Genomic DNA, 57,671 nt, shown 5'->3' with positions numbered 1-57,671 from the left:
AATTGCCCGGCACGGCATCGCCCGCCCCGGGGGCATCGGCCGGGGGCAATGCCCCGTCGCTCACCCTGCAGCGCAGCCAGCTGCTGCGCGAGGGGCGCGAGCTGCTCACCACCGTGGGCAACCAGTCCAACCTGATCCTGGACCCGGACCTGGACAGCTACTACGTGATGTCGCTGGTGGTGCTGCGCTTCCCCGAGCTGCTGCAGGCGGTGCACGACACGGTGAGTTTTCTGAGCGCGGCGCCCTCGGCGCGGGGGCCGCAGTGGAACTCGGAGCTGCTCACGCTGGCGGGCCGGCTGGACGCGGTGGCGCAGGGCATTGAGTCGGACTACAACCAGGCCTTCATTGCGGGGTCGCCCGAGATGCGCGCGGCCTTGGGCCCGCAGCGCGAGGCGCTCAAGGCGTCGCTGGCAAGCCTGCAGGCCCTGCTGCAGGGCATTGCCGCTGGCGAATCGCGCCTGACGCTGGCCCAGGTGGGCGCACAGCAGGCCCAGGTGCTGGGCGCGCTGCGCGATGCCTGGTCGGTGGGCATCGTGGACCTGGAGCGCCTGTTGAACCAGCGGGTGGACAGCCTGTTTGCGCGCATGTGGCTGCACCTGGGCACGGCGCTGGTGCTGCTGGGCTGCATCCTCTCGCTCGTCACCCTGGTCGCGCGCCAAATTGCCAAACCGCTGCAGCAACTGGCCCGTGTGGCCGACGAGGTGCGCAAGAGCGGTGACCACACCCTGCGCGCAGAGTGGAACAGCCGCGACGAAATCGGCCGTCTGGTCACCGCGTTCAACGAGATGCTGTCGCAGCTCGACCGCGACCGCGTGCTGCAGCAGGAGCTGGCCGCCAGCGCCCGCGCGGCCGAGGCGCAGCGCGAGCTGGTGGAGGCCTTCCCCATCCCCATGGTGGTCACGTCCATCCCCGAGCACGAGGTGCTGCACTCCAACGCGCCCGCCGCCCACTGGCTGGGCGGCCGCAAAACCGACCCCTGGGCCGTGGGGCTGGAGCCCGGCGTGCGCGCGCGCTTCTTCCAGCGCCTGGCGGACCAGGGCTCGGTCGATGAATTTGAAGTGCGCTGGAAGGGCAGCCCCGAGCCCTCGTGGGCCGTGCTGTCGGCGCGGCGCCTGCAGTTCCAGGGGCGCGACTCGGTGCTCACGGCGTTCACGCCCATCAACGTGCTCAAGGTGATGGAGCAGCGCCTGGAGCTGTGGGCCAAGGTGTTCGAGGCCTCGTCCGAGGGCATCATCATCATGAACGCCGAGCAGCAGATCATCAGTGTGAACAAGGCGTTTTGCCGCAGCACGCACTACGACTTCTACGAACTCATCGGCGAGGGCCTGGGCTCGCTGCTGGAAGAGACCGGTGGCGAGCCGCTGTCAGCGCAGATCCGCCGCACCATGGCCGACAAGGAATCCTGGCAGGGCGAGGTGCGGTTTCGCCGCCGCTCGGGCGAGACCTACCCGGCCTGGCTCATGGTGTCGGCCGTGCGCGAGGGCAAGGGCGGCGCGGTGGCCAACCACATCGGCATTGCCATCGACATCACCGACCGCAAGCACAACGAGGAACGCATCCAGTTCCTGGCGCACCACGACGTGCTCACCGAGCTGCCCAACCGTTCGCTGTGTGTGCAGCGCCTGCAGATGGCGCTGGCCCAGGCGCCCATCACCGGCGAGAAGGTGGCCGTGCTGTTCATTGACCTGGACCGCTTCAAGTCCATCAACGACACGCTGGGCCACCACATTGGCGACGGCCTGCTGCGCTCGGTGGCCGCGCGCCTCACCCAGGCCGTGCGCAGCCGCGACACGGTGAGCCGCCTGGGCGGCGACGAGTTTGTGGTGGTGATGCGCGACGTGGCCGGGCGTGAGGACGTGCAGCAGCTGGTGGAGCGGCGCCTGATCCCGCTCATACGCCAGAGCCACCCGGTGGAAGGGCACGAGCTGAACGTGTCCTGCAGCGTGGGCATCGCCGTCTACCCCGAGGACGGTAGCGACATCGACGAACTCATGCGCCGCGCCGACGCCGCCATGTACGAGGCCAAGACCACCGGCCGCGACATGGCGCTGTTCTATTCGATGGAAACCGACCTGCGCGCCGTGGCACGCCAGACCATGGAGCAGCAGCTGCGCCGCGCGCTGGAGCGCGACGAGCTGAGCCTGCACTACCAGCCGCGCCTGTCGGCCAAGGGCGCGCGCCTGCTGGGGGTGGAGGCGCTGCTGCGCTGGAACAGCCCGGTGCTCGGCGCCATCCCGCCCAGCGAGTTCATCCCCATTGCCGAAGAGAGCGGCATGATCCGCGCGATTGGCGGCTGGGTGCTGCAGCAGGCCTGCGAGCAGTGGGCACGCTGGCAGACGCAGCCCCAGGACCGGGGCGCGCACCCGCTGGCGGATGTGTCGATCTCCGTCAACCTCTCGGCCGCCCAGCTGTCCGACCCGGCGCTGGTGCCCGACATCGAGGCGCTGCTGGCCCGCACCGGCATGCCCGCCCACCGGCTGGAGCTGGAGATCACCGAGTCCCAGCTCATGGACAACGCCCATGCCGCCGCGCAGCAGCTGGCGGCCCTCAAGGCGCTGGGTGTGCAGCTGTCCATCGACGACTTCGGCACCGGCTATTCGAGCCTGGCCTACCTCAAGCGTTTTGACATCGACCGCCTCAAGGTGGACAAATCCTTTGTGCGCGACATGCTGACCAACCCCGCCGACATGGCCATCACCCGCGCCATCATCGCGCTGGGCCACACGCTGGGCCTCAAGATCGTGGCCGAAGGCGTGGAAGACCTAGCCACGGCCCAGGTGCTGGGCGCGCTCGACTGCGAGGAGCTGCAGGGCTACTACTTCAGCCGCCCCTTGCCGCTGGACCACCTGGAGGCCTGGGCGCTGCAGCACCGCTTGCTGCAGGGCACATTCCACGGCACGTCGTTGCGTGGGCTGGATGCCTCCAGCACACAACCCGCACCGCTGATGGGGTGACGCCGCGCCGCGCTGTGGGGCGTGCCGGGGTCAGCCCATGCGCAGGTGGAGCAAAACCGCCAGGCCGGTCAAGACCACCCCCGGCGCCAGATTGCCCAGCCACACGGAGGTGCGCGATGTGGAGCGGCCCGAGATGCGCGAGTCGGCCCGCAGGTAGGCATCGCCTTCGTCGGTAAGCAGCCAGCGCAGCATGACCGCGCCCCCGGCCAACGATCCGACACCCAGCGCTGCGAGGATGGCGACAAAGATGTTGCCGCCGATGCTGGCTGCAGGCACCAGGGCCACGAGGGCCCCCACCGCTGTGGCGGCGGCCTGCAGTTTTTCTGTGCGCTCCATGGCGTCCATGCCGGTCTCCCGAAAAAAGACGTTGAGGGTGAAAGCCCGGTGGGCTGGCCGGAGTGTAGGTGCGTTGTCCTGGCGGTGTCTTCCGCTTCAGTGATGCGTCATGCACCACCGGCCAGCGGCAGCGCCTGTGCACACGCATGCGCGCTGGCCCAGGCCCACTGGAAGTTGTAGCCGCCCAGCCAGCCTGTCACGTCCACCACCTCGCCAATGAAGTACAGACCGGGTTGTGTCTTGCACTCCATGGTCTGCTGCGATAGCGCCTTGGTGTCCACGCCGCCCAGCGTGACCTCGGCCTTCTTGTAGCCCTCGGTGCCGGTGGGCGTCAGCTCCCAGCGTGCCAGCTGCTCGGCCAGGCGCGCCAGGGCCTTGTCGCTGGCCTCGTTGATGGGGCGCTGCCAGTCGGCCTCGCGGCTGGCCCAGGCATCGGCCAGGCGGCTGGGCACCAGGGTGGCCAGTTCGTTGGTGATCAGCTTGCGCGAACGGGCCTTGCCTTGCGCCAGCGCGGCAGGCATGTCCACCGTGGGCGCAAGGTTGATGGCCAGCGGCGTGCCCTCCTGCCAGTAGCTCGAAATCTGTAGCACGGCCGGGCCCGACAGGCCCCGGTGGGTGAACAGCAGGTCTTCGTCAAACGCCATGCGATTCTTCTTGGCTCCGGTGCTGATCTGGACTGGCAACGCCAGGCCCGCCAACTGCGCATACGGCGCCCAGCCCGCACCGTCAAAGGTCAGTGGCACCAGGCCCGGGCGGCGTTCGACCAGCGGGATGTGGAACTGCTGCGCCAGCCGGTAGCCGAAGTCCGTGGCGCCGATCTTGGGGATCGACAGCCCGCCCGTGGCAATCACCAGCGAGCGCGCTTGCACCGGGCCCCGGTCAGTATCAATTTGATAGCTATCGACGCTTGATGGATGCGCGGTAGCGGCCAAGAAAGCTATGTTTTTGACAGCACAAGGCTGCCAATGGGTCACCCCGCCCGCTGCGCACTCGGCCAGCAGCATGGCAATGATGTCCTCGGCCGAACGGTCGGCAAACAGCTGGCCCTTGTGCTTTTCGTGGTGGGCGATGCCGTGCTTGTCCACCAGCGCAATGAAATCCTGCGGCGTGTAGCGCGACAGCGCCGAGCGGCAGAACTGCGGGTTCTGCCCCACAAAATGCTTGTGCGGCGCGGCCGGGTCCAGATCGCGGTTGGTGAAGTTGCAGCGCCCGCCGCCCGAGATGCGGATCTTCTCCGCCACCTTGTCGGCATGGTCAATGAGCAAAACCTTCAGCCCCCGCTGGCCCGCCTGGCCCGCGCAGAACAGGCCGGCCGCGCCGGCGCCGATGATGATGGCGTCAAAAAATGGAGTCGTCGGCACTTCGTTCGGTTGCGTGGGGTGCAAAAAAGAGTCTGATTGTGCCGCCATTGCTTGTTGCAGTGCTCCGGCCAAGGAGCCGATGGGTGTGCGCCGGATAGCGGTGTTTCTGTTGGTAACGAAGCAGCCGCCATGGCTTTTCTTTGCTGTGATGCACCAATAATGGGCGATTGATCAAGGGAGACCCTGTGGACATTACGTCTCGATTCGATACCCAAGTACAGGCCATCACGCGCCGCCGATTTGGTCAATGGGGCCTGGCAGCGGCAGCCTCCAGTGTTGCTGGCTGTGGCGGTGGAGGGGGGGGAGCGCCCATTGTGGAGCCGCCCGCCAAAGCCGGCACACTGGAAATAGTGGCTGGCGCCTTGGGCGGTGGCGGATTTGCAATCAGCAAGGGCGAAATGGTGCGGTTACCCGCAGAGCTGACGGGACTGAGCTTCAATAGCAAGCGCGATCTTCAGTTTGTGGGGGTGTACGGCCGGGACAGTCGCGTGGGGCGCAGAACCCATGATGGTGTGTCTTCGTTTGCTCCAACGTATCCCCACTCTTTCATTGGCCATCTGTTTGACGCCATGGACCGTTACCTTGTGATGACGGGTGGCGGAAGCGTGCACTATTTGCAGGGGGAAACGCCCGTACTCTTGGCGGGAGGCGGGACTAACACCGGTCTGGTGGATGGAGTGGGCGCGAGTGCTTCTCTCCTTTACTTTGAATCACCCTTGCTGGCCCGAGATGGGCTTGTGTACTTCATTGACCAAGACCCCCAGAAGGGCTTCCAACCCATGTTGCGTACCCTGGGGACGGATGGCACGGTGAAGACATTGTTGCCGCTGCCCCGGGGTAGCCTGCTGCTCGAGTCCGCTGCTGGCGGCGTGCGGCGCTATACCAAGTTCAAGGGCGACCCGTATGAGTGGGCAGACCTGGTGCTGGTGGGCGGTGAGTATCAATGGCGCGTCCTTCCCAACCAGTGGCCTTTTGATCATTGGACTCCCTTGATGAAAGTCCATCGGGACCAGGATGTGTATTGGGCGCTGGCCGAGGGGCAAGGAGCGCAAGAATTCGTCATCGCACACATTGATTTGTCGGGCGTCACGCCATCGGGAGTATGGAAGCTGCGGGGCCGCAAAGTAACGGTTGTTCGAGAGCCGTCGAACACGGCTTCGGGCACTTTGTTTGTCGCATGCAGCGATCCACTTGAGGGCGGGACGGAGGTTGTGGCGTGCAGGTTGGAGATGCCGACGACGGCGGTTTCTCGATGGCTGGGAGCGCGAGCCAATGCAGGCGAGGTGGACGGACAGAGCCAGGCGCGGTTCTGCTTTGTCAGGGGCGCCGAGGCGTTGCCTGACGGGGCTGGCGGTTTGATATTGCTGGAGAACCAGCGAGGCAACTCGTCGGAGGCTGCCCCTGCCGCGGCCCTCCGGTCGGTCAGCGCCTCGGGCCAGGTGGGCACATGGTCTCTGGAGCCTCGTGGTAACCGCATGGCCATGGCCTATGGGCAACTGATCGCCTATGACATCCAGAGCCGCGCCTTGATTCGGACTGCTACGAATGGTCAGTCAGCGTGGCAGACCTGGGTCAGCTCCAGCCATTTCGCGTCCGGAGGGAGGCACGACCCGGGCGTGCAAGTTTTACGCACCGATACGACAGGGCTGCTGTGGTTTGCCACGCGCTATTCGCCACAAGCTGGGGATGGCGATGTGTACTTCGGTAGGGCCAATGGGAATGCGCTGGTTGGCACGATCGATGCCAACGGCCAGGTGAAGATCGTCGCGGGAGACCCGCAAGCCTTGTACACGCCCCAGACTTATCCTTCGTTGGCGCAGCGCCCCTGGTATATGGACATTGCGGACATGGCCTTTGAGGGCGGTGCTGCGCAGGTGTCGTGGGTGCTGTGCAACCGGGTGGAGCTCGATGGCTCCACCAACCTTGTGCAGTTCCATCCCGAACTGGTGCGTATCGACACCCAGGGAATCCAGCGATTTTCGTTATCTCTGGAGATAGACCGCAATCTGCCGGAGTTCTTCCAGGAGCCCTTCAAGCAGATCTGCGTTTTACCCGGCCGACCCGGCGAGGTGTTTCTCTCCAGCGCCTGCGGTGTGCACAGGTGGACGCAGGCCAAGGGTCTTGAGCTGCTGGCAGGCCAGGCCGTGCCCACACCCGGCGGTGTCTTGCTGGGGCCGCTGCCTGCGGGACTGAACCTGGTGAAATTCATGGCCCCTGGGGCCGATCGGCGCAGCCTGTATGTGGGCAGCGAGAACAGTGTGTTGAAGCTGGTGCTGTCAGGTTAGAGGCGTGCAGAAAAAGGCTCTGAGACTTTGATGGTGCCTGGTCAAGTCGGGTTGCGGGCCAGTGTTGCAAGTCCGTTGGCCGTTGGACCGTTGTCGCCCTTCTGTAGCAATTGGTGGCGGGCGGATCTTAGCGGTACCCCTGCGCCTGCGGCGTGTAGAGCACCCGTGCATCCAGCGCGGCCAGTTTTCCGTTGTCCCGGGCCTGCATCGGCGGCACGCGGCCTTCGTAGCGGACGAGGCTGCGCGTGGCGGTGTCGAACGTTGCGCGCAGCGGGGCCACGGCCAGGCGCACCAGCCAGCTGGCGGGTGTGGCTGAGAACACCGTGTGGCCATCCGCCTCCTGGCTCAGCCGGATGTCGAAGCCATGGCTTTCCAGCCGCGACGGCACGGCCAGGCGCACCCGCAACACCTCGCCCGCGCGCAGTGTGTCCCAGTGCTGCAGCATGGTGCCGTGCAGGCTGGGCCCCGCCACCACGGGGGCATCAACAGCTTCGACGGAAGTGCGGGTGGTTCCTGCCGAAGTCCATGAAAAGTGCAGTTGCCGCCCGTCGGGGCTCAACACGGCCGAGCCGCTTTCAAGCGTCTGCCGGTTGGCCACGTCCAGCCGCTGGAAGCTGCGACGCTCCGACAGGCTGACCCGCTCTTCGATGAGGAGCCTGCCGTCAGCGCCATAGGTGAGGTGTGCAGCGCTCAACCCTGCGGGCTGGGTCAGCACCCGGCGTGCGTAGCGGTACAGGGCGGCAGTGCCCGCCGGTGCCGCCATGGGAAACACCTCGCCCCAGTAGACGACGTCGCCCGCCAGAGCGGGGTTGGCGTCCAGCGCGTCCAGCCGCTGTGCAGCAGCGGGGGCCATGCCGATGGCCGCAGCCCCCGCGTTGGCGCGGGCATCCAGCCGGGCCAGGGCAAGGGCCATCAGGCCCGTGGAGAGTGCTTGGCGTCGCCGTGTCATCGTCATTACCCTTTGGTTTGTAAACAACCAAGGCTATCTGGTGGGTAAATTCTGCGAAACCATCGGTTTGTCGATGTTCTATTGCTGAAATAGCAATAATCACCCGATGGATCAGCTCAAATGCCTCCGAGTTTTTGTGCAGGTCGTGGCCGATGGCAGCTTTGCCGGTGCCGCGCGGCACCTGGACATCGCGCCCGCCGTGGCCACGCGCGCCCTCGCCGAGCTGGAGGCGCATCTGGGCGCCCGCCTGCTCAACCGGACGACCCGGCGCCTGGCCCTGACGGAGATCGGCGAGGCCTATCTGGAAACGGCGCGCAGCGTGCTGGCACAGCTGGACGAGGGGGATGAGCTGGCGAGCACGGCCACGCGGCAGCCGGGCGGCACCCTGCGGGTGGCATGCCCCCCGGCGTTTGCCGTGCACCAGCTGGCGCCGGTACTGCCCTTGTTCACGCAACGCTTTCCGCGCATCTCGGTGGAGCTGGCCGTGCCGGGGCCACTGGCTGTGGCCGACGAGGGCTTTGATGTGTCGGTGCTGTCTGTGGGCGGGCAGGCGCCCCAGGGCGCCTTTGTGGCCCGGCCCCTGGCCTGGTCCACCTTCATCCTGTGCGCCAGCCCGGACTATCTGAGTCGGCAGGGTGTGCCCCAGCACCCGCAAGACCTCGCCGGGCACACCGGCGTGGCCCCCGCCATTGCAGGGCAGCGGCGCGAGCTGACGCTTTACTGGCGCGGCGCGGAGCCACCCGCGCAGGGCGACGGCGCCGTGGTGGTGCCCATGGCATCTGCCCCCCTGGCCACCAGCCACATCGACACCATGCTGGCGCTGGCCCTGGCGGGCGGTGGCGTGGTGGGGCTGCCCAGTTTCGTCGCCCTGCACGCCGTGCGGGCGGGGCAGCTGGCGTGGGTGCTGCCCCAGTGGCGCGGCACGGTGCTGCGCCTGTTCGCCGCCATGCCCACCCGCAAGCACGTGCCTGCTCGCACGCGCCTGTTCATGGACTTTCTTGTGGCGCAGTTTGGGGGGCGGAGACGGATCCCTGGCTGGATGCGCTTGGTCCGCTCCGTTGAGTCGGTCTCTGCGGTTGTTGGCCGTCAGAATGCTGCGCGCAATGTCAGGCTCAGGTTGCGCGGGTCGGCGTAGTTGCCGTAGTCCAGGTTGGCCCAGTATTTCTGGTTGGTCACGTTGTTCACGGCCAGCGTGGCGCTGAGCTTGGGGTTGAACTGCCAGGATGCGCGCAGGTTGAGGATGGCCTTGGGCGATTGCTTCACCGTTACCGTGCCGCTGGGGTGCGGGATGTTGAAGCCCTCGATGGCGCTTTGCCAGGTCAGGTTGCCGCCCACCGACAGGGGCGCGAGCGTGCCCGACAGCTGGTAGTCCGTGCCCAGCTGCAGCAGGTAGTCGGGCATGTTGGCGTAGATCAGGTCGGTGGGTGCGCGCGTGACCTTGGCGCGGGTGAGGCCCGCACTCACGCGCCACTGGTTGGTGGCCATGCCTGCGAACTCCAGCTCGAAGCCGGTGGATTTCGTGCCGTTCACGGCAACGTAGGGCAGGGTGCCGTCGGGCAGCGGCGTGGTGATGGCGCTGTCGCGCACGCCGAAGTTGTCCTGTTTTGTCTGGAACACCGCAAAGTGCGCCTGGATGCGGCGCTCGAACAGATCGGCCTTGAGGCCGGCCTCGGCATTGCTGCCGACGACGGGCGACAGTGGGTTGTTGCTGCGGTCTTTGTAGTTCTGCGGGTTGAAGATGCGTGCGTAGCTGGCGTAGGCCGACAGCGTGGGCGAGATGTCGTACACCGCACCCACATAGGGCGTGGCCTTGCGGTTTTCATCCTGGATGGCTGAGCGGCCCGCATAGGTGCCTGTGGTTCCATAGGTGTCGGAGTGGCGGTGCCAGTCGGTCAGGCGCAGGCCGGTGAGCACGGACAGCGGATCGGTGACGCGCCAGCGCGCCGAGGCGAACAGGCCCGTCTGCTGCGTGATTTGTGTGCGCGAGGCGCCGGTCTTGGAGTACGTGGGCGCAGGCGCGCTGCCGTCCCAGGTGTAGATGTTGGGGATCACGTAGCTCCAGCCCGCCACCGAGGTGTAGCCGTCGGTGCGCGTGGCGGTGCGGGTGGAACTCATGCCCACCACCAGGTCGTGCTTGCGGCCGCCCAGCTCGAATTTGCCCGACAGGTAGGCGTCCACCGTGTCCTGCTTTTCGCTGCCGCCGCTGACGGCGGCATACAGCGTGGTGCCCGCGCCCGTGACGGGGTTGATGAAGGGTGCTCTGGCGGTGGTGGCGCCGTAGCCGTAGGTGCTCAGGCGGAAGGTGTCGCCTTCGGTGTGGTTCAGCGCAGCCTTCAGGCTCCAGTCGTCATTGATCTGGTGCTCCAGGGTTGCGTAGAGCGTGCCCGAGGTGCGCTCCCAGCGCGTCCACGATGGCGAGAAGCTGGTGGAAATTGGCAGGTCAATCGGCGCGCCCGTGGTGGCAAAGCGCGGGATGGTGCCCCAGATGGGCGCCTTGGGGTCGTTGGACTGGCGCTGGTAGCCCACCGACACCACGGTGGCGGTGCCGATATCTGCCTCCACGGCCGCGAGCAGGGCGGTCTTGTCCTCGGAGTAGCGGTCGCGGAAGCTGTCCTTCTTCTGCGGGGCCACCACCAGGCGGCTGCGCACGCTGCCGTCGCTGTTGAGTGGGGCGTTGATGTCCAGCTCGCCCCGGTACAGGTTCCACGACCCGGCGGTGAGCGCCACAGACGCAGCGAACTCGCGCTGCGGGCGTTTGCGCACCATGTTGATCGTGGCCGAGGGCACGCCCACACCGGTCTGGATGCCGTTGGCGCCGCGCACGATGTCGATGCGCTCGTACAGCGCGGTGTCGAACTCCTGGTTGGTGCTGCTGCTGTAGCTGGGCAGGCCGTCGATCTGGAAGTCGGTGATCTGGAAGCCCCGCGCGTAGTACAGCGGGCGCTGGGTGTCGTAGAAGCTCACGGCAATGCCGTTCACGTTGCGCAGCACGGCGTCGATGCTGGTGAGCGACTGGCGCTCGATCTGCGCACGGTTCACCGTGCTGACCGACTGCGGCGTTTCACGCGCCGTGAGCTGCAGCCGGGTGGAAGCACTCTCGCGCGCACCCGACACGGTGACGCTGTCGAGCGCCTTGGGCGCCACGACCTGGTCGGTGGTAGTGGCCGAAGGGGTGTCTGAGGCTGCGGGCTGCTGGGCCCAGGCGGTGCCCGCCAGGTTGGCGGCAAGGGCGGCAGCGATGGCCAGGGGATGAACGGCACAGACAAGGCGCCTGCGGGGTGCGGACATGGACGGGCTCCAGAGAGAAAAGCGGTGACGGGCTGGCTTGCAGCGCTTTTCTACGAGAGCACGGCTGGCTGGAAATAATCGTAAAAATTGTAAACGCGAATGGGAATGATTGTTGATTGCAATGATCCTTGGCGGCTCAATCCCAGCTGTTTTGTCGCAATGGCGCAACGTGCCCGGCGTGTGGCCGGGCATGGGGGATGGGCGCAGCACCAGGCTCTGCGCCCGTGCGGGAGCAGGTTCCTACTGCCGGTACACCCCGCCAGAGCCCACTACCGCGATGTCCACATAGTTGGAGCCATGGTGGTTCTGCGCACTGAACTGGTAGCCGAAGCCACCCAGGTCCAGGGTGCCCAGGCTTTCCATGGCCTGGGCGAGGCTGGCGCGCGTCACACCGGGACCGGCGGCACGCAGGCCTTCGATGAGCACGCGTGCGTCCATGTAGCCGGTGTAGCGGTCGTAGTCCACCGGTTTGTCGTGGCGTTTCATCGATGCCTGGAAGTCGCGCGTGAGCGCTATCGTGGGCTTGCTGGGCGAGGGGCCGGTGCGTGCCACGGCCAGGCCGCGTGCATCGTCGCCCAGCGCCTTGAGCACGGCGGTGCCTGCGCCCAGCGACAGGGTGTAGACCGGCACGCCCAGGTGCGCGCGGTTGGCGCGCACATAGGCCACCACGGACGGGCCTGCCGCCACCAGCAGCACGGCCTGCGGCTTTTGCGCGGCGAGTGCCTTGGCGGCGGTGTTGGCGTCGTCACCCGAGGAGGCCAGTGCGTGCGACCCGGCCAGTGTCGCGCCCTCGGCGGCAATGGTTTTTTCGACCAGGGGCAGCAGCAGCTTGCCAAAGTCGTTGTTCTCGTAGGCCACGGCGATGCGCGAGGTCTGCACCGCCACGAGGTTGCGCACGATCTTCACCAGCTCATCGGCATAGCTGGCGCGGGTGGTGAACAGGTAGGGGTGTTGCTGTGCGCGGATGGCGGGACTGCCGGTGTACACCGAGATCAGCGGGAGCTTGGCCTGGGCAAGGTAGGGCAGCAGTGCCATGACCTGCGAGGTGCCCGACACGCCAAACAGGGCCAGCACGCCGTCTTTTTCGCTCAGCTGCTTGGCGTTTTCGAGTGTGCGGCGCGGGTCGAAGCCATCGTCCAGCGTCACCAGCCGGATCTTGCGGCCGCCAATGCCGCCCTTGGCGTTGGCGTCTTCGATGGCGGCATCCTGCCCCTCGTGGATGGGGGACAGAAAGGGCGCCATGCCACCGGACAGCGCCGTGGAGCGCCCGATCAGAATGTCTGCCTTGCCTGCTGCGGGCTGCGCCATGGCGGGCAGGCTGGCCAGGGCTGCTCCGCCTGCCAGCGCGAGCATCAGGCTGCGGCGATGCGCCTGGGTGGGGTGTTGGCCGGTGGGCAAAACAGTGGGGGTGGTCATCGCGCAAAGTCTCCTGGTGCGGGCCGCCGTGGCCGCTATGTGGGGGCCACGCATCGTAGGAGGGCTGCAGGCTGCGCGCCCACCGGGTTTGTACCCGGGGCGCGTCATGTGAGGGACAAGTTCTTGCCTCCCCTGCGTGGCCGACCGCGCCGGTCAGCGCCAGGCGGCGCGGTAGCATGTGCCATCCACCCGACGAGGACTGAGTCATGAATCCGATCCGTTACGCCGCCTGCCTCCTGGTGCTGGGCCTTGTGGCCCCGGCCTGGGCGGTCAACAAATGCACGGATGCCAACGGCAAGGTGTCGTTTCAGGATGCGCCCTGTGTGGGCGAGGGCGAGAAGATCGATGTGCGGCCCGCCATCCAGGGGGCGACGCCCGTCCGGCCTGCTCCTTCTGCGGGCAAGGAGGGCGCATTTGGCGCTTCGTGGCAGCGCAAGCAGTACCTGCAGACCCAGGGCGTGCCGCAGGCGCGCGCGGCCCTTGCGCGCAACCAGCAGGAATGCACGGCACAGCCTGCCGAGGCGACGACCCAGTCGGGCCCTTTGCGGCGCAGCACCCTGCCGTCGGGCAACCAGTTCCCGAAGGACCTTGCAGCGGCCGCCGCCAAGGACAAAGCGGCGTGTGATGCCCGCAGCAATGAGTTGCGTGAGCAGCTGAGGCAGCTGGAAGAGGAACTCAGCGCCTTGTAGGCCGCCGGGTGGGTGGGTGGGTGAGGGCAGAGGCTGTCGGCCTCCGTTCTCAGCCCTTCCAGGTGAATGGAAACTTGAACTGCTTCACAAAGCCGTTGGGCACGTAGTCGCCCAGCACGCCATAGTGCTCGGGCCAGAGCTTGGTGCTTTTGACGGCGGTGCCAAACAGGTAGTCCAGAAACGCGAAGTGCGCGGCGTAGTTCTTGTCCAGCGCCTCCTGGTCCTGGCTGTGGTGCCAGTGGTGGAAGTTGGGCGTGACCAGCACGTAGCGCAGCGGCCCCAGGCGCACGCTCACATTGGCGTGGTTGAACACGGCCTGGAAGCCCACGATGACGATGTAGGCGTCGATCACTTCCTTGCTGAAACCCAGCACGTAGATGGGGGCCAGCACCAGCGTGCGGGTGATGAGCAGCTCCAGGATGTGTTGGCGCGATCCGGCCATCCAGTCCATGCTTTTGACGCTGTGGTGCACGGCATGCAGGCGCCACAGCACGGGCACCTCGTGGTAGGCGCGGTGCGTCCAGTACTGCACCAGGTCGGCCACCAGCACGATGAGGAACAGCGCCACCCAGAAGTTCAGCCCCTGCACCCAGCCGCGAATGCCGTCGCTGGCCGCCCAGCCGAAGAACTTGTGCACGATGAGGTTGGTGGCCAGCAGCACAAAGCCCACCACCATGTGGTTGACGATGAAGTGGTGGAAGTCCGTCTGCCATTCAGCGCGAAAGATGGGCTGGTCCTTGCGCAGCGCAAACAGCTTCTCGATGAAGATGAAGATCAGCGAGCTGCCCAGCAGGTCGAGGATGAACCAGTCGAGACCAATGTAGGGCGTGTTGTCGGGGAAGTTCGGGTCCACCTCCACCTTGTGGCCACCCAGCAATGCCGTGATGGCCACCACAGCAAACGCAAACGTGGCCAGCCAGCGCGCGCGGTTGAACAGGATGTTGACCAGCGAGATGCCGCCCGCAATGGCCATGGCCGAGAGCATGATGGTGCGGATCACCGTCACGTCATAGCTTTTGCGCAGCTGCGGTGTGGTCAGGTACTCCGGGAAGTGAAAAGCCAGCACGCCCAAGAAGCACAGGATGGCCAGCGTGAGCGCAATCACGCCCGATACCAGTCCCTTGCCGGTGCGCAAGGCGCCGTGGCTTTCGGTGAATTCGTTGAGTTTTTCTAGTTCGATCATCGGTTCCTCCTCGCACCGGTCAGCAGGTGCTGCGCGAGTGTAGCGAAGCTGCCACCCGCAGCGCAGCGGGCTCAACTTGCACGCGACGCAGCGCACATGGCTTTCTAAAATCGGGGCATGAACATCCCTTCACACCAACTGAGCATGACCGTGCTCATGTCGCCCGACATGGCCAATTTTTCGGGCAACGTGCACGGCGGCGCCATCCTCAAGCTGCTGGACCAGGTGGCGTATTCGTGCGCCAGCCGCTACTCGGGCTGCTACACCGTGACGCTGAGCGTGGACCAGGTGATGTTTTTGCAGCCCATCCATGTGGGCGAGCTGGTGACCTTTCTGGCCAGCGTGAACTACACGGGCAGCTCGTCGATGGAGGTGGGCGTGAAGGTGGTGGCCGAAGAGATCCGCTCGCAGGTGGTGCGGCATGTGAACAGCTGCTTTTTCACCATGGTGGCCGTGGACGAGTCGCGCAAGCCCGTGCAGGTGCCGCCGCTATCGCCCTCCACCCCCGATGAGCGCCGCCGCTGGGATGCAGCCCTGCTGCGCAAATCCTTGCGCAAGGAGCTGGCGGAGCGGTTCCGGCAGGTGCGCGAAACTGCTGGTGGGTAGAAAAAAGAGCCGTGAAATAAAAAGGGCCCCTGCATGGCAGGGGCCCTTGTTCATGGGGTGATGGTTGGTCAGCGGGCGGCGCAGAAGCCGAATTCTGCCGAGGCCCCGGGGGCAAGCGTCTGGTTCCAGCTCACACCCGACGCGCTGAGGTTGCCACCCGCCTGGGACCAGGTGGCGTTCCACAGGTTGTTGATGGTGCCGCTCACCGGGACGCTGATGGCCCAGTTGCCGGTGGCATTGCCCATGTTGATGACCTTGACCTGCTGGCAGTAGCCCGAGCCCCAGTCGCTGTTGACTGTCTGCACCACGGAGAAGTTGGCCACTGGCGTGGGGGTGGGCGTTGGAGTCGGCGTGGGAGTAGGTGTTGGGGTGGGCGTGGGAGTAGGTGTTGGGGTGGGCGTGGGAGTAGGTGTTGGGGTGGGCGTGGTGCCATCGCCCCAGAGGCGTTGCAGCAGTTGCACCTTGTCCGTGCGCACGGTGGTCCAGTCATCGTCCAGGATGCCGCCGGTGTCGCCGCTGTTGGGGTTCCACGACCAGTAGAAGCCGCTGCGCATGCCCTTGGCCGTCAGGTAGTCCACCAGCGTGTTCTGCCACTGCACATCGCGCGCATCGCCCCGGCCGAACTTGCCGCCGAACTCGCCCAGCACCACGGCGTGGCCCGCCTGCACAAATTGGCCGAAATGCTGTTCCCAGATGGCGGGCATGTTGCTGGGGAAGTCGGAGGCGTTGAAGTACGACTGCACATACACGTCCGGCCCGTAGGTGTGCGGTGCCAGCAGCAGCCGGTTGGCTGGAATGTTCAGGGGCGTGCATGCCAGGGGTTCGAGGTTGCCACCCCAGAAATGGGCGCTGTTGCTGGAGCAGCCGGGGTTTTCGCCAACACCTTCCACCGCAATCAGCCAGTGGGGGGCCAGTGGCAGCACGGCGGCGGCAGCGCGCTCGGCCGCCCGGTTCCAGTCGGTGGCGCTGTTGCCCGTACCCCAGGTGGCGGCGCCATGGGGCTCGTTTTTGATGTCAATGCCGATGACGCCAGGCACGCCCGCATAGCGCTGTGCCACAAAGCTCAGGTCGCTGATCCATTGCTGCTCGCTGTAGCTGGGGGTGTACCAAAGCTCGCTGATGGTCTGGCAGTCGGGGGTGTGGTGGTCCAGCAGCACATACATGCCGCGCGCGCTCAGCTCGCCCACCACCTTGTCCATGACCTGGATGGCCGAGAGGCCTTGCAGATCGGTGTTGCGGCCATAGTCGATGCTGTTGGGCGGGGCCGACCCGTGCAGTGTGGCGGGGCAGAACGGCAGGCGCACGGCGTTGAACCCCTGGGCCTGCATCTGCGTGATCATGTCCTTCCAGTTGCGGGCCCATAGGCCGTGCACCACATGCGTGTTGGTTTCAAAACCAAACCAGTTCACGCCGCGCAGCTGAATGGCCTGGCCTGCATCGTTGACGACCTTGCCGGCCTGAATGCCGTAGCTCCAGGCTGCGCTGCTGCCCATCAGCAGGCAGCCGGCCAGAGCGAGGTTTTTGCACAGGTTCGTCAGCTTCATGGTGTGTGTCTTTGTGGTTTTCGGGCCAAGGGCGAATGTCGGTGCGTCTCGGGACTGTGTGACGCCATCTCGGTGCATCCCGAAGGATGTCCGGAGGGTCGCATGCAGGCTCGTTTCCCGGTCACGCGAATTGTAAAAGCATGTACGCGGGTCTTTGGGCAGATTGTGATGTGCAAACAGCCATTGCCCCGGCTGCCAGGGTGGCCGTCAGCTGTTGTTGCCCGTGCGGCTGCGCCCGGCCAGCGACACCGCCTGCAGCGACAGGCCATCGATCTCGTTGGTGATGCCGGACAGCACATTGGCCACCACGGCGAACTCGCGGCCGTGCTGGCCTGCGCGGGCGGCCATCACCTGGGCGTTGAAGCTGACCACCTTGGCCTCGCGGGCCACGGTCTGGATGGAGGCCACGATGCCTGCGAGTTCCTTCATCAGGGTTTCGGACTGGGCCTTGCTCACCTGGTCAAACGCGGTGGTGGCGGTGTTGAGGGCATCCAGCACACTGTCGGTGGATTCGACCAGCCGGGCCAGGGCCTCTTCCACGCGCGGGCTCTGGCGCTCGGTCAGGCCGAGCGCGGTCTCTACCTGCTGCGCAAACTGGTCGATGGTGGCACGCACCCCCGAGGGGCCCTGGTACACCCTGCGGATGATGTCTGCGCTGACGGCGTCCAGGTGGCGCGGCGTTTCGACCAGGCGGGCCTGGCTGTCGGCAAACAGCGCCAGGGTGCTGCGCGCGGCTTTCAGGTGCAGGTCACTGCCGCGTGCAGCCAGCACGGTCTGCAGCACCATGCGCTGCGACAGCATGCGCTGGCGCGCCGCGAGGTTGACCAGCGACATGCCGCTGTCGCGCGGTGCGGCCGAAGTGGAGGAAGGCAGCGTGGGCATGCTGATGGTGCGTGCAGGGGCTGGGAAGGCTGCCATGGGGTTCCTTGTGCTTGTGGCATTCAGATACTTGCAGTCAAGCAATACCTGGGCCAACGTAGGGTTGCGCAGTGCGGGGGTGGATCAAAAAAAGGCGTGCAGAAGCCCGGCCCAGCGCTGGGTTCAGCGCTGCGTCCGATGGTCAGGAGATGGAGGGAGGCGCTGTGCTCAGCCCACGCGCAAGGCCTGGGGCGCCTGCGCGGCATCCAGCGATGCCAGGGCCACGCCCCGCACCACATCGCCCACCACGATCACCGAGGGGCTGGCGAGCCCCTCGCGCGTGATGGTGGCGTGCAGGTGGCCCAGCGTGGTGACCGCATGGCGCTGGTGGGGCAGGCTGGCGTGCTGGATCACGGCCACGGGGGTGCTGGCGGGCAGGCTGGTGAGCAGTTCCTGCTCGATGGTGGCTGCACCGCTCACGCCCATGTAGATGATCAGCGTGAGCTTGGCGTCGCGGGCAGTGCGGGCCAGGGCCTGCCAGTCGGTGCCCGCGTCGCCCGGCTTGGCGTGGCCGGTGATGAAGACCACGCCATGCGCATGTTCACGGTGCGTGAGCGGGGCACCCAGCGAGGTGAGCCCGGCCAGGCCCGCCGTGATGCCGTTGATCACGCTGACCTGCACGCCCGCAGCGCGCAGGTGCTCCACCTCCTCGCCGCCGCGCCCGAAGATGAACGGATCGCCGCCCTTGAGGCGCACCACGTTCTCGCCCTCGCGCACGGCCATGAGCATGAGTTTTTCGATGAAGGCCTGGGGGGTGCTCTTGCAGCCCCCCCGTTTGCCCACGTACACGATGCGGGCTGTGGGGGATGCATGGGCCACGATGGCATCGCTCACCAGGTCATCCACCAGCAGCACGGTAGCGGCCTGGATGGCCTTCAAGGCCTTGATCGTCAGCAGCTCCGGGTCGCCGGGGCCTGCGCCCACCAGGGTGCAGCTGCCGCCAGTCGCCAGGGGGGATGCGGGATGGGTGGTGGGGGGCGTGGGGCGGCTCATGGGGATGTCTCCGAAGCAGTTTGATCAGCCAGCTGCAAGATATGTTCCACCTGCCGCTCGATGGCGGGGGGAATAGGCAGCTCGCCCGCCAGAACGCGGCGTGTGTAGACCGCCGTGGTCGCCACGTCGATTTCGGCGGGCAGGCCGGGCACCTCGCTGGCGGTACCGGGTTGCTGCGCGTCCAGCACCTGGTGCACGCCGCGCACAAAACCGTCGTAGCGGGGTGTGCGGCGTGGGTCGGTGGCCACCTCGCCTTCCAGCCCGCGCGAGAGCAGGGCACTCATGCCCAGCGTGCGGAAGGTGGTTTGCAGCATCTCAAAATATTCGGGGTGTGTGTAGGCCGTGACGACCACCGAGGCGCCCGCGCAGGGGCTCATCAGCTTGACCACACTGTGCCCCGGGTTGCGCAGGCCCACCACCTCGCGCACGGCCAGCAGGCGCGCCAGGCCCGCGTGCAGGTGCTGGGTGTGGATGTGGCGCACGGTGCCGTTTGCTACTTTTTCAGGAGCTGTCAGCGCAGGCACATCCAGCGCCAGCAGCACATCCGAAGCCAGAATCCGCCGCGCCTCGGTGCGCATGCCATGCAGCAGCACGGGCAGGCCTTCGCGCGCCAGCAGCAGCGCCAGCAGCGGGGTCAGCACCGGCAACTTGCGCGCGCCGTTGTAGCTGGGCAGCACGATGAGCGGGCGGTCGGTGGCGGGCAGCAGCGCCAGGCGGCTGTGCGTGGCGTCCAGGAAACCGCACATCTCCTCTGCCGTCTCGCCTTTGATGCGCATGGCCAGGCAGAAGGCGCCGATCTCCAGGTCGCTCACCTGCCCGTCCAGCACCTGGCCGAACAGGTCCGTGGCCTGCTCGCGCGACAGCGGCTTGGCGCCGCGCGCGCCGCGCCCAATCTCTTTGATGTACTGACTGATGCCCATGGTTCTTGGTGGCGGGACTTGTGAAACAGGGCTTCAGCGTCGTTGTTTCGGCTTGCCGTACAGGCGTACTGTCTGCGCCGAAAGCGCCTAGCTGCAGCCCTGTTGCACAAGTCCTGGTGGGGTTTGTTGGTCCGAGGGCTATTTTCCTGCAAGCAAGAGAACTTTTGGTTATATGACGGCCTGCGCCATGGGCTTGGACGCCAGCGGCCCCGTGGCCCGCACCATGCGTTTCAGCTCGGGCAGGCAGGATCCGCAGTTGGTGCCGCAGCGCAGCTTGCCCTGCAGTTGTGCCAACCGGTCGTCGTCGGTGCCGTGGCAGTGCGCCAGCTCAGCGGTGATGGCCGCGTCCGTCACGTTGAAGCAGGTGCACACCGACTTGCCACGCGACTGCACGGCCACGGGCGCCTTGGCGCCGGGCACCAGCAGCAGGCGGCCGTAGGTCTGGGCGGGCAATTCTTCTTGCAGCAGGGTCTTGAGCCAGCCTTCGGCGCTGGTGTCGCCCGCGAGCACGATGCCTTCGAGCGTGGTGGTGTCCCCATGGCGGGCCAGCCGCGCGGCGCGGCGCTGGCCGCGTTTTTTGTCGGCATAGCGCAGCGTGTCGGCGCCAGCCAGGCCCATCAGGGATTCGATGCGCTCTACCGTGGCGTCGGGCGGTGCCTCGTGCGCGGCGGCGCGCAGCAGCACGCCCACACGCTCGCGGCCCGGTTCGCTCAGGGGCGTGTTGTTGCTGAAGGGCACACAGCTGGCAAACGGAAACTGCGCCATCAGTGCGGACAGCGCCTCGCGTGTGGCCTGGGCGCTGTCGGCGGGCAGCCAGGCCATGGCCAGCAGTGTCCAGGGCAGCTCGGCCTTGAGCACCTTCACGGCCGCGTGCTTGAGTTCGGGCTGTTTGGACGTGGGGCAGTAGGCCGAGGTGGTGAGCGCATTCACGCCCGCCAGGCGTTCGCCGGTGGACGAGCAGCCGCTCAAAAATTCGCTGCCCCAGTGCATGGCCATGAAGGCCTGCGAGAGGCCCACGGTGCCGTCGCCCTGCGCAGGCACCACGATGGTGCCGCGCTTGCTCGTCACGTAGACCAGGTCGCCGTTCTTCAGGCCGCGCCGCTCCATGTCCTGCGGGTGCAGCTGCACGCTGGGCTCGGCCACATGGCCGAACAGGCGGCCCAGGGTGCCGGTGCGTGTCATGCCGTGCCACTGGTCGCGCAGGCGGCCGGTGGTCAGGCTGAAGGGGTAGCGCGATTCGCGCTGCTCGGCCGTGGGTTGCCAGGCATGGGCCGCAAAACGCGCACGGCCGTCAGTGGTGGGGAACACGCCGTCTTCGTACAGGCGGGCTTTGCCGGTGGTGGCGCCTTCAGGCAGGGGCCATTGTTGGGGGCCTTGGGATTCAAGCATGTCCCACGACAAACCGGTGATGTCCAGGTCGCGCCCGCGTGTGCTTTCGCGGTGCTCGTTCCACACGGTTTCGGCGCCCGCATCGGCGGCGTCCGTGGCGTAGGGGAACAGCGTGGGCTGGCCGGGGCGCAGGCGTGCCTCCAGTTGGTGCGCAAACTGCACCGCAATGGCCCAGTCGTGGCGTGCCTGGCCGGGCGCGGGCACGGCAGTGCGCACGCGCGAGATGCGGCGTTCACTGTTGGTCACCGTGCCAGTCTTCTCGCCCCAGGTGGTGGCGGGAAGCAGCAGGTCGGCATAGGCACAGGTGGCGGCGGTGGCAAAGGCCTCCTGCACCACCACAAACTCGGCGCGTTGCAGCGCGCGGCGCACCGTGGCCTGGTCGGGCATGCTTTGCGCGGGGTTGGTGCAGGCAATCCACAGCGCCTTGATCTCGCCGTCGGCGGCGGCCTGGAACATTTCCACCGCTGTCTTGCCCGGCTTGCTCGGCACATCGGCCACGCCCCACAGCGCAGCCACTTCGGCGCGGTGCTGCGGGTTGGCCAGGTCGCGGTGGGCGCTGAGCAGGTTGGCCAGGCCGCCCACCTCGCGCCCGCCCATGGCGTTGGGCTGGCCCGTCAGGCTGAAGGGGCCCGCGCCGGGCTTGCCGATCTGCGCGGTGGCCAGGTGCAGGTTGATGAGCGCGGCGTTTTTGGCGGTGCCGCTGCTGCTCTGGTTCAGGCCCTGGCAGTACAGGCTGAGCGTGGCTTTGGACTGTGCAAACCACTGGGCGGCAGTGGTCAGGTCGGCCACGCTGATGCCACAGGTCTGCGCCACACGCTCGGGCGTGTAGTCGCGCACCAGGGCCTTGAGTTCGTCAAAGCCCGTGGTGTGTGCGGCGATGTATTCGGCGTCCGTCCAGCCCTCCCACAGCATCAGGTGCAGCATGCCGTTGAACAGCATCACGTCGCTGCCGGGCTGGATGGGCAAAAACAGGTCGGCCATACCAGCGGTGTCGGTGCGGCGCGGGTCGGCCACGATGACCTTCATGCCCGGGTTGGCGGCGCGTGCGTCTTCGATGCGGCGGAACAGGATAGGGTGCGCCCAGGCCGCGTTGCTGCCCACAATGAACAGGCACTGCGCGTGTTTCACGTCGTCGTAGCAGGCAGGCGGCGCGTCGGCGCCCAGGGTCTGCTTGTAGCCCGCCACCGCGCTGCTCATGCACAGGCGCGAGTTGGTGTCGATGTTGTTGGTGCCAATCAGGCCCTTGGCGAGCTTGTTGAAGACGTAGTAGTCCTCGGTGAGCAGCTGGCCGCTGACGTAAAAACCCACGGCGTCGGGGCCGTGCTGCTGGATGATGCGGGCAAACTTGTCGGTGGCCAGGCCCAGGGCCGCGTCCCACGAGATGGCGTGCGGCGCGTCGTTGCGCTGCAGGCGCTGCTGTGGCTGCAGCAGCCGGGTCTGCAGCGTGATGGGGCTGCTGGCCGTGAGGTGCAGGGTCGAGCCCTTGGTGCACAGGCGGCCAAAGTTGGCGGGGTGGTTGGGGTCGCCCCGCACGCCGGTGATCTGGGGGCCGTTGCTTTCGATGATCACGCCGCAGCCTACGCCGCAGTAGGGGCAGGTGGATTTGGTTTCTTGCATGGCGATGGGCCTGGAATTGTGATCTTTTTAGGGGCTTTGCGCGCGTCTATCAAGCGCTTATAGCTATATTATTTATAGCATTATGAGTGGCGGCGGCCTGCGTTGCAGCCATGGTGGCTCATGCCGTGGCGGTGCGCCGTGCAGGCCCTGCGACGGGGCGGGCCAGGTCGGTTGCCAGCGTGGCCAGTTCGTGGCTGTTGAGGTACACCGCGCCATCCTCCACCTTCACCGCAAATTGCGGCGTGCAGCCTTCGTCGGGGGCGGCAGCCTGGCCGTCGCACAGGCCGATGGTCCAGTTGTGCAGGGGGCATGCCACCTGCGTGCCAAACACGATGCCGTGCGACAGCGGGCCGCCCTTGTGGGGGCAGCGGTCCAGCAGCGCAAACACGCCACCTGCGTCGTTGCGGAACACCGCCACGTCCAGCCCTGCGGGGCGCGCCACACGGCGTGCGCCCAGCACGGGGATGTCGTCCACGCTGCAGATGAGCTTCCAGTCGGGGGTGGGGTGGTTCGTGGTCATGGGGTGGTCCTTGGGGATTTTTTAGGGGTGTGGGGCGGACTCGATGGCAGGTTCTCAGGTGCCGAGCGCGGCATACATGCCGGTCACGCGGTCCATGCTGGCCAGCAGGTTTTCGCTGCTCACAAACACTTCAGACACCTGGCGGAAGGTGTTGCTGGCGTTGCCCAGGCGCTGCAGGGCCGCGTCGAAGAACACCCACTGGCTGTCGGCCAGCAGCAACTCCTGGCGGATGCGCACGGTGGCCTGCGGGGCGCTGCGCAGCAGCTCGGTGGCTTTCAGGAATTCGTCGCGCGCCTTGGCGATCTCGGTGGTGGCGTTGGCCGTGTCCACGCCCAGCATGGCCGACAGGCAGAACTTGGCCATGCGCTGGCTCAGCATGCGCTGGCGCCCGGCCACGTTCACCAGGTAACCCACGGGCTTGCCCAGCGCGGCTTCGTACTGCGAGGTGCCCTGGTGGGCCAGGGCCAGCACCTTGGCGTCGGCCTGCAGCAGCGCGGCCACGCCGTCGCGCGAGGGAGTGGTGCCCATCAGCGTGGCCTTGTGGTCGGCCCAGGCGCCTTCGAGTTTCACGTACGTGTCGCGGATGGTGGGCGAGGGCGCAAAGGCCTTCAATTCGCCCAGCTGGCGCTCAAACAGCGCCAGGGACTGCTCCAGCACGGCGCGCGCCGCCGGGGTGTCGGCCTTGTGGGCCAGGGCCAGCCAGGCCTTGCCCATGCGCTGGCTCAGCATGCGCTGGCGCCCGGCCTTGTTGATGGCGTCGTTCAGGTCGGCCACCTCGGCCTGGGCCTTGCCCGCAGGCACCAGAAGGCCCAGGGCGCCCCAGGCCGTGGTGTAGCCCGCAGAGGTCAGAAGGGTACGGCGTTGCATGGTGGGCTCCTTCTTTCCGATCAGGCGCCCAGGGGCGCAAACTGGCGCGTGTCCACGGCCGCCTTGTCAAACTCGAACCAGGGGTCGGGCTCGCCATCCAGCGCAAACTGCAGCTGCTCCCACAGCGCCTTGCGGCCTGCGTGGTCGTCCAGGATGCGCTTCTTCACGTAATCGAGGCCCACGCGGTCCACGTAGTGCACGGTGCGCTCCAGGTACCAGCCTTCCTGGCGGTACAGCTCGCAGAACGCGCCGGTGTACTCCAGCACCTCTTCGGCGGTTTTCAGCTTGGTGAAAAAGTGTGCGACTTCGGTCTTGATGCCGCCGTTGCCCGCCACGTACATCTCCCAGCCGCTGTCCACGCCGATGATGCCCACGTCCTTGATGCCCGCCTCGGCGCAGTTGCGCGGGCAGCCGCTCACGGCAAACTTCACCTTGTGCGGCGCGTACATGCGCCACATGGCACGTTCCAGGTCCTTGCCCATCTGCGTGCTGTCTTGCGTGCCCATGCGGCACCACTCGCTGCCCACGCAGGTCTTCACCGTGCGCAGCGCCTTGGCGTAGGCATGGCCGCTGGGCATGCCGATGTCCTTCCAGACGTTCTGCAGGTCTTCCTTCTTCACGCCCAGCAAATCAATGCGCTGGCCGCCCGTGACCTTGACGGTGGGGATCTTGTACTTGTCCACCACGTCGGCAATGCGGCGCAGCTCATCGGCCGTGGTCTCACCGCCCCACATGCGCGGGATCACGCTGTAGGTGCCGTCTTTCTGGATGTTGGCGTGGCTGCGTTCGTTGATGAAGCGGCTTTGCGGGTCGTCCTTGGCCTCCTTGGGCCAGGTGCTGATGAGGTAGTAGTTGACGGCCGGGCGGCAGGTGGCGCAGCCGTTGGGCGTCTTCCATTCCATGAACTTGAACACCTCGGCAACGCTGACCAGCTTGCTGTGGCGGATCGCGTCGCGCACGGCCTGGTGGCCGTGGTCGGTGCAGCCGCACATGGGCTTGGTCTTGGGCGTGGCGCTGTAGTCGCCGCCTGCCGTGAACATGATGATCTGCTCCACCAGCCCGGTGCACGAGCCACAGCTGGCGCTGGCCTTGGTGTGCTTGCGCACTTCGTCGAGCGTGAACAGGCCCTTGTCCTTGATGGCCTTGCAGATCGCGCCCTTGGTCACGCCGTTGCAGCCGCACACCTCGTCGCTGTCTTCCATGGCAGCAGCCTTGCTCTGGCCCTGGTGGCCGGTGTCGCCCAGGTGCGACTCGCCGAACATGAGCTTGTCGCGCAGGTCCGTCACGCTGCGGCCGTCGCGCAGCAGCTTGAAGTACCAGCTGCCGTCCACCGTGTCGCCATACAGGCAAGCGCCCACCAGCTTGTCGTCCTTCAGCACGAGCTTTTTGTACACGCCACCAAAGGGGTCGCTCATCACGATTTCTTCGGTGCCCTCGCCACCCTGGAAGTCACCCGCGCTGAACAGGTCGATGCCCGTGACCTTGAGCTTGGTGGAGGTCAGCGAGCCCTGGTAGCGGCCGATGCCGAACTCGGCCAAATGGTTGGCCAGCACCTTGCCTTGCTCGAACAGCGGGGCCACCAGGCCATAGGCAATGCCCCGGTGCGCGGCGCATTCGCCCACGGCGTAGATGCGCGCGTCGGTGGTGGTTTGCAGCGTGTCGCTCACCACAATGCCGCGGTTCACGTGCAGGCGCATCTTTTCGGCCAGCGCGGTGTTGGGGCGGATGCCCACGGCCATCACCACCAGGTCGGCGGGCACCTGGGTGCCGTCCTTGAACTTGACGCTGGCCACGCGGCCGTCGGTGTTGCCCACCAGTTCCTGCGTCTGCGCGCCCATCAGGAACTGCATGCCGCGCTCCTGCAGCGACTTCTCCAGCATCTTGCCGGCCACATCGTCCAGCTGGCGTTCCATGAGCCAGTCGCCCACATGCACCACGGTGACCTGCATGCCGCGCTTCATGAGGCCGTTGGCGGCCTCCAGGCCCAGCAGGCCGCCGCCGATGACGACGGCGTGCTTGTAGGTGGCGGCCGCGTCGATCATGGCCTGGGTGTCGGCAATGTCGCGGTAGGCCAGCACGCCCTGCAAGTCCTTGCCGGGGATGGGCAGGATGAAGGGGTTGGAGCCCGTGGCCAGGATCAGGCGGTCGTATTCGGCGGTGACCACCGTGCCGTCCTTGCTGGTGGCGCTGACCACGCGGCGCACGCGGTCCACGTCGGTCACGGTGAAGCCGGTGTGCAGCGTGATGTGGTTGTCGGCATACCACGACCAGTCGTTGAGGATGATCTCGTCGATGGTCTGCTCGCCCGCCAGCACGGGGGACAGCAGAATGCGGTTGTAGTTGGGGTGGGGCTCGGCACCGAACACCGTGATGTCATACAGATCGGGGGCGATCTTGAGCAGCTCTTCCAGCGTGCGCACACCGGCCATGCCGTTTCCCACCATCACCAGTTTGAGCTTTTTCATCATGACTCCATCGGTTCCATCGCCGGGGCGATGCGCAAAACAAAAAAGGCGTCCACACGATGCTGCTCCGAGGTCTCGAAACCGCATGTGGGGACGCCTTCGTCCTGACAACTCCTCTGTGCGCCTTTGCACTGCTGAATTGCGTGGGCCTGCCCGGCCCTTGCCCTTGTTAAGCAATGGCCGTGCCAGATTCCTTGCACTGATCTGGGGTGCGCCCGGGGTGCGAGCCCGGGTGGGGGGACGCCGAGGGCGTTGGGGCGTGTGGGCGGCCAGGCCCCGGCATGCACCACCTTGGGCACAAAACCTGCATGGAGCTGGTGCATGAGCTTTGAACTGGATGTGGGCCAGGCCTCGCTGGCCGGCCGCAATGAGGTGAACGAGGACTTTGCCGCCCTGGCGGTGGGGCAGGGGCGCGACCGCGAGCGCGGCGCCATTGCCGCCATTGCCGATGGCGTGAGCACGGGCGGCAAGGGCCGCGAGGCCGCCCAGACCACGGTGAGCACCCTGGTGGGCGACTACTTCGCCACCCCCGAGACCTGGGACACCACCGTGGCGCTGGACCGCATCCTGAACGCCCACAACGGCTGGCTGGCCTCCATGAACCGGCGCCGCCAGCCCGCCGTGGGCCTGACCACACTCACCGCGCTGGTGCTGCGCGGCCAGTCGTACACGCTGGCCCATGTGGGCGACACCCGCGCCTACCTGCTGCGCGGCGGGCGCCTGCAACTGCTCACGGCCGACCATGTGATGGCGCAGCGCGACTTTGCGCACCAGCTCACCCGCGCCATGGGGCTCGATGACCATGTGGTGGTGGACTACAGCCAGGGCGAGCTGCACAGCGGCGATCTGTTCGTGCTGCTGTCCGACGGTGTGCATGGCAGTCTGCCCGAGCGCGAACTGCGGCAGCTGCTGCGCCAGGAGGGCGTGGCGGCGCAGGCGCTCAGCGACGAGCTGGTGCAGGCCGCGCTGCGCCGGGGCAGCAGCGACAACGTGACCGCGCTGGTGGTGCGGGTGCAGGGCGCGCTGGAGGCCACGCTGCAGGACGAGTCCCGCCGCGCGCAGGACCTGCCCGTGCTGCCCCTGCTCAAGGTGGGCGACAAGGTCGATGGCCTGGTGGTCACGGCGCTGGTGGCCGACAGCGGCATCCACCGCATCTACCAGGTGCGCGACCCGGCCACGCAGCGCCTCTACGCGCTCAAAACCCTGCTGCCCACGCGCGCCCACGATGCCGAGGAGCGCGCCACGCTTGCACACGAGGCCTGGGTGGCGCGGCGCATGCAGTCGGGCCACGCCGCCGCCCACCTGGCATGGCTCCACACCTGGCCCGCCGATGACGGGCGAGGCGGACCGGGCGCCAGCGCGTTCTACCTGCTGTACGACTGGCACGCGGGCGAAACCCTGGGCCAGCGCCTGCGCAGCCGCCAGCACCTGCCCGTGCCACAGGCCGTGTCGGTGGTGGTGCAGGCCGCGCGCGTGCTGGGCTGGCTGCACCGCCAGGGCGTGGTGCACCGCGACATCAAGCCCGACAACCTGCACCTGGGCGACGACGGCGTGCTGCGTGTGCTCGATTTGGGCGTGGCCCTGTCCGGCCGCGAGCCCGAGGCCACGCGCCAGCTGCACGCGGGCACGCCCAGCTACATGAACCCCGAGCAGTGGCCCGGCTACGAAAAAAGCGGCGACACCGAAGGCCAGCTGCCCGACGCGCGCAGCGACCTGTTTGCGCTGGGCGTTACGCTCTACCAGCTACTGAGCCAGGGCCGCCTGCCTTATGGCGAGGTGGTGCAGTACCAGCTGGGCCGCTACCACCGCGACCCGCTGCCCCCCAGCCGCCACAACCCCGGCGTGCCCATCTGGCTGGACCAGATTGCCCTGAAGGCCGTGGCCCGCAGCCGCGCGCAGCGCTTCGAGACCGCCGAGGAACTGCTGCTGGCGCTGGAGCGCGGCGCATCCCGCCCCCTGTCAGCCCCCGGCCCGCAGCCGCTTATGCAGCGCGATGCCACGGCCCTGTGGAAGATCGCGCTGGCGGTGAGCGTGCTGGTGAATCTGCTGCTGATCTACTGGCTGTTGTTTTTGCCGAGGTAGTGGGGAGTCTTGGTTTGCTCCCGAAAATGTAGCTACTACCGCTTTTGCGGTGGGCGGTAGAGCCGATTTTGGCTTGAATATTCAGCGGCACATCGCCTGGTTTTGATGTACGCCCCGGTGGGTAGCAGGCTCTGCCACAGGGCGCTGCCTGTGGGCTCCCTCTCCCCTTGTGGGAGAGGGCGGGGGGAGAGGGGGTTCTTCCCTTGGGGCGCTGCTGCCTCCTCTCCCCAACCCTCTCCCACGAGGGGAGAGGGGGTTTCAGTGGGCCACACTTGCGCCGTTCACGCGCTGCGCGCGCGTCCAGCCTTCTAGTGAAAGCGCGGGCAATGCTGCGCATTGGCTGGCTACGCCAGCTCAGGCACTGCGTGCCCGACCACCTTTCTCCGCCCATGTGCGCGTCCAGCGGGTCTGCATCACGCGCAGCAGCACCAGCATGGCCAGCGCGCACGCCGCAATGCCGACAAAGCCCCACAGGTAGGTGCCGGTGTACTGGCGCGAGATGCCCATGCCGCTGGGGATCAGGCCGCCGCCCAGGGCGCCGATCTCGCCAATCATCGAGCCTGCCACGGCCGTGGTCAGAGGCCAGCGCAGGGGCACCAGCTGGAAGAGGGCGCCATTGCCCGCGCCCAGCGCCGCAAAACACACCAGGAACAGCAGCATGGTGATGGGCAGCGAGTTCTCGGCCAGGCCGCACAGCACCATGCTCACGGCCGTGATGGCCAGCACGGCCGTGAGTGTGTTCACGCCGCCCCAGTGGTCCGACAGCCAGCCACCAAAGATGCGCAGGGCCGCGCCCAGGAAGGCCGCCAGCATGGTGAGCTGGCCTGCCTGCACCTTGCTCACATGGAACTGGTCGTAAAAATAGCTGGGCAAGAAGGTGGTGAGGCCGATGAAGCCGCCAAAGGTCACGGCATAGATCAGGCTGAAGGCCCAGCCATCTTTTTCAAACAGGCAAGCGATGTGTTCGCGGAAGCTCGAATGGGCCGCCAGGTCGGAGGGCTCCTGTGCAAACACGGCCATCACGATCGCGGGCACCGCCACGCTCACGGCGGCAAAGCCGTACACGGCCTGCCAGCCAAACTTCTGGGCCAGCGCCGGGGCCAGCAGGGCCGCCACGGCGGTGCCCACGTTGCCAGCGCCCACGATGCCCATGGCCAGGCCCTTGTAGCGCGGCGGAAACGAGCCCGAACCCAGCGACAGCGCCACGCCAAAGCTGGCCCCGGCCACACCCAGAAGGATGCCCATGGCCAGCAGGTCGCCGTAGTCGTGCACAAACAGGTAGCCATAGCCCATGGCCAAAAAGATACCCGCCATCTCGACCAGTGTGGCGTTCTTGCGCCCGATGTACTGCGCCAGGATGCCCAGCGGAAAGCGCATGAGCGCACCGGCAAAGATGGGGATGGACAGCATCATGCCCATCTGCGTGGGCGTGAGCTGGAAGCTGTCGCGGATGAACGGGGCCATGGCACCGTTGATCACCCAGACAGCACACGAGAAACCGAAGTAGAGGAAGGACGACCACAGCGTGGGGGCGTGGCCGGAGCGCAGAAACTGCCTGAATGAGAGCATGAGATGTCGCACAAGTGAGAGGTAGCGTTGTTCGTGGCCTTCGTCGGCCACAAAACAAAAAAGGCGTTCTCACCGGCTGCATGGGTGTACCAAAGCAGCAGGTGTGAACGCCTTTGTCCTTGCCGCCCTTCGTGCGCCGTTGCACAGGGCGTGCGCAGCCCCTTCAAGGGCCACTGCGTGGGGCGCTTGCAATGCCTGTGCCAGTTCTATCTGCACCAAAGTTGTGCCTGCGGCGAACCGTTCCGGCGAGGCTACGCACTTCGTGCATGCGTACGGCGGCATGCGTGGGCGCTTTCGTTGCCGTGTGGCGCCCCACGTTGGGGCGCTGGGGCGTCAGTCCCTGTTGGGTGCACCTGCGTTTGTCATTTTGAATATTGCAAAAATCATATTTATGACTTATCATTAATGTAAATTATCATTTTTTTCAAAATTTGGTGTCACAGTGCCCGTGAAACTGCGCAATTAACGTTTGCTTTTGTCACAGTTGCATCTATAAGATGGTTCTCACGCGGGACCAGTGACGGTGCAGAAGCAAATCTTTTCTAGGAGTTTTCCGATGAGAATGAATCTTCCGGTCAGTCAGCATGAGTATGCTTTTCCCAAGGGCCAAACCTTGGTCTCCACCACAGACCTCAAAGGTCGCATCCTGTACTGCAACCCGATGTTCATCGAGGTCAGCGGCTACGAAAAAGAAGAGCTCCTGGGCCAGCCCCACAACATGATCCGGCACCCGGACATGCCCGAGGAGGCCTTCCGCGACATGTGGGAGACCATCGCCAAGGGCATCCCCTGGTCGGCCCCGGTCAAGAACCGGCGCAAGGACGGCTCCTTTTACTGGGTCATGGCCAACGTCACGCCGCTGATGCAGGGCGACCAGCCCACGGGCTACATGTCGGTGCGCACCGAAGCCACGCGCGAGCAGATCCACGGGGCAGACGCGCTGTACAAGCAGATGCAGTCCGAGAAGCAGGCGGGCACGCTGGTGCACCGGCTGTCGGCAGGCCAGCTGGTCAAAGAAACCCTGTGGGGCCGCGTGGGCCGGGCGCTGGCGCTGGGCCCTATGGGCAAGATGATGGTGTGCACGTTGCTGTTGGTGGTGGCCTCGTGGTGCGCGGCCTTGCTGGGTGGGCATGCGCTGTCGCTGGCCTCGGGGGCGGCGTGGCTGGGCGTGGTGCTGCTTGCGCTGGGCATGGCGGTCTACCTGCACCAGGTCACGGTGGCACCCCTGTCTCAGATGCTGATGTGGGCCAACCGCATGGCGGCGGGCGACCTCACGCAGAAGATATCGGCATCGCGCAGCGACACCGTGGGCCAGCTGCAAAAGGCACTGGCGCAGCTCAATGTGAACCTGCTGTCCATCGTGCGCGATGCGCGGCAGGAGAGCGAGCACATGCAGGTCTCGACCCGCGAGATTGCCCAAGGCAACCACGACCTGTCGTCCCGCACCGAGGCGCAGGCCAGCAACCTGCAGCAGACCGCAGCGTCGATGGAAGAGATCACCGGCACCGTCAAGCAGACCGCCGAATCCGCCCGCCAGGCCACGGTGCTGGCCACGCAGGCCACCCAGGTCACCGAGCGCAGCAGCAGCGCCGTAGACGGTGTGGCCGACACCATGAAGCAGATTCAGGCCGCATCCGGTCGCATCAGCGAGATCACGCAGCTCATCGACTCCATCGCGTTCCAGACCAACATCCTTGCGCTGAACGCTGCCGTGGAAGCAGCGCGTGCGGGCGAGCAGGGGCGGGGGTTTGCCGTGGTGGCCTCGGAGGTGCGCAGCCTGTCGCACCGCACGCAGTCCGCCGCCAAGGAAATCCGCCAGCTCATCGACGACTCGGCCAACAAGGTGAGCGAAGGCCACGAGAAGACCGATGCCGCGCAAAAGACCATGACCGAGTCGCTGGACCTGGTGCGCCGCGTGAACACGCTGATCGGCGAGATCCACAGTGCATCGAACGAGCAGCTCAGCGGCATCTCGCAGGTCAACTCGGCCGTGGCGCAACTCGACACCATCACGCAGCAGAACGCGGCGCTGGTCGAGGAAAACGCAGCTTCTGCCATGCAGCTCAACGGCCAGGCCCAGACCATGACCGAAACCGTGCAGGTCTTCCGCATCGACGCCTCGGCGCCGGCGCAGGTGCGCGATGCGGTGGCGCTGCGCAAGGAAATGAAGGGCCAGGGTGGATCGTCGTCCAGCAGGGCGCTGGCGGCGGTGTGACGTTGCTGCGCTCAGAGCGGAGCCGGTAGACAGCCATCCCGAGGGCTGCACCGCAGAGCCGCGAGAATGTGCTGACTCCATCCAACTTCATCAAAGGACGTCTGCTGCCATGAACAATGCCTTGCGGTACGCGGGCGCAGCCTTAGCGCTGGGCTTGTTGTTGGCCGGTTTGATGGCCTTGCTGCACAACCTCACTGGCGAACGCTCGGAGTCTTTCGCCGTTCCCTGTTTGCTGATGGCCCTTGGTCTGGGCAGTGGCGTGTTGGTGTGGCATTTTCCCGGCTTTGGCGACAGCGGCGATTGCGACGCGGAAGATTTCGCCAATAGTGGCGAGATGCGGGACGGCGACTCGGAAGCTGCTTGAGGAGCCGTTGCCGACACCGATGTGCCGGGCTGGGCAAACAACTGGGTGGTGAGCCGTGCGCCCTCAGGTGCTGCTTCTGATGGTCAGCTCAAACCCCAGATCCACCGAGTTGTGCGCAGGCACTTCGCCGCGCATCAGCGCCAGCAGCATGCGCGCGCTGGCCTCGCCCACGGCGGAGCGCGGCGTGCGCACGGTGGTCAGCGGCGGCAGCATCTGGTCGCTGCCCGCCAGGTCGTTGAAGCCCGCAATCGCCACCTGGCCGGGCACCGACAGGCCCAGCCGCTGCGCAGCCAGCAGGCCGCCCTGGGCCAGGTCGTCGTTGCAGAAGAACACGGCGTCCACGCCGGGGCGGGTGCGCAACAACTCCTCCAGCAGTTCACCGCCCAGGCGCATCGATGAGGGCTGTGGGCTCAGCAGTTCCAGCTTGGGGTCGTACCGGCCTGCTTCGCGCAGGCAGCGGCGGTAGCCCTCGGCGCGCTGCATGGTGCGCGGGTCGAGCTGGGCGGCCACAAAGGCCACGTTTTTGTAGCCGCGCTCCAGCAGGTGGGCCGTCATGCTGTGGCCCGCGTCCTGCTGCGAGAACCCCACGCAGAACACGCCGGGGGCCGGGGTCATTTCCATCAGGTGCACGCAAGGCACGCCGCTGGCCGCAATCAGCTGGCGCGCGGCTTCGGTGCGGTCAAAGCCGGTGACCAGGAGGCCCGCCGGGCGGTGGGCGAGGTAGGTGCGCAGCAGCTGTTCTTCTTCCTGCGGGTCGTAGTGCGTCACGCCGATCAGGGCCTGGTAGCCCTCGGGGAACAGGGTGCGGTGCACGGATTCGAGCACGTCCACGAACAGGGCGTTGGACAGCAGGGGTACGAGCACCGGCACCTGCACGCTGCGCTGCGAGGCCAGTGCGCGTGCGGCGGGGTCGGGCACATAGCCCAGTTGCTGGGCCGCGTCCTTGACCCGCTGCACCAGCTCTTGCGCCACGCCGCGCTCGCCACGCAGCGCGCGGGACGCCGTGATGGGGCTGACGCCCGCCGCCTTGGCCACGTCGCTCAGCGTGATGCGCCCGCTGGAGCGGCGCCGGGTCTCGGATTTGTTCAAGGGTTAACCCTCATGGGGATGGCTGTTGATCTGGTTAGGATAGCGCTGTCCAAACGCCTGGGCAAGACAGCCAGCGTCTTTTTTGGCGCATTGGCTCCATCAGTACCCGCATTTTGGAGGCATCTGCAGAGATGCATTTTTTTGGATTCATTGGATAGCGCTACCAATATGAGTTTTACGCCGTCATCGGTTTATCTGGTCGTCATGGGAGTGGCCGGTTGTGGCAAGTCCAGCCTGGGGGCTGCGCTGGCCCAGGCAGAAGGCCTGCCCCTGATCGAAGGGGATGACCACCACAGCCCCGCCAGCCGCGAAAAAATGCGCCAGGGCATTGCGCTGACCGACGCCGATCGCGAAGGCTGGCTGGCCACGCTGGGGCAACTGCTGCAGGCGCAGCCGCAGGGTGTGGTGCTGACCTGCTCAGCGCTCAAGAAGGTGTACCGCGACCGGCTGCGCAGCGCCTGCCCGGGCCTGCGCTTTGTTTTTTTGGAGATCGACCGCACCCATGCAGGCCAGCGCGTGACGGCCCGTGCAGGCACGCATTTTTTCTCCAGCGCGCTGGTGGACAGCCAATTCGCCACGCTGGAGTCCCCCGTGGGCGAGGCGGGTGTGCTGCGCCTGGATGCATTGCTGGACCTGGCCACCCTGCAGCAACAGGCATCCGGCTGGCTGGCTACGAAGGAGACCGCATGAGTTCCCCTGCACAAGATGCCGTGCCGCAGAGCCGCTTTGCCCGGGTCTCCCAGGTGCTCATGGCCAGTTGCCTGGGCGTGATGGCCGTGGCCGTGTTCATCAACGTAGTGCTGCGCTACGGCTTTGGCAGCGGCGTGGCGGCCAGTGAAGAGCTGTCGCGCCTGCTGTTTGTCTGGATGGTGTTCATCGGCGCCGCAGCGGCCTACCCCGCGGGTGAGCACATGGCCTTCACCAGCCTGGCGGGCCTGTTGGCCAAACGCCCTGTGGCATTTGCCGCGCTCACCGCGGTCATCCGGCTGCTGGTGATGGCCGCCTGCGCCATGCTGGCCTGGGGCGCCTGGCAGCAGGTGGTGGTGGGCATGGGCAGCCGCTCGGTGGTCATGGCCTACCCGGCGGCGCTGTTGCCACTGCCGGCCTTTTTGTGCGCGGTGGCCATTGGTGTGATGGCGACCATCGAATTGATTCAACGCAAGCCCTTGGACCTGGGCCACGGCGCGGAGGTGGAGTGATGTTGGGACTGACGCCGGAAGCCATGGCCTTTGTGGTCTTTTCGCTGGGCATGCTGGTGCTGATGGGCACAGGCATGAACATGGGCCTGGCCCTGGTGCTCACGGGCGCGGGCATGGCCTGGGTGCTCGATTTCTGGGATGCGCAGCTGCTGGCCCAGAACCTGGTGGCCGGGGTGGACAGCTTCCCGCTGCTGGCCGTGCCCTTCTTCATCCTGGCCGGTGAGCTGATGAACTCGGGCGGCATCAGCCGCCGCATCATCGACATGGCGCAGGCCTGGGTGGGGCATATCCGGGGCGGGCTGGGCTATGTGGCCATTGGCGCGGCCGTGCTGATGGCGAGCATGAGCGGCTCGGCCCTGGCCGATACGGCAGCCCTTGCCACCATCCTGCTGCCCATGATGCGCCAGCAGGGCTACCCCATGAACACGTCGGCGGGGCTGATCGCCTCGGGCGGCATCATCGCGCCCATCATCCCGCCGTCCATGCCGTTCGTGATCTATGGCGTGACGACCAATACCTCGATCTCGGCGCTGTTCGTCTCGGGCATCGTGCCGGGGCTGATGATGGGTGTGGGCCTGATCTTTGCCTGGCGCTGGGTGCTGCGCGACCTGGACCTACCCCAGGGCGAGCCCTTGCCCGTCAAGGACCGCCTGCGCGCCACGGCCCGCGCCTTCTGGGCCATGCTGATGCCGCTCATCATCATCGGCGGCATGAAGACCGGCGTGTTCACGCCCACCGAGGCCGCCGTGGTGGCCGCGTTCTATGCGCTGGTGGTGGCACTGTTCATCCACCGCGAGATGAAGCTGGCCGACATCTACGGCGTGCTGGTGCGCGCGGCCAAGACGACTTCCATCGTGATGTTCTTGTGTGCCGGTGCCCAGGTGGCCAGCTACATGATCACGCTGGCGGACCTGCCCAATGTGCTCACCAGCTGGCTGGGCCCGCTGGTGGAGAACCCGCGCCTCTTGATGGCCGTGATGATGATCGTGCTGGTGCTGATCGGCACGGCGCTGGACCTCACGCCCACCATCCTGATCTTTGCGCCCGTGATGCTGCCCATCGCCGTCAAGGCGGGGATCGACCCGGTGTACTTTGGCCTGATGTTCGTGCTCAACGGCGCCATCGGCCTCATCACGCCGCCCGTGGGCACCGTGCTCAATGTGGTGGCCGGGGTGGGGCGCATCTCGATGCACAGCGTCATCAAAGGCGTCAACCCGTTCCTGTTCACCTATGTGCTGATCCTGGCGCTGCTGGTCGTGTTTCCCCAGATCGTGACCGCACCGGTCGTCTGGCTGCGATAGCCGTTTGCTTGTTCCTCTTTCCTTTCCCTTGCCAATGGAGACAACCATGAAAACTTTCCGCCGTACCCTGCTCGCCGCCCTGTCGGTGGCTGCCATCACCTGCTCGTTCCAGGCCGCCGCGCAAGACTTCAAGCCGCGCATCATCCGTTTTGGCTACGGCCTCAACGAGGTGTCCAACCAGGGCCGCGCCACCAAGCTGTTTGCCGAAGAGGTCGAAAAAGCCTCGGGCGGCAAGATGAAGGTGCGCGCCATCGGCGCCGCCGCGCTGGGCTCGGACGTGCAGATGCAGCAGGCGCTGATCGGCGGCGCGCAGGAAATGATGGTCGGCTCCACCGCCACGCTGGTCGGCATCACCAAGGAAATGGCGATCTGGGACACGCCCTTCCTGTTCAACAACGCCAAGGAAGCCGACGTGGTGCTGGACGGCCCCGTGGGCCAGAAGGTGATGGACAAGCTGCAGGAGAAGGGCCTGGTGGGCCTGGTGTACTGGGAGAACGGCTTCCGCAACCTCACCAACAGCAAGCGCCCGGTCAACAAGCTCGAAGACATGGACGGCATCAAGCTGCGCGTGATGCAGAACAACGTGTTCCTCGACAGCTTCAAGACCCTGGGCGCCAACGCCGTGCCGCTGCCGTTTTCCGAACTGTTCACCGCGCTGGAAACCAAGACGGTGGATGGCCAGGAGAACCCCTACAACACCATCCTGTCGAGCAAGTTCTATGAGGTGCAGAAGTACCTTACCGTCACCAACCACGTTTACAGCCCCTGGATCGTGCTGGTGAGTAAGAAGTACTGGGATGGCCTGTCGAAGGCCGAGCAGAAGGTGCTGCTGGACGCCGCCAAGAAGAGCCGCGACTTTGAGCGCCAGGACACCCGTGCCGAGGCCGACAAGGCGCTGGCGGATTTGAAGGGCAAGGGCATGCAGGTGAACGAGCTGCCCGCCGCCGAGGCCAACCGCATGCGCGAAAAGCTCAGCGCCGTGAACGCGAGCATTGCCGCCAACGTGGGTGAAAGCCTGTGGAAGGACGTGCAGGGCGCCGTGGCGCAGGCACGCGCGGCGAAGTAAGCCTATGTGAGGCCGGTGGGCGCTGGCTTTGGCAGCGCCTGTGCTGAGGTCAAGACAAAAGGCCGGAGCCCCTTGCGGGGCCCCGGCCTTTTTTGCATTTGCAACTGCCTGCCCACACCGCTTGGCGGTGGAGGCGGGACCAATTACAGGGAGCCGATTTCGCCGGACGAGATCTTGCCGGTGCGCAGTGCGTCTGCGGCCTGGGCGTTCACGGCGCTGCGGTCCGCCGTGGAGGTGTAGACCAGTGCGCGCGAACCGACGGGGATGGCACCGCTGGTCTGGGGCACGGCCGAAGCTTCGGCTTGCACTTCGGCGCGGGTGCGGTTGGTGTCGAACTTGGTGGCGAATTGCGAAGCGTCGGCTTCGTCAGCCTGGGCACCAAAAGAAGCGAAAGCAGCGACAGCGGCGATGGACAGGAAACGTGCGGTGTTGTTCATGGTGAAACTCCGGTGAAATTCAGAAATTGGGGTTCAAGTAATCAGGAGGTGTGGGTGTTGAATCCAGCGGATTCAGCTTAACCACGCTCGCCGTAAGCGATCTGGCCGGTGCGCACAGCGTCAGCAGCCTGGGCGCGCACAGCAGCGCGGTCGGCGGTGGACTTGTAGGTCACCACACGCGAACCAGCGGGCTCGATCGAGCGGGTCTGGGCGACGGTGGCGGCTTCAGCGGCCACTTCGGCGCGGGTGCGGTTGGTTTCGAACTTGGTGGCGAACTGCGAAGCATCGGCTTCGTCAGCGTGGGCACCAAAAGAGGCAAAAGCAGCGACAGCGGCGATGGAGAGGAAACGTGCGGTGTTGTTCATGATGGATAAGTCCTTTAAAAAAAGCGTCTCAAAAAAACCAGGAGGAAAACAAAACAAAAACTGCTTCAACCCTGGGTTCGGTGAGTCGCCTTGCGGGTTCGGNTGTTGTTCATGATGGATAAGTCCTTTAAAAAAAGCGTCTCAAAAAAACCAGGAGGAAAACAAAACAAAAACTGCTTCAACCCTGGGTTCGGTGAGTCGCCTTGCGGGTTCGGCTCATCGATGGGTTGAACTGTACGCCGATGGTGTTCACTAAAAAACCATTGGGTCGCGAATTAACTGTTCCAGTATTGGAAACAATCCAGGTGCTTGTTTCCTGTGCGGCCACAAGGCCGGTGGGGGCGCAAGCGATGGGCGCGGAGGCCAGGAAAGTGGGCGGTGGATCCTTTCGAACTGCGTTGGACATGGGCTGTATCGTGCCCAGCCCGCGCCTTTGCGTCGTCTCGTCACCGTTTCGGTTCTTTTCAGTTTGTTTCGCGCTCCGCCGAATGCAACAGTGGCGAAACATATGCATCGCCGCTGCGACACAGGGGCAAAAAGCCGGGCAAATCGGGCTTGCGCGGGTTGCGCGCGCGGGGCTTATGGGCTGAAATCTCTCCAGGGGGCTTCAGTCCGAACTGAGTGCCAGTTGTGCACCGCAGACCAGGGCGGTCTGCCAGGTCCGCGTGGAGGCTCCCCAGGCCTGTTTCTGTTCTCACGAGGGAGGTTTCCATGACCAGCGTTGCCAAGATTCTTCAATCCAAACCCGATACCACCGTGCACACCATTGCCCCCACGGCCCTGGTGTTTGACGCGCTCAAGCTCATGGCCGACAAGGGCATTGGGGCCCTGCTGGTGACCGAGGGCGAGGCCATTGCGGGCATCTTCACGGAGCGGGACTACGCCCGCAAGATCGCCCTCATGGGGCGCACCTCGTCCGTCACGCAGGTGCGGGATGTGATGACTTCGGCCGTGCGTTTTGTGCGGCCCGACCAGACCAGCGAGCAGTGCATGCAGATCATGAGCACGGGCCGCCTGCGCCACCTGCCCGTGGTGGACAACGGCAAGCTCGTGGGCATGATCTCGATCGGTGACCTGGTCAAGGACATCATCTCCGAGCAGAAATTCATCATCGAGCAGCTGGAGCACTACATCACTGGAACGCATTAAGGGGCAACCCCCTGAGGCGCTGCGCGCCTTCCCCCTTCTCTCGAATGGCTGCGCCATTCGGGAAGGGGGACGCACCCCGGCGCGGCGGGGCGGCCCTTGCGCGGGGGCACTGGCTTGGGTCGTGCGCGTTCTGCGGGCGGCTTCCTTTGGCGCAACGCTGAAAAAAAGGGCTCTGACCGATCTGGTCAGAGCCCTTTTGTTTTGTCGTGTTGTCGGGCCTGGAGCCCTGCGGCTCAGGCGGCTTTTTCGACGTGCCCCTGGCGGGTGTAGAGGAAGTCGATCACTGCCTTGCGGTAGTGCACGTACTGCGGGTCTTCGGCCAGCTCCACGCGTTTGCGGGGGCGGGGCAGGTCTACCGCCAGCACCTCGCCAATGGTGGCGGCCGGGCCGTTGGTCATCATCACGATCTTGTCGGACAGCAGCACGGCTTCGTCCACGTCGTGGGTCACCATGACCACGGTGCTTTGCGTGCGCGCCACGATCTCCAGCAGCTCGTCCTGCAGCTTGGCGCGGGTCAATGCGTCCAGCGCGCCGAAGGGCTCGTCCATCAGCAGCACCTGGGGTTCCATGGAAAGCGCCCGGGCAATGCCCACGCGCTGCTTCATGCCGCCCGAGATTTCACCGGGGCGCTTCTGGCCTGCGGGTGTGAGGCCCACCAGCGCCAGTGCGGCATCGGTGCGGGCCTTGAGCTGGGCCTTGGTTTCCTTGGCGCCAAACACGCGCTCCACAGCCAGGTAGATGTTGTCGAAGCAGGTGAGCCAGGGCAGCAGCGAGTGGTTCTGGAACACCACGGCGCGCTCAGGCCCTGGGCCCTTGATCTCCTTGTTGGCGCAGAGCAGCGCGCCGTTGGTGGGGGTGGTCAGGCCTGCGATCAGATTCAAGAGCGTGGACTTGCCGCAGCCCGAGTGCCCGATCAGCGCCACGAACTCGCCCTTGGCAATGGTCAGGTTGATGTCACGCAACGCCGGGAACAGGCCCTTGGCCGTCTTGAAGGTCTGCTCGACGCCGTGGACCTCGATGAACTTGGTGCTCATGGAGGGGTGTGTGGATGCTGCCGTGGTGGTCGTGTTCATGCCTTCACCTCTTCAAAAGTAAATGCGGTGGCCAGCTTGATGAGCGCAAACTCCAGCACCAGCCCGACGATGCCGATCACGAAGATCGCGATGATGATGTTCTTGACGTTGAGGTTGTTCCACTCGTCCCACACCCAGAAGCCGATGCCCACGCCGCCCGTCAGCATCTCGGCCGCCACGATCACCAGCCACGCGGTGCCCACGGCCAGGCGCACGCCGGTCAGCATGTAGGGCAGCACAGCGGGGAAGAGGATCTTGGTGGCGATCTTCCACTCACTCAGGTTCAGCACGCGGGCCACGTTCATGTAGTCCTGCGGCACGCGCTGCACGCCCACGGCGGTGTTGATGATCATGGGCCAGATGGAGCAGATGAAGATGGTCCAGATGGCGGCCGGGTTGGCGCCCTTGAAGACCAAGAGGCCAATCGGCAACCAGGCCAGCGGCGACACCGGCCGAAGCAGGCTGATGAGCGGGTTGAACATGCGCGACAGGAAGTTGAAGCGCCCGATCACGAAGCCCGCAGGGATGCCCACCAGCGCCGCCATGCCGAAGCCGATGGCCACGCGCTCCAGCGACATCAGTACGTTCCAGCCCACGCCCTGGTCGTTGGGGCCGTTCCGGTAGAACGGGTTGCTGAAGATGTCCAGCGCCTGCTTCCAGGTCTCCACGGGGCTGGGGATGCTGCCACCCGTGGTGGTGGACACCACCGCCCACAGCCCGACGAGCAAGCCCAGGCCACACAGCGGCGGCAGCACGGCCAGCCAGAAGCTGCGCGACAGGGCGGTCCAGTCGCGTGTGGCCGGTGCTGCGGCGCCGGGTGCGGGCGTTGGCTTGGCAACGGGCGCAGGATTCAAGGTTTTTTGGGCCTTTGCGCCTGCTGGTAAAGTGTTTGTAGCTACATTATTCATAGCATTTTGCGCCGCCCCGGCGGGGGCGGCATCCAGGGGGGAGTGAAAAACGGCACTGACCATGGTGTTTCTCCTGTGGGTCCTGTGAAGAGGCCGGGTGTGCAGGTTGGGGAAGGCTAGGGCGCCCGATCAGGCTTTGATCTTGAAGCTGTCGGCGTACTTCGCGGGGTCCTTGCCGTCCCATACCACGCCGTCCAGCAGCTTGCTGGTGCGCATGGCGTCCTTGGGCACATTGATTTTCATGGCGCTGGCCACCGACTTGTAGAGGTCGATCTGGTTGATTTGCTTGGCCACGCCCAGGTAGTCGGGATGGTCCTTCAGCAAACCCCAGCGCTTGTGCTGCGTGAGGAACCACATGCCGTCCGACAGGTAGGGGAAGTTCACCGCGCCGTCGTTGAAGAACTTCATGTGGTTGGGGTCGTCCCAGGTCTTGCCCAGGCCGTTCTGGTAGCGGCCCAGGATGCGCTGGTTGATCGCGTCCACGCTGGTGTTGACGTAGGCCTTGCCCGCCACCGTCTCGGCCATCTTCATCTTGTTGGACAGGCTCGCGTCGATCCACTGGCTGGCTTCGAGCACCGCCATCATCACCGCGCGGGTGGTGTTGGGGTTCTTCTTGACGAACTCGGCCGAGGTGCCCAGCACCTTCTCGGGGTGGTCCTTCCAGATGTCCTGCGTGGTGTTGGCGGTGATGCCGATGCCGTCCATGATGGCGCGGTGGTTCCAGGGTTCGCCCACGCAGAAGCCGTCCATGTTGCCCACGCGCATGTTGGCCACCATCTGGGGCGGTGGCACGGTGATGAGCTTGGCGCCCGACAGCGGGTTGATGCCCGCCGCTGCCAGCCAGTAGTGCATCCACATCGCGTGGGTGCCGGTGGGGAAAGTGCCCGCGAACGTGTATTCGCGCTTTTCCTTGGCCATCAGCTTGGCCAGCGAGGGGCCGTCCACTGCACCTTTGTCGGCCAGCGCCTTCGACAAGGTGATCGCCTGGCCGTTGTTGTTCAGGCTCATCAGCACAGCCATGTCCTTCTTGGGGCCTGCGGTGCCCAGGTGCACGCCGTAGACCAGGCCGTAGAGCACGTGGGCAAAGTCCAGCTCGCCATTCACCAGCTTGTCGCGCACACCGGCCCACGATGCTTCCTTGGTGGGGATGATGGTGACGCCGTACTTCTTGTCGAAGCCCAGCACCGAGGCCATCACCACGCTGGCGCAGTCGGTCAGCGGGATGAAGCCGATCTTCACTTCCTTCTTTTCGGGGGCGTCCGAGCCCTGGGCGTGCACCAGGGCGCGCAGGGCGGGGCTCACGCCCACGGCGCCCACGGTGGCGGCCTGCAGCACGGTGCGGCGGTTGAGGCTGGTTTTCAACAGATCGGTCATGGGGCGGTTCCTCGGTGCGTTAGAAAACAAAAAAGGCGTCCTCCCCTGGCCGGGTTGCATGCGCAATCGGGCTCGGAGAGGGACGCCTTTGTCCATGGCAAAGCCCATTGGGGGGCTTTGTGTCAGCACTGGCCCGCCATTGGGCCGGTGCTGTCAGGGTGGGACCGTCTTTGGTCTTGCCAGGGTTAATGCAAGCAGCGTGCCAGCCTGTTTTGCGCCAGTTTGGCGCTGCCATTACTATGTTTTTAATAGCTGCTTAGGCAAGATGGACAGGCGCAGGCGGCCTTTTTGGCTTGAAATGGTCAGGGCTGGTGCATGCGCGCAGGCTGCACTGCGTTTGTGCGGCGCACCATGTGGGAGAAACCGGTGGATCTGGACGCAGCCCAAGCCAGGGATGCCAAGCAAGGGCCGCCCCGCAGCGAGGGCATCGTCCCCCTTCCCGAACTGCGCAGCAGTTCGAGAGAAGGGGGAAGGCGCGCAGCGCCTCAGGGGGATGTCACTAGCCGAGCAAATCCATCACATCGAGCATGCGCTGCGCCACATCCACGAGCTTCAGGCCCTTGTCCATGGCCGTCTTGCGCAGCTTTTCGTAGGCCGCCTGTTCGGTCAGGCCCTGGCGCTGCATCAGCAGGCCCTTGGCGCGGTCGATGGTCTTGCGGTCTTTGAGTTCGGTCTTGGCGTCGGCCAGCTCGGCGCGCAGCGCCTGTTCGTGCTGGAAGCGCGCCATGGCCACGTCCAGAATGGGGCGGATGCGCTGGGGCGCCAGGCCCGCCACGATGTAGGCCGACACGCCCGCCGCCACCGCGTCCTTCACGTGCGAGGTGTCCTCGTCGTTGGTGAACATCACGATGGGGCGCCGCTCGTCGCGCGTGGCCATCACCACATGTTCGAGCGCGTCGCGCGCCTCGCTTTCGGCGTCCACGATGATCAGGTCGGGCTGCAGCTGGGCGATGCGCTCGCTCAGAAACACATCGGCGGGCAGCGTGGCCACCAGGTTGAAGTTGTTCTCCAGCAACCCGATGCGCAGCGCACGCGACCGCTCCGCCTGCAGGACGGCGTGTTCGTCGTGTGGGTCGGCAATCGCCAGATCCGGGGCGACCACCACGATGCGCAAGGCCTCATTCATAGACCCGAGCATAAGCAATTTTCACGCCGCAATTTGGTGCGCCGAAGCGGTGCATGGGGCGGTTTGGGGCTGGGCGGGGGGCTGTGACCAGCCCCGAAAAGCGGCACCACCCCCTTGCGGGGCCTGAAAGTTGCTAATAAAGGGCGCTGCGGGAGGGCATACCCGATAGCGCCTCCGGGTGGCCTCGCATATACATCCGGTCACTTCGACATTCAGATATGGAGTTTTTTGCATGAACAAGCACTTCAACCGGCGCCGCTTCTCGGCCAGCCTGGCCCTGACCGCAGTGGCGACTGCCGCAGTCCTGACCGGATGCGGCAAGGTGCCGGACACCATCAAAATTGGTGTGGCGCAGCCCCTCTCTGGCCCGCTGGGCGCCCTGGGGCAGGATCTGCTCAACGGCGTGACCCTGGCGGTGGATGAACTCAACAAGTCCGGCTACACCGTAGACGGCAAGCGCGTGACGCTGGAGGTGGTGTCGGTGGACGACAAGGCCGACGCCGCCACCGGCAAGGCCGTGGCCCAGCAGCTGGTGGATGCGGGCGTGGTGGCCGTGATCGGGCACCTGAACTCGGGCGTGAGCATCGAGACCGCGCCCATCTACGCCGCCAAGGACATCGCGCAGATCGCCATCTCCACCAACCCCAAGTTCACCCAGCTGGGCTTCTCCACCACCTTCCGCATGGTGGGCAACGACACCCTGCAGGCCCGCGCCATCGGCTCGTTTGCCGCCACGCAGCTGGGCGCCGCACGTTATGCCGCGCTGGACGACGGCACCCCCTACGGCAAGGGCCTGGCCGACGGCGCCGCCGAGCAGCTCAAGGCCGAGAAGAAAGAAGTGGTGGTGCGCAAGTCGTTCGACGACAAGACCGTGGCGTTTGACGAGCTGGCCGGCGAACTCAAGGCCGCCAAGGTGGAGGTGATTGTCTCCACGCTGAACGACTTCCAGGCCCTGGCCCTGCTCGAAGCCCTGCGCAAGGTGGACCACACCAAGGTCAGCCTGCTCGGCGGCGACACCATCAAGACCACCGACATGACCAAGGGCGCGGGCATCGTGCAAGGCATCTACGCCACCTCGCCGGTGCTCGAAGCCAAGGAGTTCTCCACCGGCAAGCCCTTCCTGGAGAAATACATCGCCGCCTACAAAAAGCCCCCGGCCTATGGCGGCCACTACAGCTACGACAGCACCTACGTGCTCTCGGCCGCCATCCAGAAGGCCAAATCAGCCGCCCCCAAGGACATCACCAAGGCCATGCACAGCATCAACGGCTACGCGCCCGTGATCGGCACCATGACCTGGGACGACAAGGGCGAGCAGCGCTACGGCGCGGTGGGCGTGTATGAACTGCGCGCAGGCAGCTGGGAGCTGCGCATGCGGTCGGACCGCTGGTAAACCCTGGGGCCGTGGCCTCTCTCAACCCCTGCTGGTAGGTGCCTGCAGGGGTTTTTGCTTTTTGAGGCTACTCGCACGACAGGGGCGCGGGTGCAAAAAACTCAGGGAGATTATTTAACTTTCTGGTAAAAATTGGTTGCAGGCTCGCAACCAACACTGTTGGCGACAGCCAGAGACCTGGTAGCTCAATCCTCAGGGCCTGGCTTCACCTGAATTGCGCGCTTGTCTTGCCCCGCCCCCCGTTCGGGTTCGATTGCGCCGAGGCAGCAGCGGTCAACCCGGAGATGGCGCAGACCATACCGAAGGGGTTTAGATCGAGGGCTGGGTCACCATTCATTTGTTAGCTTCCTCCGCTTGGCAATTAGGCGTTGGGCGCAATTCTTGCCATAGTTTTAGGAGCATGCGATGGCCATTCCACTTGACGAAAATTACAACGACGACACCACAGATCAGGTCTTTTCCGGTAACACCTTCGATCTGGACGGACTCCACTATGTACTGGCGGGAGGCCACGCCTTCAGCAGCAAGATCGTGCTGGGGAGCACGCTCAACATTCCCCCGACAGTTGGCAACAACAACGAGCTGATCTTCGACATGGCTGCTGACAACAGCTCCCAGTGGGGGCTGTCCAGCGTCACTATTTCGGCGGTTGACGGCAGTGCCTTCAGCCTCGCGGGCATCAGCTTCATGATCTATAACGGGGCCGCTATTGGTGCCCCTGGCCCGTCTTCCAATGTCACTTTGACGAACAATCGGGGCGAAACGATTGGGACGTATGTACCCACTGATGGTGGTTTCGTCGTCCAGTTCGATGGGGCCAGCAATTCGGCGGCGCAGGGCATCACGAGCTTCACGTTCTCGGGGACCGAGTTGGTCCTTGAAATTGACAACCTGAACTTCGAGCCGGTCCCCCCTACCATCACCAGCGCCACCTACGACGCATCCACAGGAGTGCTGGTGGTCACGGGCACAGACTTCGCCGCGTTGGCGGGGGCGGCCAATGACATCGATGCGAGCAAGTTCACCCTCACGGGAGAGGGCAACGCCACCTACGCACTGACTGATACGGCCGATGTGGAAATCACCAGTGCAACGAGCTTCACGCTGACGCTGAGTGCCACCGACCGCGCCGGGCTGAACCTGATTGCCAACAAGAATGGCACCAGCTCCACGGGCGGCGCTGTCTACAACCTGGCTGCGGCTGACGACTGGAATGCCGCTGTGACCGGCGGCAACACAGCCGACCTCACGCTCAATGCTGTCACCGTGTCCAACGCCAACGCGGCACCTACGGTGGCTAACGCAATCCCGAACCAGAACGCCACAGAAGATGCGGCGTTCAGCTTCCAGTTCGCGGCCAACACCTTCGCGGACTCGGATGTCGGCGACACGCTGACCTACAGCGCTCAGCTTTCTGGTGGCGGTGCCCTGCCTGCTTGGCTGAGCTTCAATCCTGCGAACCGCACTTTCAGTGGCACGCCCGCCAACGGCAATGTGGCTAACGTTGCCATTGATGTGATCGCCAGCGATGGCAAAGGTGGCTCGGTGACGGACACCTTCAACATCGTGGTGGCCAACACCAATGACGCCCCTACTGTTGCCAATGCCATCCCCAACCAGAACGCCAGCGAAGACGCTGCCTTCAACTTCCAGTTCGCTGCCAACACCTTCGCGGATGTAGACGTGGGCGACACGCTCACCTACACGGCCCAACTGGCAGGCGGGGGTGCCTTGCCTGCCTGGCTGAACTTCAATGCCGCCACCCGCACCTTCAGCGGCACGCCCGCCAACGGCGACGTGGGAACGCTGAGCATCGACGTGATCGCCAGCGACGGTAACGGTGGCTCGGTGACGGACACCTTCAACATCGTGGTGGCCAACACCAATGACGCCCCCACCGTTGCCAATGCCATCGCCAATCAGAACGCCACCGAAGACGCTGCCTTCAACTTCCAGTTCGCTGCCAACACCTTCGCCGACCCGGACGTGGGCGACACGCTCACCTACAGCGCCCAGGTGGCTGGCGGGGGAGCTCTGCCAGCGTGGCTGAGCTTTGATCCCGCCACCCGCACCTTTAGCGGCACGCCCGCTAACGGCGACGTGGGAACGTTGAGCATCGACGTGATCGCCAGCGACGGTAACGGTGGCTCGGTGACGGACACCTTCAACATCGCAGTGGCCAACACCAACGACACCCCCACGCTTGCCAATGCCATCCCCAACCAGAACGCCAGCGAAGACGCTGCCTTCAACTTCCAGTTCGCCGCCAACACCTTCGCCGACCCGGACGTGGGCGATACCCTCACCTACACGGCCCAACTGGCAGGCGGGGGTGCCCTGCCGGCCTGGCTGAACTTCAATGCCGCCACCCGCACCTTTAGCGGCACCCCCGCCAACGGCGACGTGGGCACCCTCAGCATCCAGGTCACGGCCGACGACGGCAACGGCGGCAGCATCGCCGACACCTTCGACATCGTGGTGGCCAACACCAACGACGCTCCCACGGTGGCCAACACCATCCCCGACCGCAGCGCCACCCAGGGGGCGGCCTTCAACTTCCAGTTCGCTGCCAACACCTTCGCCGACGCGGACGTGGGCGACACCCTCACCTACAGCGCCCAGGTGGCTGGCGGGGGGGCTCTGCCAGCCTGGCTGGGCTTCGATCCCGCCACCCGCACCTTCAGCGGCACCCCCGCCAACGGCGACGTAGGAACGCTGAGCATCGACGTGATCGCCAGCGACGGTAACGGCGGCACCGTTACCGACACCTTCATCATCACCGTGGGTGACGTCAACGACAACCCCACCGTTGCCAACGCCATCGCCAACCAGAACGCCAGCGAAGACTCGGTCTTCAACTTCCAGTTCGCCGCCAACACCTTCGCCGATGCGGACGTGGGCGACACACTCACCTACACCGCCCAGCTGGCAGGTGGCGGTGCCCTTCCCGCGTGGCTGAGCTTCGATCCCGCCACCCGCACCTTCAGCGGCACCCCGCTGAACACCCACGTCGGCACCCTCAGCGTCCAGGTCACCGCCAGTGACGGCCACGGCGGCAGCGTGGCCGACAGCTTCGACATCGTGGTGGCCAACACCAACGACGCCCCCACGCTGGCCAACGCCATCCCCAACCGCAGCGGCACCGAAGGCTTTGCCTTCAGCTACACCCTCGCGGCCAACGCCTTTGCCGATGTGGACGTGGGCGATGTGCTCACCTACAGCGCCCAGCTCGCCGGGGGTGGCGCCTTGCCCGCCTGGCTGAGCTTCAACCCCGCCACTCGCACCTTCAGTGGCACGCCTGCCGCCACCGGCACGGTGAGCATCGAAGTGACCGCCGACGACGGCCACGGCGGCACCGTGAGCGACAGCTTTGACGTGGTGATCGGCGCCGCCCCGGTGGACCCCGAACCCCCCGTCACCCCGCCCGTCACGCCACCTGTCACCCCTCCCACCCCGGGCGTGCCCGACAACGATGGCATCCCGCCCGCCGTGGAAGACCAGGCCCCCGGCATTCCGGGCCCGAGCGGCAACACCACCCCGGGAGACGGCAACGGAGACGGCATCAAGGACAGCGAGCAGCCCTCGGTAGGCTCGGTCGGCTTTGTGCTCAGCCCCACGGGCGAGAGCAACCCGGGCAGCGCCCCACCCACCTTCACCACCCTGGTGGCCAGCAGCCAGAACGGCAAGGTGGGCAGCGGCAACGACAACTCCCGCATCACCAGCCTGACACAGAAAGACGCGCCAGCGGATGCACCGGCAGGGCTGCAGACCCCCATCGGGCTGGTCAGCAACGACAACTCCCGCATCACCAGCCTGACACAGAAAGACGCGCCAGCGGATGCACCGGCAGGGCTGCAGACCCCCATCGGGCTGGTCAGCTTCACGGTGGAGCTGGCACAGGGCAAGAGCAGCGAAAGCTTCAGCCTGTACCTGGACCCTGCACTGGGGGTCAACGGCTACTGGAAGCAGGACGCCAGCGGCACCTGGGTGAACCTGGCGAGCGAACCCTATGGCGGCAAGGTGGTGACGGAAGGAGGGCGCACACGCCTGGACTTCCAGATCACGGACGGAGGGCAGTTCGACGCAGACGGCAAGGTGGATGGGATCATCACGGACCCGGGGGCGCCGGGGCACATGCCGCTGTCGATCGTGGGGCTGGCTCCGGATATGCCCCAGGGGTTCTGGTTTTGAAAACTACACTCGGGGCATGAGTTTGCTGATCCTCGGTATTGAATCCTCCTGCGACGAAACCGGCGTGGCGTTGGTCCGTTCTACGGGCGATGCCGTGCCCACCCTGCTGTCCCATGCCCTGCATAGCCAGATCGAGATGCACCAGGCCTATGGCGGCGTGGTGCCTGAGCTGGCCAGCCGTGACCACATCCGCCGCGTGCTGCCGCTGGCCAAAGAGGTGCTGACCGAGTCCGGCCAGACGCTGGCGGACGTGGACGTGGTGGCCTACACGCGCGGCCCGGGGCTGGCGGGTGCGCTGCTGGTGGGGGCGGGCGTGGCTTGCGCGCTGGGCGCGGCGCTGAACAAGCCGGTGCTGGGCGTGCACCACCTGGAGGGGCATTTGCTGTCACCATTCCTCAGCGCCGACCCGCCGGAGTTCCCCTTCGTGGCCCTGCTGGTGTCGGGCGGGCACACGCAGCTGATGCGCGTGGATGGTGTGGGTCGCTACGAGATCCTGGGCGAGACGATTGATGATGCGGCGGGCGAGGCATTCGACAAATCCGCCAAGCTCATGGGCCTGGGCTATCCGGGCGGCCCTGCACTGTCGCGCCTGGCCGAGCAGGGTAGCGCCACGGCCTTCAAGCTGCCCCGGCCTCTGCTGCACAGCGGCGATCTCGACTTTTCGTTTGCGGGCCTCAAGACGGCCGTGCTCACGCAGGCCAAGAAGCTGGGTGATGAGCTGGAGGCGCGCAAGGCCGACCTGGCCGCCAGCACCGAGGCGGCGATTGTCGATGTGCTGGTGAAGAAGACGCTGACCGCGCTCAAGCAGACGGGCCTGAAACGTGTGGTGGTCGCCGGGGGCGTAGGGGCCAACCGGCACCTGCGTGCGCAGCTCAATGCGGCCTGCGCTGCGGCCAAGGTGCGCGTGCATTACCCCGAGCTGCACCTGTGCACCGACAACGGCGCCATGATCGCCATGGCCGCAGCCATGCGGTTGCAGGCGGGGCAGCAGCAGGCCAACAGTGACTACGCGTTTGACGTGAAGCCGCGCTGGCCGCTGGATGCGATCACGGTTTGATTTTTTGAATAAAAAAGGCCGCTGCCGCCTGTCCAGCAAGCGTTAGCAGCTATCTTTTTTGATTTTCAGAAGGGGTAGTGGCGGGGGCTGGTCTGCACCGTCACCCAGCGCAGTTCGGTGAACTCGCGCACACCCGCCATGCCGCCAAAGCGGCCGTAGCCCGAACTCTTCACCCCCCCAAACGGCATCTGGCCTTCGTCGTGCACCGTGGGGCCGTTGATGTGGCAAATACCCGACTCGATGCGCGCCGCCACGTTCCAGGCCTTGGCCACATCGCGGCTGAACACGGCGGAGGACAGGCCGAACTCGTTGTCGTTGGCGCAGGCAACGGCTTCCTCCACACCGTTCACGCGCACCACGGGCTTCGCCGGGCCGAACGATTCTTCGCGGTAGATGTCCATCGCGGCCGTCACGTGGTCGAGCACGGTGGCCTGCATCAACGTGCTGTCGCTCTTGCCGCCGCAGACCAGCTTGGCGCCCTTGGCCAGTGCGTCGTCGATCAATGCGTTGCAGCGGTGCACCGTGGCCATGTCCACCACCGAGCCCAGCACCACCGGGCCCTTGCGCGGGTCGCCCAGGGGCAGCGCCTTGGCGCGCTCGCCCAGCTTGGCCACAAACTCGTCGGCCACCGTGTTGTCCACGATGATGCGCTCGGTGGACATGCAAATCTGGCCCGAGTTGGCGAAGGCGCCAAACACGGTACCCGCCACGGCGGCGTCGATGTCTGCGTCATCCAGCACCAGCAGCGGCGCCTTGCCGCCCAGCTCCAGCACCACGGGCTTGAGGTACTTGGCGCAGGTCTGCGCAATGATGCGGCCCACCTTGGTGGAGCCGGTGAAGTTGATGCGGCGCACTGCCGGGTGGGCCACGATGGCCTCGACCACAGCACCCGCATCGGCCGGGGCATTGGTCACAAAGTTCACCACACCAGTGGGCAACCCGGCTTCCTGCAGCGCTTCGATGATGAGGCCGTGCGTGGCGGGGCACAGCTCCGAGCCTTTCAGGATCACCGTGTTGCCGCAGGCCAGCGGCGTGGCAATGGCGCGCACGCCCAGGATGACCGGCGCGTTCCACGGCGCAATGCCCAGCACCACGCCCGCCGCCTGGCGCACGCCCATGGCCAGGCTGCCGGGCACGTCGGACGGGATCACCTCGCCCGCAATCTGTGTGGTCAGTGCGGCTGCTTCTTGCAGCAGGCCAGCGGCCAGGTGCACGTTGAAGCCCGCCCACATGCCGGAGGCACCGGTTTCCGCAGCCATGGCGGTAGCGAAGTCGGCTGTGCGGGCTTCGAGCGCGTGGGCAGCCTTGAGCAGCAGCGCGCGGCGTGCGTTGGGGCCCAGGGCGGACCAGGCCGGGAAGGCCTTGGCGGCTGCATCGGCAGCGGCCTTGGCATCGGCCACGCTGGCGGCGGGTGCCGTGGTGGCGATGGAGCCGTCCAGCGGGTTGCGGCGCTCAAACGTGGCGCTGCCGGTGGCTTGCACGCGCTCGCCGTTGATCAGCATGGAAATGGCAGTCATGGATGAAAGCTCCTGAATAAGAACAGAGAAAGGGGAAGGGGGTATTCAAGCGACGCCGAGATAGGCCTGGCGCACCACGTCGGACTGCAGCAGGTCAGAGGCCGCGCCAGACGCCACGATGCGCCCGCGCTCCAGCACATAGCCGCGTTGCGCAATCTGCAGCGCCTTGCGCACGTTTTGTTCGACCATGAGCACCGTCACGCCCTGCGCGGCGATGCGCTGCACGATGGCCAGCAGCTCATCGACCATGCGCGGTGCCAGGCCCAGCGAGGGCTCGTCCAGCATCAACAGACGCGGGCCGCTCATCAAGGCGCGGGCCACGGCCACCATCTGCTGCTCGCCGCCGCTCATGGTGCCTGCGAGCTGCGTGGCGCGTTCTTTCAGGCGGGGGAAGTCTTCAAACGCCTGGGCCAGCCGGTCGGCGCGGGTGCGCGAGGGCACCAGCCAGCCGCCCAGCTCCAGGTTCTCGGTCACCGTCATCTGCGGGAACAGCTGGCGGCCCTCGGCCACCAGGGCCAAGCCGCGCTGCACGCAGGCGGTGGCGTTCATCGCGGGCAGGTCGCTGCCGTCCAGCGCCACGGTGCCCGTGCGCGGCAGCAGCCCGGCCAGCGCCTTGAGCAGCGTGGTCTTGCCTGCACCGTTGGGGCCGACGATGACGGTGATTCCGGGTGCGGCCTGCAGCGACAGGTCTTGCAGCACTTGAAAGCCGTGGTAGCCCGTGGTCAGGTTCTGCACGGTGAGGTGTGCGCCGCTCATGCCGTGGCTCCTTCGCTAGTGGCTGCCATTTCGTCACCCAGATAGGCCTCGATCACCTGCGGGTCGCGCACCACCTCGGCGGGTGTGTCGTCGGCAATCTTGCGGCCCTGGTGCAGCACCAGCACGCGCTCCACGTACTTGAGCAGCGTGGTCACCGCATGCTCGATCCACACCACCGTCAGCCCCCAGTCGTCGCGCAGGCGGCGAATGCGCTGGGCCATGGCGTCCACCTCGGACTCTGTCAGGCCCGCCGCCACCTCGTCGAGCAGCAGCAGGCGCGGGCGTGTGCCCAGGGCCATGCCGATCTCCAGCAGGCGCTGCTGCGACGGGGTCACGTCGGCGGCGGGCCGGTCGGCCAGGTGGGCCAGGCCCAGCATGGCAAGGATCTCGCCTTCGCTGCGCAGGCCCTCGGGCCCTTGGCGGTGGCGGCCCGCGAACTGCATGCCAAAGCGCACGTTGTCGCGTACCGTCATGTCGGGGAACACGCGCGGCGTCTGGAAGGTGCGTGCAATGCCGTGGGCCGCATAGTGGTGCGGGCCCTTGCCGGTGAGGTTGTCGGCACCACAGTACAGCGTGCCCGATGTGGGCGGCTGCACGCCCGAGATGGCGTTGAAGAACGTGGTCTTGCCCGCACCGTTGGGGCCGATGATGCCGATGAGTTCGCCCGTGTGAAGTGTGGCGCTCACGCCGTCCACGGCGGTGAGGCCGCCGAAGCGCACGGTGACTGCGTCGATGGTCAACAAGGCTTCAGCCATGGTGCGCCTCCGCAGCAGGCTTGCGCCGTTGCCACAGCGTGGCCAGGCCATTGGGCAGGTACATCACGCACAAAATCAGCAGCAGGCCCAGCACCATCATGTAGCCGTAGGGCAGTTGCAGGCGCAGCGTCTCGGCCAGCAGGCTGAACACGATGGCTGCCAGGATGGGGCCGCCGATGCTGGTGGCACCGCCAATCAGCGCGATCAGCACTGTCTGGAAGCCGATGAAGGGGCTGAACACGGCTGCGGGCTCGATGTAGGTCCAGCGCACGGCCATGGCCGCGCCCACGGCGCCTGCAAAGGCGGCGGTGATGCCAAAGCCCGCGATCTTGGCCAGGCGCGTGTCCACGCCCAGCGTCTGGGCGCGCTGCTCGTCGGCACCAATGCCCGAGAGCGCCAGGCCAAATCGGCTGCGCTGGATGGCAATGGCGGTGGCAATGGCCGCTGCTGCGATCAGCAGCACCGTGAGGTACACCGTTTCGTTGCTGGGCACCACCGTGAGCACGCGGCCCACGGTGCCGGACACCTGCTTTTCAACAAAGGTCACGGCGTGGCGGATGAGCTCGGTCATGCCAAAGGTCAGCACCGCAAAGTAGGTGCCGCGCAGGTGCAGCACGGCGGCGCCCATCACCACGGCCACGATGGTGGCGATGAGTGCGCCGCTCAGAATCACCAGGGGCCAGGGCAGCACGGCCAGCAGCGTGGCGCTGGTGTAAGCGCCAATGCCAAAGAACGCCGAAGTGGCCAGCGACAGGTAGCGCGTGGCGCCGCAGAACAGCGACCAGCTGGTGGCCAGCGCGATGTACATCAGGCAGCTGAGCAGCACGGAGGCCATGAATTCGGACACCAGCCAGGGCAGGGTGGCGACCACCGCCACCCCCGCTGCCAAGGCCAGCCAAGGCTTGTTGGAATGAAGGGAAGTCATTTTTTGGAGAACAGTCCGTTGGGGCGCCAGATCAGCACGCCGATGAACACTGCATAGCTCAGCAGCATCTTGAGAGACGGGCTGCTGAAGTGCATGCCCAGCGCCTCGACCACGCCGAGCAGCAAGCCACCGGCCAGACTGCCCGCCAGGCTGCCAAAGCCGCCCAGCGTGATCACGATCAGCGCCGTCACGGTATAGGGCTCACCCATCGACGGAGAAATCTCATACGTCATGGACAGCAGCGCACCCGCCACGCCCGACAGGCCCAGGCCAATACCAAACATCATGGGGTGCAGGCGCCGCGTGTTGATGCCCACCAGCTGCGCGCCCGTGGGCGACTGCATCAGCGCCCGCACGGCCTTGCCCAGCAGCGTGAGCCGGAGCAGTGCGATCAGCCCTGCGGACAGCGCCAGCGCCACGCCAAACAGCACCAGCTTGTTCTCGGTGAAGCGCATGCCCGCAATCTGCACCGGGTCGGCCAGGTATTCATATCCGCGCAGGTCACCACCCCAGATCAGCAGGGCGGTGTTCTGCACCAGAAACATCAGGCCAAAGCCCACCATCAGGCTGCGCGCCTCGAACACATCCACATTGGGGGCGCGGGCGGCCAGGCGTTTGAAGCACAGCGCATGCACCACCACACCCAGCACAAACAGCGAGATGAACGCGAGCGGCATGAGCAGCAGCGGCGAGATGCCTGTGGCCGTGTGCGCCCACCAGGTCAGGAACGCGCCGAGCATCAAAAACTCGCCATGCGAGATGTTCATGATGCGCATCAGCCCGTATTGCAGGTTCAGGCCCATGGCCACCAGCGCGTAGATGCCGCCGGTAATGAGGCCACTGGCGACCAGTTCGGCCCAGGAGGTCAAGGACATTCCGTGTTACTTCCAGGCTGGCTTGTTGGTGTTGAGCTGCGCCGTGGCGCGCTCCTTGGGCCACACGACCTCAAAGTCATTGCCCTGCCACTGGCTCACCGTGCCGGGGATGGACGCGTTCTCGCTGCCCTGGAAGCGGATACCGCCCAGGATGGTCTTGAACTCGTTCTTGGCGATGTGTTCGCGCAGCGCCTTGCGGTCCAGGCCCGCCTTTTCCACCGCCTGCTGCAGGATCTGCAGACCGGCCCAGGCATGGCCGCTGGCCCAGCGGTCGGGCTCCTTGTTGAACTTCTTTACGTGGGCGTCGAAGTACGCCTTGGCCTCGGGGCTGGTCTTCACGCTCCACGAGCCCATGCCGATCACGCCCTCGGTGTTGGCCTGCATCACGTTCTTGTAGAGCTGGAAGGCCGTGCCCACCGAGGCGTAGAAGAACTTGGGGTTCAGCCCCACCTCGCGCGCCTGGCGGCTGGCCAGGATGGTGTCGGGCGGGTAGGTGATGCCGATGAAGGCGTCGGGGTTCTGGTCCTTGATGCCGCGCAGCACGGGGGCCAGGTCCTTCACGCCCAGCGGGTAGCTCTTGCGCTCCACCACCTGGATGCTGGTCTTCTTGAGCGCGTTGTTCAGCGCAGCGAAGTTCTCCAGGCCGAACAGGTCGTCCATGTAGACGATGGCAATGGTCTTGACGTTGTTGGCCACCAGCATGTCCACCAGCGCACCCATCATCTTGTCGGGCTGCTGCAGCAGCGAGAAGAAGTAGGGCAGGTTCATGTCGATGAGCTTGCGCGACAGCGCCGTGGGCGCGAGCAACGGGTAGCCAAAGCGGTTGGACAGCGGCGCGATGGCGAAGTTGGCGCCCGAGCCCCAGGGCGGCAGGATCAGGTCCACCTTGTCGCTGCCCATGAGCTTTTCGTAGGTGCGCACGCAGGTTTCGGTCTCGCTGCGGTCGTCGTAGCCGATGAGTTCGATGGGGCGCTTGGTGCCCTTCACGCTCAGGCCACCCGCTGCGTTCACCTGTTCTGCCCACAGCAGGTAGTTGGGCTCCTGGCTCACTTGCGCGCCTGCGGCCCAGGGGCCCGTGCGGGCAATCGCGTAGCCAATGCGCACGGGGCTGCTGCTGCCTTGGGCCCACAGGTGGGGCGCTACGGCCAGCGTGCCCACGGTGGCGGCCGCTCCCTTGATCCACTGGCGTTTGGAGGGGTGATGGCTGCTCATGGTGTGTCTCCTCGGATGGGTGGCCCACGTGGTGCGGACTGTGGCTTGATCGTAGGCAGGGCGGGGTGTGCGCGCTGCGCTGAGCGTGCACAAAACGCTTGCCTCAGCGTGCAGGTGGCAGCGGGTTTACCCGGATTTCCGCAGTGGGCGCGGGACAAAGCCCGGGTCGGATAATCCGCACACAACCGGCGGCGATGGCTGCTGACCTGGAGACACCCATGGCCCACTCTCTGACCGAGGTATCCACCGACACCGTGGCACCGCGCGACCGCCTGCACCTCTGGGGCGATGCTGTGTGGCGGCTGATTGGCGGGCTGGAGTCGGATGCGTTTGGCGATGAGGCCTTTGCAGGCCACATCACCTCGGGCCAGGCGGGCTACGTGAACCTGTGCCAGCTGAACGTGAGCCGCCACCGCGTGGTGCGCACCCCCAGCCTGATCCGGGGCAGCGACCGCGCCTACATCAAGGTGGTGGCGCAGCTGGAGGGACGCGCGTGCTTTGAGCAGAACGGCCGCCAGGTGTGGCTGTCGCCCGGCGAGTGGAGCGTGTACGACACCACACGCGCCTACGCCGTGAGCAACCCCGACGCGGTGCGCCAGATGGTGCTGATGATCCCCAAGGAGCAACTGCCCGAGCGCAAGCTCAAGCTCGACGACCTGATGGTGCAGCGCTTTTCAGGCACCTCGGGCGTGTCGCGGCTCGCATGGGACACCATGCGCGCGGCGTTCACCGAGCTGCCCACCATGTCCGACGCGGCCGCCGATGGTGTGGCCGATGTGATCACGCACCTGGTGCAGCTGTCGCTGCTGGAGCGCAACGGCCAGCAAAGCCTGCTGTCGCAGCGCGAGGCCTTGCGTGACCGCATCAGCCAGTACATCGACCGCCACCTGGGCGACCCCGACCTCACCATCGACCGCATGGCCCAGGCGCTCAACTGCAGCAAGCGGCACCTGTACAACGCAGTGGCCGACGATGCAGAAACCCTGGCCGCCATGATCCAGCGCCGCCGCCTCGAGGCCTGCCTGCGCGACCTGCGCCATCCGGCGCATGCGCAGCGCTCGGTCACGGACATTGCGCTGTCCTGGGGCTTCAGCAACAGCGCGCATTTCAGCCGGGCGTTCCGCGCGCATGTGGGGTGCAGCCCCAGCGAGTACCGGGTGCGGGCTGGCCTGGGCGGCGCGCTGGCGCACTGAGGGGCGTGCCGTACTTGTTCAACCCGGGGAGCCTGCTGTCGTTCGTGTCCTTGGCCGGGATTGGTGTGGTCTTTGGCAACTTTCCAGCGCTGCGCGTGGTACGCATGGACCCCGTCGATGCGCTGCGGCATAAGCGAGCCTGGTCCACGGGGTCGTCTTAGCAAAGAAAAAGGCCCCTAC

45 protein-coding genes (1 of these 45 only partly in view) are annotated in these 57,671 nt (G+C 65.9%); 17 read left to right on the top strand and 28 right to left on the bottom strand.

Features of this window, described 5'->3' with window-relative positions:
• Positions 1–2,954 carry the 3' portion of an EAL domain-containing protein gene (locus A1D30_RS22360; RefSeq protein ID WP_063462924.1) on the top strand. Its footprint begins 337 nt before the window's first position, so only the last 2,954 of its 3,291 coding nucleotides appear in the window; its start codon lies beyond the left edge, outside the window; it ends in the stop codon at positions 2,952–2,954.
• Positions 2,955–2,984: 30 nt separating this feature from the next.
• Here the strand turns inward: A1D30_RS22360 and A1D30_RS22355 are convergent, their stop codons facing one another.
• Both A1D30_RS22355 and A1D30_RS22350 read right to left on the bottom strand, forming a co-directional pair.
• Positions 2,985–3,299, bottom strand: a complete 315-nt coding sequence (locus A1D30_RS22355) for a hypothetical protein (protein ID WP_063462923.1) — start codon at positions 3,297–3,299, stop codon at positions 2,985–2,987.
• Positions 3,300–3,397: 98 nt separating this feature from the next.
• Entirely contained in the window at positions 3,398–4,651 is a 1,254-nt protein-coding gene (locus A1D30_RS22350; protein ID WP_242422007.1) for an NAD(P)/FAD-dependent oxidoreductase, read from the bottom strand.
• Positions 4,652–4,965: 314 nt separating this feature from the next.
• Between A1D30_RS22350 and A1D30_RS22345 the strand changes: the two genes are divergently transcribed.
• Entirely contained in the window at positions 4,966–6,936 is a 1,971-nt protein-coding gene (locus A1D30_RS22345; RefSeq protein ID WP_206779311.1) for a hypothetical protein, read from the top strand.
• Between the two features lie 127 nt (positions 6,937–7,063).
• On the opposite strand, the gene A1D30_RS22340 is transcribed toward A1D30_RS22345, so the two are convergent.
• Positions 7,064–7,885: a hypothetical protein gene (locus tag A1D30_RS22340; protein ID WP_131798516.1), complete on the bottom strand. Its 822-nt coding sequence runs from the start codon at positions 7,883–7,885 to the stop codon at positions 7,064–7,066.
• 106 nt (positions 7,886–7,991) lie between these two features.
• Here A1D30_RS22340 and A1D30_RS22335 point away from each other — a divergent pair, with 106 nt between their 5' ends.
• On the top strand, positions 7,992–9,020 hold the full coding sequence (locus A1D30_RS22335) for a LysR family transcriptional regulator (protein ID WP_242422001.1): 1,029 nt from the start codon (positions 7,992–7,994) through the stop codon (positions 9,018–9,020).
• Here the strand turns inward: A1D30_RS22335 and A1D30_RS22330 are convergent.
• Together A1D30_RS22330 and A1D30_RS22325 are read right to left on the bottom strand one after the other, a co-directional pair.
• Positions 8,972–11,173 carry a TonB-dependent siderophore receptor gene (locus A1D30_RS22330; protein ID WP_063462919.1) on the bottom strand — a complete coding sequence of 734 codons (2,202 nt, stop codon included), beginning with the start codon at positions 11,171–11,173 and terminating at the stop codon, positions 8,972–8,974. The two genes, A1D30_RS22335 and A1D30_RS22330, sit on opposite strands and share 49 nt — an antisense overlap.
• A gap of 240 nt (positions 11,174–11,413) precedes the next feature.
• Complete coding sequence (locus A1D30_RS22325; RefSeq protein WP_063462918.1) at positions 11,414–12,589, bottom strand: ABC transporter substrate-binding protein; 1,176 nt, start codon at positions 12,587–12,589, stop codon at positions 11,414–11,416.
• Between the two features lie 206 nt (positions 12,590–12,795).
• Here A1D30_RS22325 and A1D30_RS22320 point away from each other — a divergent pair, with 206 nt between their 5' ends.
• Positions 12,796–13,278 carry a DUF4124 domain-containing protein gene (locus A1D30_RS22320; protein ID WP_063462917.1) on the top strand — a complete coding sequence of 161 codons (483 nt, stop codon included), beginning with the start codon at positions 12,796–12,798 and terminating at the stop codon, positions 13,276–13,278.
• A 49-nt stretch (positions 13,279–13,327) separates the two neighbouring features.
• Here A1D30_RS22320 and A1D30_RS22315 read toward each other — a convergent pair whose 3' ends face one another.
• Positions 13,328–14,461 carry a sterol desaturase family protein gene (locus A1D30_RS22315; RefSeq protein ID WP_063462916.1) on the bottom strand — a complete coding sequence of 378 codons (1,134 nt, stop codon included), beginning with the start codon at positions 14,459–14,461 and terminating at the stop codon, positions 13,328–13,330.
• Positions 14,462–14,578: 117 nt separating this feature from the next.
• Here A1D30_RS22315 and A1D30_RS22310 point away from each other — a divergent pair, with 117 nt between their 5' ends.
• Positions 14,579–15,067 carry an acyl-CoA thioesterase gene (locus tag A1D30_RS22310; RefSeq protein WP_063462915.1) on the top strand — a complete coding sequence of 163 codons (489 nt, stop codon included), beginning with the start codon at positions 14,579–14,581 and terminating at the stop codon, positions 15,065–15,067.
• A gap of 68 nt (positions 15,068–15,135) precedes the next feature.
• Here the strand turns inward: A1D30_RS22310 and A1D30_RS22305 are convergent, their stop codons facing one another.
• From A1D30_RS22305 to nirB, 8 genes are all read right to left on the bottom strand, one after another.
• Positions 15,136–16,611: a glycoside hydrolase family 5 protein gene (locus A1D30_RS22305; RefSeq protein WP_063462914.1), complete on the bottom strand. Its 1,476-nt coding sequence runs from the start codon at positions 16,609–16,611 to the stop codon at positions 15,136–15,138.
• Between the two features lie 207 nt (positions 16,612–16,818).
• A complete protein-coding gene (locus tag A1D30_RS22300) occupies positions 16,819–17,529 on the bottom strand; it encodes a type IV pili methyl-accepting chemotaxis transducer N-terminal domain-containing protein (protein WP_063462913.1) in 711 nt (236 codons plus the stop codon).
• Between the two features lie 168 nt (positions 17,530–17,697).
• Entirely contained in the window at positions 17,698–18,522 is an 825-nt protein-coding gene (gene cobA, locus A1D30_RS22295; RefSeq protein ID WP_063462912.1) for a uroporphyrinogen-III C-methyltransferase, read from the bottom strand.
• A complete protein-coding gene (gene ybiB / locus A1D30_RS22290) occupies positions 18,519–19,442 on the bottom strand; it encodes a DNA-binding protein YbiB (RefSeq protein WP_063462911.1) in 924 nt (307 codons plus the stop codon). The genes cobA and ybiB overlap by 4 nt, the downstream gene beginning before the upstream one ends.
• A gap of 168 nt (positions 19,443–19,610) precedes the next feature.
• On the bottom strand, positions 19,611–22,448 hold the full coding sequence (locus tag A1D30_RS22285) for a nitrate reductase (RefSeq protein WP_063462910.1): 2,838 nt from the start codon (positions 22,446–22,448) through the stop codon (positions 19,611–19,613).
• Positions 22,449–22,566: 118 nt separating this feature from the next.
• Positions 22,567–22,968, bottom strand: coding sequence for a nitrite reductase small subunit NirD (gene nirD, locus A1D30_RS22280; protein ID WP_063462909.1), 402 nt, complete (start codon positions 22,966–22,968; stop codon positions 22,567–22,569).
• 54 nt (positions 22,969–23,022) lie between these two features.
• Positions 23,023–23,835 (bottom strand): type IV pili methyl-accepting chemotaxis transducer N-terminal domain-containing protein, encoded by an 813-nt coding sequence (locus A1D30_RS22275; protein WP_063462908.1) that lies wholly within the window; start codon positions 23,833–23,835, stop codon positions 23,023–23,025.
• A gap of 20 nt (positions 23,836–23,855) precedes the next feature.
• Positions 23,856–26,300, bottom strand: coding sequence for a nitrite reductase large subunit NirB (nirB, locus tag A1D30_RS22270; RefSeq protein WP_063462951.1), 2,445 nt, complete (start codon positions 26,298–26,300; stop codon positions 23,856–23,858).
• Positions 26,301–26,621: 321 nt separating this feature from the next.
• Here nirB and A1D30_RS22265 point away from each other — a divergent pair, with 321 nt between their 5' ends.
• Positions 26,622–28,382, top strand: coding sequence for a bifunctional protein-serine/threonine kinase/phosphatase (locus A1D30_RS22265; RefSeq protein WP_063462907.1), 1,761 nt, complete (start codon positions 26,622–26,624; stop codon positions 28,380–28,382).
• A gap of 354 nt (positions 28,383–28,736) precedes the next feature.
• On the opposite strand, the gene A1D30_RS22260 is transcribed toward A1D30_RS22265, so the two are convergent.
• Positions 28,737–29,951 (bottom strand): MFS transporter, encoded by a 1,215-nt coding sequence (locus tag A1D30_RS22260; RefSeq protein WP_063462906.1) that lies wholly within the window; start codon positions 29,949–29,951, stop codon positions 28,737–28,739.
• Between the two features lie 556 nt (positions 29,952–30,507).
• Here A1D30_RS22260 and A1D30_RS22255 point away from each other — a divergent pair.
• Together A1D30_RS22255 and A1D30_RS22250 are read left to right on the top strand one after the other, a co-directional pair.
• Positions 30,508–32,166, top strand: a complete 1,659-nt coding sequence (locus A1D30_RS22255; protein WP_063462905.1) for a PAS domain-containing methyl-accepting chemotaxis protein — start codon at positions 30,508–30,510, stop codon at positions 32,164–32,166.
• Between the two features lie 109 nt (positions 32,167–32,275).
• On the top strand, positions 32,276–32,530 hold the full coding sequence (locus A1D30_RS22250) for a hypothetical protein (RefSeq protein ID WP_063462904.1): 255 nt from the start codon (positions 32,276–32,278) through the stop codon (positions 32,528–32,530).
• 63 nt (positions 32,531–32,593) lie between these two features.
• On the opposite strand, the gene A1D30_RS22245 is transcribed toward A1D30_RS22250, so the two are convergent.
• Positions 32,594–33,619, bottom strand: coding sequence for a LacI family DNA-binding transcriptional regulator (locus tag A1D30_RS22245; RefSeq protein WP_063462903.1), 1,026 nt, complete (start codon positions 33,617–33,619; stop codon positions 32,594–32,596).
• Positions 33,620–33,787: 168 nt separating this feature from the next.
• On the opposite strand from A1D30_RS22245, the gene A1D30_RS22240 reads away from it, so the two are divergent.
• Genes A1D30_RS22240 through A1D30_RS22225 form a run of 4 tightly spaced genes read left to right on the top strand, consistent with a single transcriptional unit; the run spans position 33,788 to position 37,185 of the window.
• Positions 33,788–34,309: a gluconokinase gene (locus A1D30_RS22240; RefSeq protein WP_242422000.1), complete on the top strand. Its 522-nt coding sequence runs from the start codon at positions 33,788–33,790 to the stop codon at positions 34,307–34,309.
• Positions 34,306–34,818, top strand: coding sequence for a TRAP transporter small permease subunit (locus tag A1D30_RS22235; protein ID WP_063462901.1), 513 nt, complete (start codon positions 34,306–34,308; stop codon positions 34,816–34,818). The genes A1D30_RS22240 and A1D30_RS22235 overlap by 4 nt, the downstream gene beginning before the upstream one ends.
• On the top strand, positions 34,818–36,119 hold the full coding sequence (locus A1D30_RS22230; RefSeq protein WP_242421999.1) for a TRAP transporter large permease subunit: 1,302 nt from the start codon (positions 34,818–34,820) through the stop codon (positions 36,117–36,119). The genes A1D30_RS22235 and A1D30_RS22230 overlap by 1 nt, the downstream gene beginning before the upstream one ends.
• A 46-nt stretch (positions 36,120–36,165) precedes the next feature.
• Positions 36,166–37,185: a TRAP transporter substrate-binding protein gene (locus A1D30_RS22225; RefSeq protein WP_063462900.1), complete on the top strand. Its 1,020-nt coding sequence runs from the start codon at positions 36,166–36,168 to the stop codon at positions 37,183–37,185.
• Positions 37,186–37,328: 143 nt separating this feature from the next.
• Here A1D30_RS22225 and A1D30_RS22220 read toward each other — a convergent pair whose 3' ends face one another.
• Entirely contained in the window at positions 37,329–37,622 is a 294-nt protein-coding gene (locus tag A1D30_RS22220) for a hypothetical protein (protein ID WP_063462899.1), read from the bottom strand.
• Between the two features lie 77 nt (positions 37,623–37,699).
• Positions 37,700–37,987: a hypothetical protein gene (locus A1D30_RS22215; protein ID WP_063459199.1), complete on the bottom strand. Its 288-nt coding sequence runs from the start codon at positions 37,985–37,987 to the stop codon at positions 37,700–37,702.
• Positions 37,988–38,698: 711 nt separating this feature from the next.
• Here A1D30_RS22215 and A1D30_RS22210 point away from each other — a divergent pair.
• Positions 38,699–39,136 (top strand): CBS domain-containing protein, encoded by a 438-nt coding sequence (locus tag A1D30_RS22210; protein WP_063462898.1) that lies wholly within the window; start codon positions 38,699–38,701, stop codon positions 39,134–39,136.
• Positions 39,137–39,369: 233 nt separating this feature from the next.
• On the opposite strand, the gene A1D30_RS22205 is transcribed toward A1D30_RS22210, so the two are convergent.
• From A1D30_RS22205 to A1D30_RS22190, 4 genes are all read right to left on the bottom strand, one after another.
• The gene (locus A1D30_RS22205; protein WP_063462897.1) at positions 39,370–40,209 is read right to left on the bottom strand and encodes an ABC transporter ATP-binding protein; all 840 of its coding nucleotides are present in this window, start codon (positions 40,207–40,209) and stop codon (positions 39,370–39,372) included.
• On the bottom strand, positions 40,206–41,180 hold the full coding sequence (gene ntrB, locus A1D30_RS22200) for a nitrate ABC transporter permease (protein WP_082836584.1): 975 nt from the start codon (positions 41,178–41,180) through the stop codon (positions 40,206–40,208). The genes A1D30_RS22205 and ntrB overlap by 4 nt, the downstream gene beginning before the upstream one ends.
• 66 nt (positions 41,181–41,246) lie before the next feature.
• Positions 41,247–42,491, bottom strand: coding sequence for a CmpA/NrtA family ABC transporter substrate-binding protein (locus tag A1D30_RS22195; RefSeq protein WP_063462896.1), 1,245 nt, complete (start codon positions 42,489–42,491; stop codon positions 41,247–41,249).
• A gap of 499 nt (positions 42,492–42,990) precedes the next feature.
• Positions 42,991–43,617, bottom strand: a complete 627-nt coding sequence (locus A1D30_RS22190) for an ANTAR domain-containing protein (protein ID WP_063462895.1) — start codon at positions 43,615–43,617, stop codon at positions 42,991–42,993.
• A gap of 232 nt (positions 43,618–43,849) precedes the next feature.
• Here A1D30_RS22190 and A1D30_RS22185 point away from each other — a divergent pair, with 232 nt between their 5' ends.
• The 3 genes from A1D30_RS22185 (at position 43,850) to tsaD (ending at position 50,258) form a co-directional block, all read left to right on the top strand.
• Entirely contained in the window at positions 43,850–45,010 is a 1,161-nt protein-coding gene (locus tag A1D30_RS22185; RefSeq protein ID WP_063462894.1) for a branched-chain amino acid ABC transporter substrate-binding protein, read from the top strand.
• Between the two features lie 405 nt (positions 45,011–45,415).
• Positions 45,416–49,201, top strand: coding sequence for a putative Ig domain-containing protein (locus tag A1D30_RS22180; protein ID WP_063462893.1), 3,786 nt, complete (start codon positions 45,416–45,418; stop codon positions 49,199–49,201).
• Positions 49,202–49,217: 16 nt separating this feature from the next.
• Entirely contained in the window at positions 49,218–50,258 is a 1,041-nt protein-coding gene (gene tsaD, locus A1D30_RS22175; protein ID WP_063462892.1) for a tRNA (adenosine(37)-N6)-threonylcarbamoyltransferase complex transferase subunit TsaD, read from the top strand.
• 65 nt (positions 50,259–50,323) lie between these two features.
• Here tsaD and A1D30_RS22170 read toward each other — a convergent pair whose 3' ends face one another.
• Genes A1D30_RS22170 through A1D30_RS22145 form a run of 6 tightly spaced genes read right to left on the bottom strand, consistent with a single transcriptional unit; the run spans position 50,324 to position 56,298 of the window.
• On the bottom strand, positions 50,324–51,775 hold the full coding sequence (locus tag A1D30_RS22170; RefSeq protein ID WP_063462891.1) for an aldehyde dehydrogenase: 1,452 nt from the start codon (positions 51,773–51,775) through the stop codon (positions 50,324–50,326).
• Positions 51,776–51,820: 45 nt separating this feature from the next.
• Positions 51,821–52,531: an ABC transporter ATP-binding protein gene (locus tag A1D30_RS22165; protein WP_063462890.1), complete on the bottom strand. Its 711-nt coding sequence runs from the start codon at positions 52,529–52,531 to the stop codon at positions 51,821–51,823.
• Positions 52,528–53,286, bottom strand: coding sequence for an ABC transporter ATP-binding protein (locus tag A1D30_RS22160; RefSeq protein WP_063462948.1), 759 nt, complete (start codon positions 53,284–53,286; stop codon positions 52,528–52,530). Before A1D30_RS22160 ends, A1D30_RS22165 begins: the two co-directional genes overlap by 4 nt.
• A complete protein-coding gene (locus A1D30_RS22155; RefSeq protein ID WP_063462889.1) occupies positions 53,279–54,211 on the bottom strand; it encodes a branched-chain amino acid ABC transporter permease in 933 nt (310 codons plus the stop codon). The genes A1D30_RS22160 and A1D30_RS22155 overlap by 8 nt, the downstream gene beginning before the upstream one ends.
• The gene (locus A1D30_RS22150) at positions 54,208–55,086 is read right to left on the bottom strand and encodes a branched-chain amino acid ABC transporter permease (RefSeq protein WP_063462888.1); all 879 of its coding nucleotides are present in this window, start codon (positions 55,084–55,086) and stop codon (positions 54,208–54,210) included. Before A1D30_RS22150 ends, A1D30_RS22155 begins: the two co-directional genes overlap by 4 nt.
• A gap of 6 nt (positions 55,087–55,092) precedes the next feature.
• Entirely contained in the window at positions 55,093–56,298 is a 1,206-nt protein-coding gene (locus A1D30_RS22145; protein WP_063462887.1) for an amino acid ABC transporter substrate-binding protein, read from the bottom strand.
• 218 nt (positions 56,299–56,516) lie between these two features.
• Here A1D30_RS22145 and A1D30_RS22140 point away from each other — a divergent pair, with 218 nt between their 5' ends.
• A complete protein-coding gene (locus A1D30_RS22140; RefSeq protein WP_063462947.1) occupies positions 56,517–57,491 on the top strand; it encodes a helix-turn-helix domain-containing protein in 975 nt (324 codons plus the stop codon).
• Positions 57,492–57,671 lie beyond the last annotated feature (180 nt).

This window comes from Acidovorax sp. GW101-3H11 (assembly GCF_001633105.1).
Classification (GTDB): domain Bacteria; phylum Pseudomonadota; class Gammaproteobacteria; order Burkholderiales; family Burkholderiaceae_C; genus Acidovorax.
This window is presented reverse-complemented; position numbering and strand designations above follow the sequence as displayed.

Coding starts and splice junctions, on each gene's coding strand:
- A1D30_RS22355 (WP_063462923.1), bottom strand. CDS start 3,299: ATGGACGCCATGGAGCGCACAGAAAAACTGCAGGCCGCCGCCACAGCG.
- A1D30_RS22340 (WP_131798516.1), bottom strand. CDS start 7,885: ATGACACGGCGACGCCAAGCACTCTCCACGGGCCTGATGGCCCTTGCC.
- A1D30_RS22335 (WP_242422001.1), top strand. CDS start 7,992: ATGGATCAGCTCAAATGCCTCCGAGTTTTTGTGCAGGTCGTGGCCGAT.
- A1D30_RS22330 (WP_063462919.1), bottom strand. CDS start 11,173: ATGTCCGCACCCCGCAGGCGCCTTGTCTGTGCCGTTCATCCCCTGGCC.
- A1D30_RS22325 (WP_063462918.1), bottom strand. CDS start 12,589: ATGACCACCCCCACTGTTTTGCCCACCGGCCAACACCCCACCCAGGCG.
- A1D30_RS22320 (WP_063462917.1), top strand. CDS start 12,796: ATGAATCCGATCCGTTACGCCGCCTGCCTCCTGGTGCTGGGCCTTGTG.
- A1D30_RS22315 (WP_063462916.1), bottom strand. CDS start 14,461: ATGATCGAACTAGAAAAACTCAACGAATTCACCGAAAGCCACGGCGCC.
- A1D30_RS22310 (WP_063462915.1), top strand. CDS start 14,579: ATGAACATCCCTTCACACCAACTGAGCATGACCGTGCTCATGTCGCCC.
- A1D30_RS22305 (WP_063462914.1), bottom strand. CDS start 16,611: ATGAAGCTGACGAACCTGTGCAAAAACCTCGCTCTGGCCGGCTGCCTG.
- A1D30_RS22300 (WP_063462913.1), bottom strand. CDS start 17,529: ATGGCAGCCTTCCCAGCCCCTGCACGCACCATCAGCATGCCCACGCTG.
- cobA (WP_063462912.1), bottom strand. CDS start 18,522: ATGAGCCGCCCCACGCCCCCCACCACCCATCCCGCATCCCCCCTGGCG.
- ybiB (WP_063462911.1), bottom strand. CDS start 19,442: ATGGGCATCAGTCAGTACATCAAAGAGATTGGGCGCGGCGCGCGCGGC.
- A1D30_RS22285 (WP_063462910.1), bottom strand. CDS start 22,448: ATGCAAGAAACCAAATCCACCTGCCCCTACTGCGGCGTAGGCTGCGGC.
- nirD (WP_063462909.1), bottom strand. CDS start 22,968: ATGACCACGAACCACCCCACCCCCGACTGGAAGCTCATCTGCAGCGTG.
- A1D30_RS22275 (WP_063462908.1), bottom strand. CDS start 23,835: ATGCAACGCCGTACCCTTCTGACCTCTGCGGGCTACACCACGGCCTGG.
- nirB (WP_063462951.1), bottom strand. CDS start 26,300: ATGAAAAAGCTCAAACTGGTGATGGTGGGAAACGGCATGGCCGGTGTG.
- A1D30_RS22265 (WP_063462907.1), top strand. CDS start 26,622: ATGAGCTTTGAACTGGATGTGGGCCAGGCCTCGCTGGCCGGCCGCAAT.
- A1D30_RS22260 (WP_063462906.1), bottom strand. CDS start 29,951: ATGCTCTCATTCAGGCAGTTTCTGCGCTCCGGCCACGCCCCCACGCTG.
- A1D30_RS22255 (WP_063462905.1), top strand. CDS start 30,508: ATGAGAATGAATCTTCCGGTCAGTCAGCATGAGTATGCTTTTCCCAAG.
- A1D30_RS22250 (WP_063462904.1), top strand. CDS start 32,276: ATGAACAATGCCTTGCGGTACGCGGGCGCAGCCTTAGCGCTGGGCTTG.
- A1D30_RS22240 (WP_242422000.1), top strand. CDS start 33,788: ATGAGTTTTACGCCGTCATCGGTTTATCTGGTCGTCATGGGAGTGGCC.
- A1D30_RS22235 (WP_063462901.1), top strand. CDS start 34,306: ATGAGTTCCCCTGCACAAGATGCCGTGCCGCAGAGCCGCTTTGCCCGG.
- A1D30_RS22230 (WP_242421999.1), top strand. CDS start 34,818: ATGTTGGGACTGACGCCGGAAGCCATGGCCTTTGTGGTCTTTTCGCTG.
- A1D30_RS22225 (WP_063462900.1), top strand. CDS start 36,166: ATGAAAACTTTCCGCCGTACCCTGCTCGCCGCCCTGTCGGTGGCTGCC.
- A1D30_RS22220 (WP_063462899.1), bottom strand. CDS start 37,622: ATGAACAACACCGCACGTTTCCTGTCCATCGCCGCTGTCGCTGCTTTC.
- A1D30_RS22215 (WP_063459199.1), bottom strand. CDS start 37,987: ATGAACAACACCGCACGTTTCCTCTCCATCGCCGCTGTCGCTGCTTTT.
- A1D30_RS22210 (WP_063462898.1), top strand. CDS start 38,699: ATGACCAGCGTTGCCAAGATTCTTCAATCCAAACCCGATACCACCGTG.
- A1D30_RS22205 (WP_063462897.1), bottom strand. CDS start 40,209: ATGAACACGACCACCACGGCAGCATCCACACACCCCTCCATGAGCACC.
- ntrB (WP_082836584.1), bottom strand. CDS start 41,180: ATGGTCAGTGCCGTTTTTCACTCCCCCCTGGATGCCGCCCCCGCCGGG.
- A1D30_RS22195 (WP_063462896.1), bottom strand. CDS start 42,491: ATGACCGATCTGTTGAAAACCAGCCTCAACCGCCGCACCGTGCTGCAG.
- A1D30_RS22190 (WP_063462895.1), bottom strand. CDS start 43,617: ATGAATGAGGCCTTGCGCATCGTGGTGGTCGCCCCGGATCTGGCGATT.
- A1D30_RS22185 (WP_063462894.1), top strand. CDS start 43,850: ATGAACAAGCACTTCAACCGGCGCCGCTTCTCGGCCAGCCTGGCCCTG.
- A1D30_RS22180 (WP_063462893.1), top strand. CDS start 45,416: ATGGCCATTCCACTTGACGAAAATTACAACGACGACACCACAGATCAG.
- tsaD (WP_063462892.1), top strand. CDS start 49,218: ATGAGTTTGCTGATCCTCGGTATTGAATCCTCCTGCGACGAAACCGGC.
- A1D30_RS22170 (WP_063462891.1), bottom strand. CDS start 51,775: ATGACTGCCATTTCCATGCTGATCAACGGCGAGCGCGTGCAAGCCACC.
- A1D30_RS22165 (WP_063462890.1), bottom strand. CDS start 52,531: ATGAGCGGCGCACACCTCACCGTGCAGAACCTGACCACGGGCTACCAC.
- A1D30_RS22160 (WP_063462948.1), bottom strand. CDS start 53,286: ATGGCTGAAGCCTTGTTGACCATCGACGCAGTCACCGTGCGCTTCGGC.
- A1D30_RS22155 (WP_063462889.1), bottom strand. CDS start 54,211: ATGACTTCCCTTCATTCCAACAAGCCTTGGCTGGCCTTGGCAGCGGGG.
- A1D30_RS22150 (WP_063462888.1), bottom strand. CDS start 55,086: ATGTCCTTGACCTCCTGGGCCGAACTGGTCGCCAGTGGCCTCATTACC.
- A1D30_RS22145 (WP_063462887.1), bottom strand. CDS start 56,298: ATGAGCAGCCATCACCCCTCCAAACGCCAGTGGATCAAGGGAGCGGCC.
- A1D30_RS22140 (WP_063462947.1), top strand. CDS start 56,517: ATGGCCCACTCTCTGACCGAGGTATCCACCGACACCGTGGCACCGCGC.